General features: G+C 61.4%; 53 protein-coding genes, 2 pseudogenes and 1 riboswitch (2 of these 56 cut by a window edge). Of the genes and pseudogenes, 36 read left to right on the top strand and 19 right to left on the bottom strand.

What is annotated here, in order from left to right; genetic code table 11:
* Together ACILSI_RS05105 and ACILSI_RS05100 are read left to right on the top strand one after the other, a co-directional pair.
* Positions 1-56, top strand: the end of a protein-coding gene (locus tag ACILSI_RS05105; protein ID WP_395720769.1) for a DsrE/DsrF/DrsH-like family protein. 466 nt of this gene lie to the left of the window's left edge; 56 of the gene's 522 nt are visible here — the last part of the coding sequence; its start codon lies off the left edge, out of view; the stop codon is at positions 54-56.
* A gap of 1 nt (position 57) precedes the next feature.
* A complete protein-coding gene (locus ACILSI_RS05100; RefSeq protein WP_395720768.1) occupies positions 58-450 on the top strand; it encodes a hypothetical protein in 393 nt (130 codons plus the stop codon).
* Between the two features lie 3 nt (positions 451-453).
* Here ACILSI_RS05100 and ACILSI_RS05095 read toward each other — a convergent pair whose 3' ends face one another.
* Complete coding sequence (locus ACILSI_RS05095; RefSeq protein ID WP_395720767.1) at positions 454-1,188, bottom strand: ABC transporter ATP-binding protein; 735 nt, start codon at positions 1,186-1,188, stop codon at positions 454-456.
* Positions 1,189-1,279: 91 nt separating this feature from the next.
* Here ACILSI_RS05095 and ACILSI_RS05090 point away from each other — a divergent pair, with 91 nt between their 5' ends.
* From ACILSI_RS05090 to ACILSI_RS05075, 4 genes are read left to right on the top strand one after another with little or no spacing between them, the layout of a single operon-like run.
* A complete protein-coding gene (locus ACILSI_RS05090) occupies positions 1,280-2,050 on the top strand; it encodes a metallophosphoesterase family protein (RefSeq protein ID WP_395720766.1) in 771 nt (256 codons plus the stop codon).
* Between the two features lie 6 nt (positions 2,051-2,056).
* Entirely contained in the window at positions 2,057-3,667 is a 1,611-nt protein-coding gene (locus ACILSI_RS05085) for a hypothetical protein (RefSeq protein ID WP_395720765.1), read from the top strand.
* Positions 3,667-4,719 (top strand): hypothetical protein, encoded by a 1,053-nt coding sequence (locus ACILSI_RS05080; RefSeq protein WP_395720764.1) that lies wholly within the window; start codon positions 3,667-3,669, stop codon positions 4,717-4,719. The genes ACILSI_RS05085 and ACILSI_RS05080 overlap by 1 nt, the downstream gene beginning before the upstream one ends.
* 15 nt (positions 4,720-4,734) lie before the next feature.
* On the top strand, positions 4,735-5,307 hold the full coding sequence (locus tag ACILSI_RS05075; RefSeq protein WP_395720763.1) for a hypothetical protein: 573 nt from the start codon (positions 4,735-4,737) through the stop codon (positions 5,305-5,307).
* Here the strand turns inward: ACILSI_RS05075 and ACILSI_RS05070 are convergent.
* A complete protein-coding gene (locus ACILSI_RS05070; RefSeq protein ID WP_395720762.1) occupies positions 5,299-6,678 on the bottom strand; it encodes a hypothetical protein in 1,380 nt (459 codons plus the stop codon). The two genes, ACILSI_RS05075 and ACILSI_RS05070, sit on opposite strands and share 9 nt — an antisense overlap.
* Before the next feature lie 131 nt (positions 6,679-6,809).
* A riboswitch (TPP riboswitch) is annotated at positions 6,810-6,916 on the top strand.
* 64 nt (positions 6,917-6,980) lie between these two features.
* On the opposite strand from ACILSI_RS05070, the gene thiC reads away from it, so the two are divergent.
* The 4 genes and pseudogenes from thiC to ACILSI_RS05050 form a co-directional block, all read left to right on the top strand.
* Positions 6,981-8,945 carry a phosphomethylpyrimidine synthase ThiC gene (gene thiC, locus ACILSI_RS05065; RefSeq protein WP_395720761.1) on the top strand — a complete coding sequence of 655 codons (1,965 nt, stop codon included), beginning with the start codon at positions 6,981-6,983 and terminating at the stop codon, positions 8,943-8,945.
* 3 nt (positions 8,946-8,948) lie between these two features.
* Positions 8,949-9,386 carry a PIN domain-containing protein gene (locus tag ACILSI_RS05060; RefSeq protein ID WP_395720760.1) on the top strand — a complete coding sequence of 146 codons (438 nt, stop codon included), beginning with the start codon at positions 8,949-8,951 and terminating at the stop codon, positions 9,384-9,386.
* Positions 9,383-9,589, top strand: coding sequence for a hypothetical protein (locus tag ACILSI_RS05055; RefSeq protein WP_395720759.1), 207 nt, complete (start codon positions 9,383-9,385; stop codon positions 9,587-9,589). Before ACILSI_RS05060 ends, ACILSI_RS05055 begins: the two co-directional genes overlap by 4 nt.
* 187 nt (positions 9,590-9,776) lie before the next feature.
* Positions 9,777-9,977: pseudogene (locus tag ACILSI_RS05050) on the top strand (hypothetical protein); the annotation flags it as partial.
* A gap of 57 nt (positions 9,978-10,034) precedes the next feature.
* Here the strand turns inward: ACILSI_RS05050 and ACILSI_RS05045 are convergent.
* The 4 genes from ACILSI_RS05045 to ACILSI_RS05030 form a co-directional block, all read right to left on the bottom strand.
* Complete coding sequence (locus ACILSI_RS05045) at positions 10,035-11,090, bottom strand: sialate O-acetylesterase (RefSeq protein WP_395720758.1); 1,056 nt, start codon at positions 11,088-11,090, stop codon at positions 10,035-10,037.
* A 235-nt stretch (positions 11,091-11,325) separates the two neighbouring features.
* Complete coding sequence (locus ACILSI_RS05040) at positions 11,326-12,396, bottom strand: serine hydrolase domain-containing protein (protein ID WP_395720757.1); 1,071 nt, start codon at positions 12,394-12,396, stop codon at positions 11,326-11,328.
* A gap of 529 nt (positions 12,397-12,925) precedes the next feature.
* The gene (locus tag ACILSI_RS05035; protein WP_395720756.1) at positions 12,926-13,498 is read right to left on the bottom strand and encodes a hypothetical protein; all 573 of its coding nucleotides are present in this window, start codon (positions 13,496-13,498) and stop codon (positions 12,926-12,928) included.
* Between the two features lie 331 nt (positions 13,499-13,829).
* Positions 13,830-16,496: an ATP-dependent RNA helicase gene (locus ACILSI_RS05030; RefSeq protein WP_395720755.1), complete on the bottom strand. Its 2,667-nt coding sequence runs from the start codon at positions 16,494-16,496 to the stop codon at positions 13,830-13,832.
* A gap of 243 nt (positions 16,497-16,739) precedes the next feature.
* Here ACILSI_RS05030 and ACILSI_RS05025 point away from each other — a divergent pair, with 243 nt between their 5' ends.
* A complete protein-coding gene (locus ACILSI_RS05025; protein WP_395720754.1) occupies positions 16,740-17,450 on the top strand; it encodes a hypothetical protein in 711 nt (236 codons plus the stop codon).
* 5 nt (positions 17,451-17,455) lie between these two features.
* On the opposite strand, the gene ACILSI_RS05020 is transcribed toward ACILSI_RS05025, so the two are convergent.
* Positions 17,456-18,928 carry a tannase/feruloyl esterase family alpha/beta hydrolase gene (locus tag ACILSI_RS05020; protein WP_395720753.1) on the bottom strand — a complete coding sequence of 491 codons (1,473 nt, stop codon included), beginning with the start codon at positions 18,926-18,928 and terminating at the stop codon, positions 17,456-17,458.
* Between the two features lie 187 nt (positions 18,929-19,115).
* Between ACILSI_RS05020 and ACILSI_RS05015 the strand changes: the two genes are divergently transcribed.
* Entirely contained in the window at positions 19,116-20,945 is a 1,830-nt protein-coding gene (locus tag ACILSI_RS05015) for a DUF1592 domain-containing protein (RefSeq protein ID WP_395720752.1), read from the top strand.
* A gap of 18 nt (positions 20,946-20,963) precedes the next feature.
* Entirely contained in the window at positions 20,964-22,340 is a 1,377-nt protein-coding gene (locus ACILSI_RS05010) for a DUF1552 domain-containing protein (RefSeq protein ID WP_395720751.1), read from the top strand.
* 99 nt (positions 22,341-22,439) lie between these two features.
* On the opposite strand, the gene ACILSI_RS05005 is transcribed toward ACILSI_RS05010, so the two are convergent.
* Complete coding sequence (locus ACILSI_RS05005; RefSeq protein WP_395720750.1) at positions 22,440-22,625, bottom strand: hypothetical protein; 186 nt, start codon at positions 22,623-22,625, stop codon at positions 22,440-22,442.
* Here ACILSI_RS05005 and ACILSI_RS05000 point away from each other — a divergent pair.
* Positions 22,596-22,670, top strand: a pseudogene (locus ACILSI_RS05000) (hypothetical protein); the annotation flags it as partial. The gene ACILSI_RS05005 and the pseudogene ACILSI_RS05000 sit on opposite strands and share 30 nt — an antisense overlap.
* Before the next feature lie 10 nt (positions 22,671-22,680).
* Here ACILSI_RS05000 and ACILSI_RS04995 read toward each other — a convergent pair.
* Positions 22,681-23,067, bottom strand: coding sequence for a chorismate mutase (locus tag ACILSI_RS04995; RefSeq protein ID WP_395720749.1), 387 nt, complete (start codon positions 23,065-23,067; stop codon positions 22,681-22,683).
* Between the two features lie 307 nt (positions 23,068-23,374).
* Here ACILSI_RS04995 and ACILSI_RS04990 point away from each other — a divergent pair, with 307 nt between their 5' ends.
* The 3 genes from ACILSI_RS04990 to ACILSI_RS04980 are packed head-to-tail and all read left to right on the top strand — an operon-like array spanning position 23,375 to position 25,994.
* A complete protein-coding gene (locus tag ACILSI_RS04990; RefSeq protein ID WP_395720748.1) occupies positions 23,375-23,995 on the top strand; it encodes a DUF3365 domain-containing protein in 621 nt (206 codons plus the stop codon).
* Entirely contained in the window at positions 23,995-25,545 is a 1,551-nt protein-coding gene (locus ACILSI_RS04985; protein WP_395720747.1) for a hypothetical protein, read from the top strand. Before ACILSI_RS04990 ends, ACILSI_RS04985 begins: the two co-directional genes overlap by 1 nt.
* A gap of 47 nt (positions 25,546-25,592) precedes the next feature.
* Positions 25,593-25,994: a c-type cytochrome domain-containing protein gene (locus ACILSI_RS04980; RefSeq protein WP_395720746.1), complete on the top strand. Its 402-nt coding sequence runs from the start codon at positions 25,593-25,595 to the stop codon at positions 25,992-25,994.
* A gap of 68 nt (positions 25,995-26,062) precedes the next feature.
* On the opposite strand, the gene ACILSI_RS04975 is transcribed toward ACILSI_RS04980, so the two are convergent.
* A complete protein-coding gene (locus ACILSI_RS04975; RefSeq protein ID WP_395720745.1) occupies positions 26,063-27,031 on the bottom strand; it encodes an MBL fold metallo-hydrolase in 969 nt (322 codons plus the stop codon).
* Here ACILSI_RS04975 and ACILSI_RS04970 point away from each other — a divergent pair.
* A complete protein-coding gene (locus tag ACILSI_RS04970; protein ID WP_395720744.1) occupies positions 27,030-28,088 on the top strand; it encodes a class I SAM-dependent methyltransferase in 1,059 nt (352 codons plus the stop codon). The two genes, ACILSI_RS04975 and ACILSI_RS04970, sit on opposite strands and share 2 nt — an antisense overlap.
* A 269-nt stretch (positions 28,089-28,357) precedes the next feature.
* Here the strand turns inward: ACILSI_RS04970 and ACILSI_RS04965 are convergent, their stop codons facing one another.
* The 5 genes from ACILSI_RS04965 to ACILSI_RS04945 form a co-directional block, all read right to left on the bottom strand.
* A complete protein-coding gene (locus tag ACILSI_RS04965) occupies positions 28,358-29,050 on the bottom strand; it encodes a hypothetical protein (protein WP_395720743.1) in 693 nt (230 codons plus the stop codon).
* A gap of 73 nt (positions 29,051-29,123) precedes the next feature.
* Positions 29,124-30,374 (bottom strand): lactonase family protein, encoded by a 1,251-nt coding sequence (locus tag ACILSI_RS04960; RefSeq protein WP_395720742.1) that lies wholly within the window; start codon positions 30,372-30,374, stop codon positions 29,124-29,126.
* A 53-nt stretch (positions 30,375-30,427) separates the two neighbouring features.
* The gene (locus tag ACILSI_RS04955; protein ID WP_395720741.1) at positions 30,428-30,640 is read right to left on the bottom strand and encodes a hypothetical protein; all 213 of its coding nucleotides are present in this window, start codon (positions 30,638-30,640) and stop codon (positions 30,428-30,430) included.
* Between the two features lie 44 nt (positions 30,641-30,684).
* Positions 30,685-31,458, bottom strand: coding sequence for a hypothetical protein (locus ACILSI_RS04950; protein WP_395720740.1), 774 nt, complete (start codon positions 31,456-31,458; stop codon positions 30,685-30,687).
* A gap of 56 nt (positions 31,459-31,514) precedes the next feature.
* Entirely contained in the window at positions 31,515-31,856 is a 342-nt protein-coding gene (locus ACILSI_RS04945; RefSeq protein WP_395720739.1) for a zinc ribbon domain-containing protein YjdM, read from the bottom strand.
* A gap of 99 nt (positions 31,857-31,955) precedes the next feature.
* Between ACILSI_RS04945 and ACILSI_RS04940 the strand changes: the two genes are divergently transcribed.
* Entirely contained in the window at positions 31,956-32,696 is a 741-nt protein-coding gene (locus ACILSI_RS04940; RefSeq protein WP_395720738.1) for a hypothetical protein, read from the top strand.
* 51 nt (positions 32,697-32,747) lie between these two features.
* Positions 32,748-33,545 carry a phthiotriol/phenolphthiotriol dimycocerosates methyltransferase gene (locus ACILSI_RS04935; protein ID WP_395720737.1) on the top strand — a complete coding sequence of 266 codons (798 nt, stop codon included), beginning with the start codon at positions 32,748-32,750 and terminating at the stop codon, positions 33,543-33,545.
* On the opposite strand, the gene ACILSI_RS04930 is transcribed toward ACILSI_RS04935, so the two are convergent.
* Both ACILSI_RS04930 and ACILSI_RS04925 read right to left on the bottom strand, forming a co-directional pair.
* Entirely contained in the window at positions 33,546-33,872 is a 327-nt protein-coding gene (locus ACILSI_RS04930) for an H-type lectin domain-containing protein (RefSeq protein ID WP_395720736.1), read from the bottom strand.
* Positions 33,873-33,923: 51 nt separating this feature from the next.
* A complete protein-coding gene (locus ACILSI_RS04925; protein ID WP_395720735.1) occupies positions 33,924-34,958 on the bottom strand; it encodes an alpha/beta hydrolase family protein in 1,035 nt (344 codons plus the stop codon).
* Positions 34,959-35,056: 98 nt separating this feature from the next.
* On the opposite strand from ACILSI_RS04925, the gene ACILSI_RS04920 reads away from it, so the two are divergent.
* Complete coding sequence (locus ACILSI_RS04920; RefSeq protein WP_395720734.1) at positions 35,057-35,299, top strand: hypothetical protein; 243 nt, start codon at positions 35,057-35,059, stop codon at positions 35,297-35,299.
* Here ACILSI_RS04920 and ACILSI_RS04915 read toward each other — a convergent pair.
* Positions 35,292-36,296 (bottom strand): methyltransferase, encoded by a 1,005-nt coding sequence (locus ACILSI_RS04915; RefSeq protein WP_395720733.1) that lies wholly within the window; start codon positions 36,294-36,296, stop codon positions 35,292-35,294. The two genes, ACILSI_RS04920 and ACILSI_RS04915, sit on opposite strands and share 8 nt — an antisense overlap.
* 80 nt (positions 36,297-36,376) lie before the next feature.
* Here ACILSI_RS04915 and ACILSI_RS04910 point away from each other — a divergent pair, with 80 nt between their 5' ends.
* The 15 genes from ACILSI_RS04910 (at position 36,377) to ACILSI_RS04840 (ending at position 55,197) form a co-directional block, all read left to right on the top strand.
* Complete coding sequence (locus ACILSI_RS04910; RefSeq protein ID WP_395720795.1) at positions 36,377-37,333, top strand: threonine dehydratase; 957 nt, start codon at positions 36,377-36,379, stop codon at positions 37,331-37,333.
* A 194-nt stretch (positions 37,334-37,527) separates the two neighbouring features.
* Complete coding sequence (locus tag ACILSI_RS04905; RefSeq protein ID WP_395720732.1) at positions 37,528-38,850, top strand: dipeptidase; 1,323 nt, start codon at positions 37,528-37,530, stop codon at positions 38,848-38,850.
* On the top strand, positions 38,847-40,199 hold the full coding sequence (locus ACILSI_RS04900) for a sialidase family protein (RefSeq protein WP_395720731.1): 1,353 nt from the start codon (positions 38,847-38,849) through the stop codon (positions 40,197-40,199). The genes ACILSI_RS04905 and ACILSI_RS04900 overlap by 4 nt, the downstream gene beginning before the upstream one ends.
* Before the next feature lie 5 nt (positions 40,200-40,204).
* Positions 40,205-42,277 (top strand): DUF1553 domain-containing protein, encoded by a 2,073-nt coding sequence (locus ACILSI_RS04895; protein WP_395720730.1) that lies wholly within the window; start codon positions 40,205-40,207, stop codon positions 42,275-42,277.
* 16 nt (positions 42,278-42,293) lie between these two features.
* Entirely contained in the window at positions 42,294-43,451 is a 1,158-nt protein-coding gene (locus ACILSI_RS04890) for a YhcG family protein (RefSeq protein ID WP_395720729.1), read from the top strand.
* Positions 43,448-44,782 carry a DUF1501 domain-containing protein gene (locus ACILSI_RS04885; RefSeq protein WP_395720728.1) on the top strand — a complete coding sequence of 445 codons (1,335 nt, stop codon included), beginning with the start codon at positions 43,448-43,450 and terminating at the stop codon, positions 44,780-44,782. Before ACILSI_RS04890 ends, ACILSI_RS04885 begins: the two co-directional genes overlap by 4 nt.
* Entirely contained in the window at positions 44,779-46,323 is a 1,545-nt protein-coding gene (locus tag ACILSI_RS04880) for a hypothetical protein (protein ID WP_395720727.1), read from the top strand. The genes ACILSI_RS04885 and ACILSI_RS04880 overlap by 4 nt, the downstream gene beginning before the upstream one ends.
* Before the next feature lie 4 nt (positions 46,324-46,327).
* Positions 46,328-48,070, top strand: coding sequence for a DUF4838 domain-containing protein (locus ACILSI_RS04875; RefSeq protein ID WP_395720726.1), 1,743 nt, complete (start codon positions 46,328-46,330; stop codon positions 48,068-48,070).
* A gap of 7 nt (positions 48,071-48,077) precedes the next feature.
* On the top strand, positions 48,078-50,141 hold the full coding sequence (locus ACILSI_RS04870; protein ID WP_395720725.1) for an alpha/beta hydrolase family protein: 2,064 nt from the start codon (positions 48,078-48,080) through the stop codon (positions 50,139-50,141).
* A gap of 37 nt (positions 50,142-50,178) precedes the next feature.
* Positions 50,179-51,228, top strand: coding sequence for a ComEC/Rec2 family competence protein (locus ACILSI_RS04865; protein ID WP_395720724.1), 1,050 nt, complete (start codon positions 50,179-50,181; stop codon positions 51,226-51,228).
* A gap of 87 nt (positions 51,229-51,315) precedes the next feature.
* Complete coding sequence (gene hemQ / locus ACILSI_RS04860; protein ID WP_395720723.1) at positions 51,316-52,173, top strand: hydrogen peroxide-dependent heme synthase; 858 nt, start codon at positions 51,316-51,318, stop codon at positions 52,171-52,173.
* A gap of 29 nt (positions 52,174-52,202) precedes the next feature.
* Positions 52,203-52,985: a thiazole synthase gene (locus tag ACILSI_RS04855; protein ID WP_395720722.1), complete on the top strand. Its 783-nt coding sequence runs from the start codon at positions 52,203-52,205 to the stop codon at positions 52,983-52,985.
* A gap of 193 nt (positions 52,986-53,178) precedes the next feature.
* Complete coding sequence (gene rpsN / locus ACILSI_RS04850; RefSeq protein ID WP_395720721.1) at positions 53,179-53,448, top strand: 30S ribosomal protein S14; 270 nt, start codon at positions 53,179-53,181, stop codon at positions 53,446-53,448.
* 71 nt (positions 53,449-53,519) lie between these two features.
* Positions 53,520-53,771: an FmdB family zinc ribbon protein gene (locus tag ACILSI_RS04845; protein WP_395720720.1), complete on the top strand. Its 252-nt coding sequence runs from the start codon at positions 53,520-53,522 to the stop codon at positions 53,769-53,771.
* Positions 53,772-53,799: 28 nt separating this feature from the next.
* The gene (locus ACILSI_RS04840; protein WP_395720719.1) at positions 53,800-55,197 is read left to right on the top strand and encodes a hemolysin family protein; all 1,398 of its coding nucleotides are present in this window, start codon (positions 53,800-53,802) and stop codon (positions 55,195-55,197) included.
* A 6-nt stretch (positions 55,198-55,203) separates the two neighbouring features.
* Here the strand turns inward: ACILSI_RS04840 and ACILSI_RS04835 are convergent, their stop codons facing one another.
* A protein-coding gene (locus ACILSI_RS04835) for a threonine aldolase family protein (protein WP_395720718.1) crosses the window boundary here: on the bottom strand, positions 55,204-55,748 show its 3' portion. The gene runs 490 nt beyond the window's last position; only the last 545 of its 1,035 coding nucleotides appear in the window; its start codon lies off the right edge, out of view; the stop codon is at positions 55,204-55,206.

Here is a 55,748-nt window from a genome sequence, read left to right as displayed (position 1 = left end):
TGGGTCAGTTTTACGAGGAGTCCGCCGGAGCAGGAACACACATCCTTTTCACCTGAGATGGCCGCTCTCAGCAACGATCCCGCCCGCTGCGAGGTGATGAACCTCGGCTGGGCACATGGCGGCCACGGTCCCTATCTCGTTCGCCAGGAGGGCTACGAACCGGGCAGCAGCACCTTCAAGCCGCAGCGCTTCATCCTACAAAAAAACGGCCGCTGGCTGCTGAACCTCGCCTTTGTCATGCTGCCGGAAGCCGAGCAGGAGGCGCAGCTCTTCCACAGCCTGACGGATGTGTTGCTCTTTCTCGACGGCCTCAGCGACAAACCCGTCCAAGCCGACGGAAAACTGCCTCCCGGGGCCGACGCCGATGAAATCATGGCGCACTTCGAGCAATGCGCGCATCGCATTCTGCGCGGCATGCGCACCTGCACCGTGACGCCAGCACGGGGCTGATCCTCACCACTCCAGGCTCGTCACCGGCAGACGCTCTGCGTTGCGGGTCTCCTTGATGATCTGGCCGTCGGAGAGATAGAGCACGCGGTCGGCCATGGCGGCCATGGCGGCGTTGTGAGTGATGACGATGGTCAGCGTGCCCAGTTCCCGGTTGATGCGCTCCACGGCCTCCAACACGGTGATGCCGGTGTGAACGTCCAGTGCGCCGGTGGGCTCGTCACAGAGCAGCACCTCGGGTTTTTTCGCGATGGCACGGGCGATGGCGACGCGCTGCTGCTCGCCGCCGCTGAGCTGCGAGGGGAAATGATCCATGCGGTGGCTGAGGCCCACGCGGTCGAGCGCATCCTCGGGTTTCATCGGGTCCGGGGCGATCTCGGTGATGAGGGCGACGTTTTCGCGGGCGGTGAGGCTGGGGATGAGGTTGTAGAACTGAAAGACGAAGCCCACGCAGTTGCGGCGGAACTGGGTGAGCGTGCGCTCGCCGCCGCCGCTCAAGTCCCAGCCTTTGTAGCGCAGCGAACCCGCCGTGGGAATGTCCAGCCCGCCGAGGATGTTCAGCAGTGTGGACTTGCCACTGCCGGAGGCACCGAGCAGCACCACCAGCTCGCCGCTGTGGAAGTCGAGATTTACCCCCTGAAGCGCCACCACGTCCAGCTCCCCGGTGTGATAGACCTTCCGCACGCCACGAGCCTCGAAAATCGGCGGGGCATCGGTCTGGGAGAGGCGGGTGGGGTTCATTCGCGGCTGCGTGCCTGTAGCACGCCGCAAGACATCACGCCAATGCGATGATCAACGGTTGCGTCCCGCCTGCGCTGCGCAAGAATGGCGGATGCCCATCCTGGTCAGCGACGACGCGCCCGACGTTCACACGTCGAAGGTACGGCTGCCCCCGCGTGACAAGCCCCCGGGACGCACGCTGGTCATCGGTGACGTCCACGGCTGCTCCGCCGCGCTGAATCTCATGCTGCAGGAGCTTTCACCCACGCCGGCGGACATCTTGGTGATGCTGGGAGACTATGTGGACCGCGGCCCGGACACGCGGGGTGTGATCGAGCGCCTGCTGGAGCTGGAGAAGCACACGCAGCTCATCCCCCTGCTGGGCAATCATGAAATTCTCATGCTCGACGCCCGTGACAGCACGGTGGATTCCAGTTCCTGGTTCGCGGTCGGCGGCAGCGCCACCATGGAGTCTTATGCGGGATGGGCCAAACCGGAGTGGAACAAGGTGCCGGAAACGCACTGGGCCTTCCTGAGCCGCCTGCGCCGCTGGCACGCCACGGACACGCACCTCTTTGCCCATGCAAATGTGAACGCCATGCTGCCGATGCCGGACCAGAGCGATGACTGGCTGTTCTGGCGCCGGCTGGATGACTCGCACCCGCATTTTTCCGGAAAAACGCTGATCTGCGGCCACACGGCGCAGAAGAACGGACTGCCAGTCCTCCTGCCTGGACGCATCTGCATCGACACCTGGGCTTACGGCAATGGCTGGCTCACCGGCCTGGATGTGGGCACGGAAACCTTCGTGCAGACCAGCCAGCGCGGCGAGGTGCGCCGTCTGAGTTTTGACGAGGTGCGCCTGCTCACGCCCAAGACGTGACCCATCATGAATCGCGCGCGCTGGATCACCTCCGTTGTCACGTTGTCCGCGCTTTGGCTGTTCGGTGCGCTGGTGCTCGCACCGCGTGTGCAAATCGCGCTCGAAACTGCGGCACGGGAAACGCTCGAACGTCAGCCCGTGCTGGACCGCCGCCTGGACCGACTGCAACTGGCCTTTGACGGCCAGCAGGCACGCTTGAGCGGAGCCGTGCGCACCGCGCAGGATCGCAGCGCCATTGAGCAGACCGTGCGCGATCTCGTCCGCGCGCCCACACCGCTGGCGGCCAGCCTCGGCCTGCGGCTGAATCCTGTAAGCGCTGTTCACAACGAGATCGAGGTGGTCCCGCTTCCGCCCGGCTGGCTGCTGCTGGCCGCCACCGGCCCCCAGGCGCGGCTGCTGGGCACTGCCGCCAGTGAGTTCGAGGCACGCGACCTGGCCCGCAGCGTGCAGGAGGGCTGGGGCACGCGTGGCGGTGTGGTTCAGGGGACGCCCCGGATCGACAGCGAGCATCACGACGAGGCCGCCAGCGTTACCGCCACCCTGCGCGGTGTGCCAGCGCCACAAAGCAGGGCGCAGCTCATGCTCACGCGCATCGGGCAGCCGTGGAAGTCGCTCACGCCTGAACAATCCGATGCCGCCTTGCTGGCGGAGGCCCGTTTGCATGGCGTGACCGAGGCGGAATGGCAAGCACACGTCCTGCCCGCGTTGCAGGAGGTGCGCGAGGCCGCGCACAAGCAGCAGGCGGCCGAAGTGGAGGAGCACCGGCGGGCGACACTGCCTCGCGGCCATGTGTTCATCGCCACACGCGGCCAGGAAATCACGCTCCGTGGCGAGGTGGCCGACGCGGCGGTCAAAGGCGCCCTGCTCGACGAGGCGCTGGCCGTGTTCGCGCCCCGTCGTGTGCATGATGAGGTCCGCATCAGCCCGCAGCGCCGCCCCGGCGGTGAGTTTGCCTCGGTTTCCACAGCGCTGCTGCCAGCCAAGGACTCAGATCAGAAAAAAACACTTTATCTCGGCCTGGATGGCGGTGCCTGGAAGCCGTTGGACTGGCAGGTTGCGGGCGATGCGCAGCCATGGAAAAAAGACCTCCCGGCGGATCTTGATGCCATGCTGCTCCAGAAGGACAGCAATGAACTCATCGCCTGGCTGCAAGGCGCGGACAAAACTCTGGCTGAGGCCCACACGCGGCAGGCTTTCATCACACTGGCCGTCTTTGGCGGCAAGGCCATGCTCTGCGGCCAGTTGGCGGAGGAATCCGCGCGCTCACAAATCATCGCGGCGGCACGCCGGGCCTACGCGCCGCGCATTCTCGTGCTGCATGACGAGCTGCGCCTCGACGCAGGCTGCCAGCCTGCCAGCGACATCCTGCACACGGTCAAAAGCCTGCCGCAGGCACCCGCTTCGAACGCCGAGGGCATTTTTGCCATCGCCACGCCCGGCAGCCCCTGGGTGGTGCTGCCGGTCACCCGAGACTTGGTCGAAGCCGGCGGCCTGGTGCGCTCCAAACGCCTGCCCAAGGGCCTTTCCGCCATGCGGGTCGAAGAACGCTCGCTGGAGGCCATCGAGCAGCTCCGCGACTGGATTTCCCATCTCCCAACGCCTACATCCACGCCTTGATGTCCTCGTTTCTCTGGTTGCTGCTCTACCTCGCCCCGCTGCTCGGCCTCACCGCCGTGATTTTCGCGTGGTTCGGCTGGCAGTGGCGCGGAGCGGACCTGCGAAAGATCATTCAGGAACTGCAAACCCAGATCGACGACACGCAAGCGGCGCGCAGCGCGGGTGAAGTCGAGCACGACACCCTCCGCAGCCAGCTCGACGCCAACGCCGTCGAACTCCGTGCTTTGCGTGAAGCACTGGAAAACGCACGGGCGGCAACAGCCTTGAGCCAGGACGACGCGGCCAAGACGCGCGAAGCCCACCAGTCGCTCCAGGCCGAACACACCCAGACCCTGCGCGATCTCGACTTGCTGCGCACAGAGCGTGATCACGTCAGCGCCGCGCTGGCAGCCGCCCACGCCGAAATCGAGCACCTGCGGTCACGCCCGGAGCCCGCCGCGCCGCTGGCAGCGCCTGAAACAGCGCCGGTTGCGGCTGAAAAAGCAAAGCGTAAACGCCCCAGTGCTCCCAAGACTCCCAAGACTCCCAAACCCGTCGTGGCCGTGCCTCGTGTTCCCGGATTGCAGGGTGCCATCGCCGCGCTGGAGGCCAGTCTCGTCGCGCAGCAGCCCACTGTCACCGCACTCACCCAGGAGCGGAATGACTGGCAGCGCCGTGTCACCAAGCTGGAATCTCAGACCACGGCAGACCCCGCCGGGCTGGGTCTGGCTTACCGCAGCCTCTCCGACAGCGAAAAACGTCTCCAGTCTGCCAGCCGCGAGATCGAACGTCTGCAAAACCAGGCGCGCGTTCTCCATCACGTCGCAGAAAATGCCGCCGCGCTCGCTGGAACACCGGATGACGACCTCACCCTGATCAAAGGCATCAAAAGCGTCATCAGCGAGCAGCTCCGCGCCCACGGCATCCGCACCTGGCGGCAGATCGCACAATGGAATGACGACGAGCTGCGCGCCTTCAGCGAGATCCTGGGCTTCAAAAACCGCGCCAGCCGTGAACAATGGAAAGAACAGGCCCGTGCGCTGCACGAGGCCGCCCACGGCCCCCTGCCCTGAGCTTTCAAACAACGCATGTCCGCTGCTTCACGTTTTTTCATCCTCGTTCTCCCCTGGATCATCGCCTCGTGCGTCAGTGTCGGCACGCTGGAACAGCGCCGTGAGAAAGCGGCGCACCTCAGCCGTGACCTCCAGCAGCTCGCCCCATCAGTCAGCCGAGTTGAGGCGGACCGAGTGGCCGGCACCGCCATCGAGGAGTCCGCAAAGATGTCCCTCGACTTCAAACCGCTCTGCCTGCCATGGATGAACAACGGCCTGGTCAACACCGGTCTGCGCAAGCGCGGCCTCTGCTACCAATGGCGGGATGATTTGTTCCCGCACCTGCACCGGCTCAATCTCAAAACGCTCGACCTGCACCTCACCTCCTCCCGCCGCGCGACGTTCCTGGAGCACAACGGCATCGTCGTCACCGCGAAAGGGCAGCGCTTCGAGGACGGCCTCGTGCTTGACCCCTGGCGCCAGGGCGGACGGCTCTGGTGGGGCACGCTGAAAAAGGACAAAAGCCACCCGTGGAAGCCGCTGCCATATGAACTCACGCCCATGGTGCTGCGCCCGCTGCTGATGCCGGAGCTGTATCCGTCACGCTGAGATGCGGCGGCGTTGCAGCATGAGCAACGTTCCCAGCAGCACCAGCGCCGCGCCCGCAGGCTCTGGCACGAGGGCGAAGTTGTTCGTCACCACATAATCTCCCACGCTCGCCCCGATGGTCTGCCCGTCTGTGATGGACGTGCCGAACTGAATGCCCGCGTAGGTACCGCTTTGCGCGGCCTCGTTCGCCGCCTGGCTGAAGCTGGTGTAATTCCGCGTCAGATCGATGCTGCCGTCGCCATTGATGTCGCTGCCGAGGCTGAAGGACAGGCCATCGCCCAGGTATTGCGCCAGCACCGCCGCCGCAGCCGCGCTGAAGGCGCTCTGCGTGGAGATGTACTCAGGGTAGGAGGGCGAGTTGATCAGCGGCAGCCAGAAGACATCGCCCTCGGTGTCGATGTTGCCGTCCGTGTCGAACAACACGTCGCCGCCGTTCGCGATCGCCGTCTCCGGCCGCCAGAACTGCGTGTCATACGCATTCGCCCAAGAGGCGATGCCCGCGTCCGCCATCGCGATGTTCACGGCGGCCAGGAGCCGTGCGGTTTCGGCGACATCCAGCGAGGCTGTCGCCGCCGCCGCCGTCGCCACCTGGTTCCACAGGCCCGGCATTTTCACCGTGCCATTGCCCGCCGCCCAGAAATAGGCCTGACTCGTCTGGTCTGCAGTGCGGGTCAGGCTGAACTGCGCGCCCAAGTCCTTCACCGTGTTGAAATCCGCCGCGTACTGCGACGTCTGCACATAGCCCGCCAGCGAAACTCCTGGCAGCGTGCCTGTGTAAGCAGCGGTGCCAGAGATCGCAAAGGTGTCCACATTTCCCCAACCGGGCAGCAGCGCACTTGAGAGAGAAGTCTGCTGCCAGTAGCCCACCGTGCCCACTGGCGAATAGGGCGTGCTAGCTGCCACCGAGGCACCGTCCGCCGCACGCCAGGTTAGGATGTCATTCGCGATGGTCGTCCCCCAGGCGATGCCATCCGTCTTTGCCTGTCCGTCGGCGATCCCACTCAGTTGCGTGTTGTAGAGCGTGGTGAAGTCGCCGCTGGCACCCGAGTAAAGGCTTTGCATCACCGTGTTCGCCGCCGTGGCCATCGCCGCCTCGATGGACGCCCCTGACGGGCCGCCAGTGGGCGCGGTGTAACCACTGAAGCCGTAGGTGTTGTAAACACCTCGGATGCTCTCCGAGGCGTTGTAGATCGCCGTGTGCATGATGGCCAGATCACGCGCCACGAAGGGCGACTCCGTGCTCGTGCGCATCGTGTCCAGGGCCAGGGCGTTCCAGTCCGTGACCAAATCCGCCCGCGACACCGAAAACGGTGCCAGCAGCAGGCCCAAAAAGGCCAGCAGGGCGTGAAAAAGAGGACAGGGGGAGCGCATGAACGGTTTAAACCGACTCAATCTATTATATTTTCCATGATTTGCTAGTTCTTTGTCCCCTGCCCTCCCCCGCCTGCCACACTGGTCTGAAATTGCCTTTGACCTTCGCCCGCCCAGCCGGACACTCCGCCTCGTCACGACAGGGGCGTCCCACCGCAGGGACTGAGACGGATTTGTTCCGAACCCTCCGAACCTGATGCGGGTCATGCCGCCGAAGGGAGTTCGCTCGGAGGTTTCTCAGTTCCGGCCACAGGCCGCCCCAACCAAGAACGAAGAACCACGAACCAAGCACTTTCCCCGCCATGATCGCCGATCCCAAAACCTCCTTTGAAGGCCACTCCTCCGAGCAACTCCCTGCCAGCCAACGCGTCTATGTCGAGGGCCAGATCCACAAGGATGTCCGCGTCCCCATGCGCGAGATCACCCTTTCTCCCACGAAGGCCTTCAACGGTCGCATCGAGGAAAACGCCCCCGTCCGCGTCTATGATTGCTCCGGCCCCTGGGGCGATCCCGCTTTTACCGGCGACTCCTCCGAAGGTCTGCCGCCCCTGCGGGAAAAATGGATCGCTGCCCGCAATGACGTCATCGCCTACGATGGCCGCGAAGTGAAGCCGCAGGACAACGGCTACCTCAGTGGCAAGCACGCCGAATTCGCCAGCACCGCCGAGCGCAACCGCCTCGTCGAATTCCCCGGCCTTCACGGCGAGCGCCGCCGCCCGCTCAAAGCCACCGGCCATCCCGTCACCCAGCTTTGGTATGCCAAGCAGGGCATCATCACCCCCGAAATGGAGTTCATCGCCATCCGCGAAAACATGTATCGCGCGAAGATCGCCGACCAGACCAACGACATCGTCCGCAACGACCTCGACAAGCAGCACGTCGGCTCCTCCCAGGTCCAGACCGAGTACACCCCCGGCATCTTCAAGCGCTTCCCCCAGCGCATCCCGAACGAAATCACCCCCGAGTTCGTCCGCTCCGAAGTCGCCGCAGGCCGCGCCATCATCCCCGCCAACATCAATCACCCCGAGCTTGAGCCGATGATCATCGGCCGAAACTTCCTCGTCAAAATCAACGCCAACATCGGTAACAGCGCCGTCGCCTCCAGCATCGAAGAGGAAGTCGAAAAAATGCGTTGGGCCACCAAGTGGGGCGCGGACACCGTCATGGACCTCTCCACCGGCAAGAACATCCACGCCACCCGTGAATGGATCCTGCGCAACAGCCCCGTGCCCATCGGCACCGTGCCCATTTATCAGGCGCTCGAAAAAGTGAACGGCAAGGCAGAGGACCTCACCTGGGAACTCTTCCGCGATACCCTCATCGAGCAGGCCGAACAGGGCGTCGATTACTTCACCATCCACGCCGGCGTTCTGCTGCGCTTCGTCCCCATGACCGCCTCCCGCATGACCGGCATCGTCAGCCGCGGCGGCAGCATCATGGCCAAGTGGTGCCTCGCCCATCACAAGGAAAACTTCCTCTACACCCACTGGGACGACATCTGCGACATCATGGCCGCCTACGACGTCTCCTTCTCCATCGGCGATGGTCTGCGACCAGGTTCTATCGCTGACGCCAATGACAAAGCCCAGTTCGGCGAACTCGAGGTGCAGGGCGAGCTCACCAAACGTGCCTGGGCCAAGGGCGTCCAGGTCATGAACGAAGGCCCCGGCCACGTCCCCATGCACATGATCGAGGAAAACATGGCCAAGCAGCTCGAATGGTGCCACGAGGCCCCCTTCTACACCTTGGGCCCTCTCACCACCGACATCGCCCCCGGCTACGACCACATCACCAGCGGCATCGGAGCCGCCATGATCGGCTGGTATGGCTGCGCCATGCTCTGCTACGTCACGCCCAAGGAACACCTCGGCCTCCCCAACAAGGAAGACGTCAAAGCCGGCGTCATCACCTACAAACTCGCCGCCCACGCCGCCGACCTCGCCAAAGGCCACCCCGGTGCCCAATACCGCGACAACGCGCTGAGCAAAGCCCGCTTCGAGTTCCGCTGGGAAGACCAGTTCAATCTCAGCCTCGACCCCGTCACCGCCCGCGAATACCACGACGAAACGCTGCCTCAAGACGGAGCCAAATCCGCCCATTTCTGCAGCATGTGTGGACCGCATTTCTGTTCCATGAAGATCACCGAAGATGTGAGAAAATACGCCGCCGAGCAGGGTCTCGCCGAAGAAGAGGCTCTCAAAGCCGGGATGGAACAGAAGAGCAAAGAATTCGTGCAAGCCGGTGCGGAAGTCTATCAACCTGCGTGAGCCATGCTCATCTACGCGGACATCTGCACCTTGTGCCGTCCCTTTGACGATCAGAGCCAGCCACGCGTCTGGCTCGAAACGCATGCCCTGTGCGTCATTCTGAATCTCGTCGAGATCGGCCGCTTCAAAATGGTCCGATCTCCGATCCATGATCTCGAAAACGCCCGCAATCCCAAGGAGTTCCGACGCCTTTGGGTCGAGCGGTGCCTCACCCTCGCCACACACGCCGTCTCATTGAATCTGGCGATCAAGCAACGTGCCCTCGCGCTCGAATCCCTCGGCGTCGGAGCACTTGATTCGCTGCATGCCGCCTGCGCCGAGGCCGCAGGCTGTGACCACCTGCTCACCTGTGATGACCGTTTTCGCAAACGCTACCAGGGGCCAATCACCGTCTTGAACCCTGCCGACTTCGTCGTAGCCTCCTTCCAGCAAACACCATGAGTGCCGTCATCGAAACCGAACAAGAGCTCACCGGGGAAGCCCTGCGCATCCTCCAGCAGAATCTGCCGCCGCACAAAGTGGCCCGTCTGCTCTCCATCTGGCAGGTCGGCCAAGGAGACTACACCCAGGAACGCCAGGCCCTCTTCGCGGGCGAAACGGTGGATTCCTTGTTTGAGCAGGCCACGATTTACCAAACCAAGTAACCACCTGCCTTTTTCCATGTACTTCCCCCACTTCCCCCACTTCCTGCACCATGCGCCGAGCCGAGGGATCGGAGGCGAACCGAAGCGCAGCGGAGATAGCCCGCCGCGCTTGAATCCTCATGATCGCGGGCAAACCGACAAACGCGAAGCGTTTGCCCGCAGGGCGGCAGTGCCGAGTGGAGGCAATGCCGTCAACATCACCGAAGACGTCCGCAAATACGCCGCTGAGCCGAGCGGAGCGAGACAGATCATCCACAGGATGACCCGAAGGGCGAGCCGGGCGGCGAGTCAACAAGCCATCTCCGAGGAAGAAGCGCTTCAGCGCGGCATGGAAGAGAAGTCGAAGGAGTTCGTCGAAGCGGGTGCGGAGGTTTACGCGAAGGCGTGAAATCCAAGGCAGTGAATTTCAATAGCCTCACACCGCTGCGGGCTCAACGAAAGCCGGTCATTTGGCATTTGCTCCATCGAGGTGGAGGTGCTGACAAGCCGCTGCGGCGGCACGGATTCCCACTTCCTTCTTTCGTTTGGGATGAATGTTGGTCGGGTCGCCCAATCCTTTCGTTTCAACCACCCAGACGCCGTCGGTCTCCTGTGCCGCGGCGGCTTGTTCATTTTGGACGCGCGTCCAAGCGGCGCGATTTTCCTCCATGCCGGGGTCGTAATCTGGCAGTTGAATCACGATGAACGGCAGGTCCGGGCTGTGTAAAAGGTCCCGCCACGAGGCAACCAGGCTTTTTAGCCAAAGCCGATACTCTCCGTGGGGAGCATCGGGCACGGCATTCGACTCGCCCTGATACCAGACGGCGCCGCGCACGGGCAGGTCGGCCGTCGGCTCGACAAGCTTCCTGTAAAGGCTCGCCGGAACCGCCCGCGCCAGTCCCCACTTCGCGAGCCGGTGCTGACCATAGACCTTCGGGTCGGCGGCGTCTTCTTCGGCCGCCTTCAGGACCTGTGGATCATTCACCAACGGGCGCATCCGCCGACCGTGCTCGCTGTCCGGGAAGGCTCGCTCGGGAATCCATGCTTCGATGCCGGTGCCACCCATCCCGATTTTCAGGAACCCGACGGGCGCGTTCTGTCGGCGCGCCATCTCCATGGCGAACCAGACGCCGACAGCAGAAAGGCCTGACACATTGTCCCGCGTGAGCTTCATCCACGACTGACCGTCAAAGTAGCGCACGTCCACGGTCGAGATCGCTTCCAACGCCTCTTGTTTTTCCACGGATGCCTTGAGCGGAAAGTTCATGTTGGATTGCCCCGCACAGAGCCACAGGTCGCCGACGACGACATCCTGGAGCAGTGCCTCGGCATCGGCCAGTAGCGCGTGGATCCTGAGCACGCGGCTCTCGAGGGAGGCAGGCATGGGATCGAGCGTGATGCGCCACTTGCCGTCTTTGTCAGCCGTTGCGCCCTTTTTCTGTGTCCCAAACTCGACCGTGAGTTCGGTGCCTGGCTCTGCGGTTCCGTTGAGCGGCACGGGGCGGCCGGCGGGCAGGACCATGTGATCTCCCAGCCAGGAAGGGGGTTTCAATGGTAGCACCTTCTTCGGTTCCGTTCCCCGCTCTTGGGGCTCCACCGCTCCACCCGGCGAGGCCACTCCTGCCAAGAGCGCTAGTACGACAATGCCTAACCTGTAAAGTTTCATTCTGTCGCTGAGCATGGCTGTCTCTGCACGCTGCGCCACGCTTTTTGGGCATCGGTTTTTGTAGGCGACGGCACAGTGTTGGGGCTCAGGCTCATGGCTTGACCGCGGCCACGATGCGTGCCGCCAGTTCGGGCAGAATCACCAAATCCGACTGCACGCGGTCGTGTCCCAATCGCACCATGACCACATCCAGGCTCGGAACGATCAGTATGAACTGACCGAATCCGCCAAAAGCGTAATAGGCGTCCGCCGGCACGCCGGGCAGCCGACGGCACCACCACAGATAGCCATAATCAAAAGGCGCTCCTGACGCCGCCGGCCGACCTTCCGGTTGCCAGCAGTCGCAAGGCGCCCTTTCCGCCGACCGACACGGTTGAGTCGAACGTTCGACCCAGTCCGCCGGCAGAATCTGTCGGCCATCCCAACGGCCGTTGTTCAAATACAGGAACCCAAATCGCGCACAATCGCGGGCCGTGGCGAATAGATCGCCATTGCCGTTCGTGTGATCGTTCGGCCCACCCTTCCAACGCACCGAGTTCATGCCAATCGGATCGAACAACTCCGACTTGGCGTAGGCATACATCGACATGCCCGTCGCCTTGGAGACAATCCCGGACAGCAACGTTGGGTCCGCCGTGTAGCGCCAAAACGAGCCCGGCGCATGAGTCACGGGCCGGCTCAACACATAGTCCACCCAGTCGGGCGAGGCCTTCATTTGCGGATAGTTGACCTTGTTGTCGAAATCGATGCCGCTGGTCATGGTGAGCAGGTGCGCGATAGTGATGCCCCCCCGATGAGGCGCATCCGCCGGCTCGCCCCGCATCGGAAAGAACTCCGTCAGCTTCTGCTGAACGGACTGGATCTTTTTCTGCTGGATGGCTATCCCGACGACCGCGCTGCACACGCTCTTGGCCATCGAGTAGGAGTCGTGCGACTCGTCGGCGTGAAAGTCGGCCCCGTAATATTCGGCCACGATGTAACCATGCCGGACGATCAATAGCGCCTCGGTGTTCTGACCGCTCGCAAATCGCCAGGCATCCGCCAGCTTGTTTGGATCGACGCCCTGTGTCGCGGGGTCCGCAACTCGCCACTTTTGGGTTGGCCAGTAATCGCGGCCTCCCTCTTGCTCCTGGGACTCCGCCGCTCCTGTCGGCGCGACCATTGCGGCCAAGAGCGTTAGCGCGACAATTCCTATTCTGTGTCGATTCATTCTGTCTGCTAGTTGAGAGAGGTGGAGGAATGACGCATGGAGCGCCTGATCAGGGGTTTTACGCCCGGTTTTCAACGCCCATGAGCCTGGCGTTACTGCACGCAGGGCCATGATTTCTTTGGCACCGGGCTTTGGTGGGGAAACGGGGCCAGGGAAGGGTAAGGGTGCATTCAGAGCCATTCTTCTGCCTTCATTCTTCTGCCAGTAAATCAGATCGAGGGCCGCTCCCGATGAGTTGACCTCCCCAATCCCTTCAGAAGCAGGCTGGTAAAAGAGGGTGGGTAAAAGGTTGGACCAGAATTTTTTACCCCAAACCTTTTACCAGATGTTTCGATCCCGAATGCGGCGTTGCGAACGGGCGGAAAAGAGCCAAGAAAACCGCATGAACCCGGTCCTCTGCATTCTCGGCGGCTGCAATGGCGCGGGGAAGACCACGCTCGCACGCGAATTGCGGCTGCGGCGTTGGCCTAATTCCCACGCCTCATTGGCGATGATGGCGGCGCAGGGCCTGGCACGCGCGATGGCAATCGGCGCGTATCGAGCGTGCGCTTTTGAGGAATCCAGTGCGTTCCGGCGGCATGGCGTCCAGCGCGTAAGTCTCTGCCAAGGTCAGGTCGTCGATGACCTGATCATAAAACGCGATGCGCTCCACGGGGCGCAGGTGGCGCAGCTCCTTCGTGATGCGGGCGTTGACGCTTTGGATGAGTTGTCCGGCCAGCGTGAGCGAAAGCTCGCTGAGCGTGAACTGGAGGTCTGGCGGAAGATCCTTCGCCTCCACGATGCCCTGGCGTTCGGCCACTTCCAAAATGATGTCTCTGAGGCGGAGAAAGACCGGGGTGGTGGCTTCGTCCGGCAGTTTGCACAACCAGTCCCTCAATTGCTTTTGAAACCGCTCCTCATCCTTCGTTTCGTTGATCTCCCCTTGGGACGCTTCCAGCAGATAATCATGATGCGCTTCAAAGATCTCGCGGATCCACGGCTTCAAGTCTGCCGTCTCCCGACCGGCGTCTTCATCCATCGCCTCATCACTGAAATGGAGGGGTTCGTCTGGCATGGTGGATTTTAAATCAAAAAGCCCCCGCCTTGTCTCGCAAAAAATGAGTGCTCCGTGCCTTGGCCGCTCCACAAAGAATGGGGAAAACGCGGACAGGGTGCCAAACTCTGACAACTCACTTTCCTCTCTCCCGCAGGCGATCCTGCGAGGCGAAGGAGCCTGAATCGAGCCCCGAAAGCCTCCTCCACCTGCTCCCCGGCCTTCTCGGCGGCTGCAATGGCGCGGGGAAGACCTGAAATGATCACCGCGAGAGATGAGAAAACCGCAGAGATGAGTTCCAGAGGCTTTCTCTGCGGTTTTCTAAACTCTCGCGGTGTTTCCTTCTGGAAGGTCACCGCCACAAAACACCCGAAAACTTCTTCGCCACGGCTTGGCGATGCTTGGGCCATTCGCGTTCCTGAAACTTGGACCAGTCGGTGGTGCTGGCGAGGCGTTTGCCGTCGGGGGTGTGGAGGCTGAGTGTCACGGGGAGGCGGCCTTCGCAGAGCGTCGGGTGTGATATGAGCGCGAAGCAGTCTTGGAGCTTCACTTGGGCTTCGGGGGTGTCGTTGACGTAGCTGAGCTTGATGGGGCCGCCGTTGGACCAGGGGAGGGTGAGGGGCACCAGTTCGTCGAGCCAACTGACTTGGCCTTTGTCGAGGTGCTGATGGAAGGCGGGCAAAAGGGGCGCGGCTTGGGCTTCTTTGACGAGGGTGAGGCCGGTGAAGGCGCGGGCGAGGCTGGTGGTGATGGCGGCTTCGTCGAAGGGGGCGAACTCGAGTTCGGGCAGGGTGGCGTGGACGAGGTTCACGCGGGCGATGAATTGTTTCAGCCGATGATCCATGAGTGGCAGATCGAAGGCTCCGGCGCGGTGGGCTTCGGCGAGGCAGCGTCCGCTGGCGACGGGATCGAGGTCGCGCTGCTGGGCTTTTTGCTCGATGACGAGATCGCGGTAGCGCACGAGCCGCGTGGCGGCGACGCGCTTGTTTTGGGCATCGAAGAGGTGCTCGAGGGTGGTGCTGAGATGCTGCGGGAACATCTCGGCGATCCACGCGGGCTGCACGGCGGTGGCGAGGCTGAGGAGAGTCTGGCGGGAGGGTGTTTCGCGTAGATTGGCGGCGACGAAGTAGGCGGCGTCGGTGACCACGCTTTCGCGCACGAGCTGGCCGGTGCGTTGATCGGTGAGATCGCACTCGGGTTTGCCGGGAGTGCGGCGTTTGGCGAGTTGATCGACGAATCCGGCCATGAGGCAGCGCAGGAGGGCTTCGTTCGGTTTAGGGGAAGACAGATTTGCACCGCCGAGCACCGTAACTCCATGGACTGGCTTTTGCGACAGAGGGTGGTCTCCAGCAGATTCAGGGAGGCCCGCAGATTTTTCAGAAACCAATCTGCTGGCCTCCCTGAATCTGCTGGAGTTGCTCTGAGAATCGATTTGCTGCGCGGCGTGCATGATCTGTTGGAAGGTCTGCTCCACTTGGCGGGCGACCTGGGCATTGATGCCGTAGCTGCGGCAGCGGTCGAAGCTGAAGGCGTTCGCTTTGGCGAAGTCGTAGGCTCGCATGAGCGTGATGAAATCGGAGTCGGGGCTGTCCTCGAACATCTCGCGGGCGGCTTGGGTGCTCACATCATCGCGGTCGAGGCGGGCGAGCAAATCGCGACCGCTCACCAAGGCGGCGCACAGGGCGGCATCGGCCACGCAGCCGCGTTGGCTGGCCTCGATGAGCATGCGTGAGTAACGCGGATGCATGGGCAGTCGCCGCATTTGGTGACCGATGGGTGTCAGATCAGCATCAAGCAGCGCACCGAGCATGGTGAGTAGGCGCTCGGCTCGCTGCACGGCCTGTGGATCGGGTTTGTCGAGCCAGTCAAAGCTGGCGGCCTCGCGGATGCCGAGCGAGTGCAGCAACAGCACGACCTCCGCGAGGTCGCTGCGCTGAATCTCGGGCGTGTTGCGCTCGTCGCGGTCTTTGTGGCTGATGACGGTCCAAAGGCGATGACACGTGCCTGGCGCGGTGCGTCCGGCGCGGCCTTTGCGCTGATCCGCACTGGCGCGGCTGATCGGCTCCAGCAAAAGCGTGCCGATGCCGCGCTCGGCATCGTAACGAGCCACGCGGGCGATGCCGCTGTCCACGACATGGCGGATGCCGTCGATGGTGATGCTGGTCTCGGCGACGTTGGTGGCGACGATCACTTTGCGCAGCGAGTTCGGCGCAAAGGCGCGGTCCTGCTCCTGCGGCTCGAGTTCGCCATGCAGCGGGATGCAGGCCACGCGTTCCCGCGTTCTCAGGCCGCGCAACGCGTCCAGCGTGCCCTGGATCTCGCCACGGCCCGGCATGAAGACGAGGATGTCGCCGGGGTCTTCGTCGTGCAGGATGCGCTCGACCGCCTCCGCGGCCTGCACGGTGATCGGTCGCTGATCCGGCATCGAGAGATAGCCGACCTCGACGGGAAAACTTTGACCTTCCGAGATGAGGATCGGGCATGGATCCAAATACGCCGCCACAGGCTCGGCATCGAGCGTCGCCGACATCACCACCATCGCCAAATCCGGACGCTGCGTCTGCTGCAAATGCTTCACCAACGCCAGCGCCACATCGCTGAGCAGGTTTCGCTCGTGGAACTCATCAAAGACCACCGCGCCGATCTTTGACAGTGAGCGATCATCCTGAAGCCAGCGCAGCAGAATGCCCTCGGTGACAAAACAGATGCGAGTGCCAACGCTCGTGTGGTCATCAAAGCGGATCTGATAGCCGACTTCCGCCCCAAGCCGAGTCTCACGCTCCCAAGCCACCCGCGTGGCCACCGTGCGAGCCGCGACGCGTCGAGGTTGCAGCACCACGATCATCTTTTCCCCCGCGATCCCGGCATCCAGCAGCATCTGCGGCACCTGCGTGGTCTTCCCCGACCCCGTCGGCGCCACGAGCACCAGACGATTGCCACCACGCAGCGTGTGCAGGATGTCAGTGTGGATTTTCCAGATGGGTAGCGCGGTGGAGGCAGGCATGAAAGGGGGGCGCATGCTAGGACTCCGGGCGTTAATTGCGAATGCGAATGCGCTCCAATGACGGGTTGAAGAACAGCCCGCCAAAGCCTAAAATCCAATCCATGATCAGCGCAGAAGAACTGGTGGGCGAGGAGTGGGCCGAGTGGTATCGGCTGACTCCGGCTCAACGCTGGACAGAGACCTCGCGTCTCTGGCAGACTTATCTTGCACTTGGAGGCTCCCTTGATCCCGAACCCGATACGCAAAGTCCTTTCTTCGATGCGCGAGCACCAGGTCCAGTGCCTGCTCATGGGCGGCCAGGCCTGCGTGTTATACGGCGCAGCGGAGTTTAGCCGCGACACCGATCTGGCGATCCTCGCCAGCGAGGAGAATGCTGAACGGCTAACGAAGGCGATGAATGCCCTCGAAGCTGAGGTCATCGCCGTGCCACCGTTTGTGCTCCAGCATCTTGAAGCTGGTCACGCTGTGCATTTTCGCTGCCGTCATCCCGAAGCCGCAGGCATGAGAGTAGATGTCATGTCGCGCATGAGAGGCGTGACGGATTTTGCCACACTGTGGGAGCGGCGCACCACGCTGGTGATGGACGACGGCACTCTGTGCGATCTGCTTTCTTTGGGCGACCTCGTGCAGGCCAAGAAAACCCAGCGCGACAAGGACTGGCCGATGATTCGCCGACTGGTGGAGGCCAACTACTTTTCTAATCGGGCAGCTCCAAGTCCCGAGCAACTTATCTTCTGGTTCCAAGAACTCCGCACACCCGAACTGCTGCGTGATCTCGCCCAGGCGTATCCCGCTCTTGCGAAAGAGGCGGTCCCCATGCGTGCCTTGATTCATCATGCTATCTCAAACAATGTTTCTGCACTGGAGGCAGCACTTGATGCCGAAGAGCGCCAGGAACGCCTCGAAGACCAAGCCTACTGGCAGCCCTTGAAGCAGGAACTGGAACGCCTTCGTCGCGAGCGGTCGTAAATGCCTCACCCCTTCGCCGCAGGGCGAAAACGCTCAGCGATCCGCTCCACGCCACCGCGTTTGCCTTTCACCGATTCGAAGCTGCTGGTAGCGGCATTCCACCCCGTTTGCGTCGGATACGGATAGATCGTCATCTCCCAGGAGGACTTGCCGTTCTCAACATGTCGGCCAGTGAGCGCGAAGGGTGCGGTGCCGGTCTCGCGCCAGGCGCGGACGGCATCGAGCAGGTTCGGCGGTTGATTGATGCCGGGGCCGCCGCCGTGGGCGAGGCCGGGGACGACGTAGAAGCGGAAGAAGGACTGCACCTTGTCGAGTCCACCGAGGCGCTCGATGACTCGCTCGTAGTAGTCGATGGACGCGTGATAGGGCACGACCGAATCGGCGGTGCCGAGGGTCATGATGAGCTTGCCGCCGCGCTTGAAAAAGGCGCTGAGGTCGGTGTTCTCGGCGTTGAGATACGGCGCGAGCTTGGCGGTGTAGGTGTCGATGTCGGTGCCGAAGTTGAGATCGGCGAGGTTCTTGTCTTTGCCGAAGACCCACTGGAAGAGATACAGGTGCCCATGCGAGGCCTCGATGGAACTGCCGAGCGGGATGCCGTTGAAGATGCGTTCGCCGGTCACGGCATGGCGTGGTCCGTCGAAGAGTTTCTTCAAGGCTGCCGCGTGCTCGTCAGTGAGCGTGGCGTCCTTCTTCCGCGCCAGCGCGATGACGGCCTCAATGTCCTTCGAGGTGCAGCGCGGATCGGAGACGAACTTGCCCGCAGCGATGGTGATCTCACGCGAGGCCATAAACTCATTCGCAGCGGCGATGACGCTGGCGTCCTGCGACTTGGTGAAGGGGCACTTCTTCAAAATCTGCTCGTTCCACAGAAAATAAGCATGCAGCGGCGTGCGGCAGTGCGCGGCGACCGCAGCCGCGATGCCATCGTAGTCCTCGGGATAGCGCTGCGCTTCCTGGAGCGCCTGCTGACCGCCCGTCGAGCCGCCACTGAAATAGGACAGCTCTGGGTCTTTGCCATAGTACGCCTTCACGATCTGCTTGCCCACCACCGTCATGAGATGCGTGGCGCGGAAGCCGAAGTCCTTCCACACTTCCTCATTGCCAATGCCGGAGTCCGAGTTTGGTGCGGTACCCATGTCCGTCGCCGCCACCGCATAACCAGCAGAACTCGGGCCGGAGAGACTGCCCGAATTGATGCGGCCCGCCGCCCCACCATTGCCGAGGCCGAGAAAGCGTGCGTTCCACTTCTCCGCATCGGGCAGCCAGACTTCGACATTGATGTTCGAGCCCTTCGCGGGGTTTAGTACGAGCTTCACAATGGTCTTCGTCGCCGACGGATCGCGCTCCACGGTGCTGATGGTGCCCTGGTCGATCTTCAAGGCACGCAGGTTAGTCAGTTTGGCGTCGTTTCGCGGTGTCTCGCCTAAAACGGGGAAACAACTGAGCAGAGCGGCGATGGAGAGAAACCTGGGGTTCATAATGACGTGAGTTCGGGGGAGTTTAATCGGAGGTGATGCCAGTCATCGATCAAACAATCCTGAACAACCCAATGAACTTCTGTATGGACTTAATGCCGATAGAGCTCCGACGAATCGCGCGTCATAGAATCCCCCTTTGAACTTCATAACTCCCAACTCCCGATATTGCCGCCGTGGATTGATTGCGGTGCTGCTGCTCTCGCTCGTGCTTCCCACCGTCACGCCCGCAGCTGACGATAATGAACCCGCCGCGATGCAAGCCACGGCGCAGAAGGCCTTCAAACAGCACGTCGAGAAGTTCGCGGCTAAATACTGCTTCGAGTGCCATGGCAACCGACGTTCGAAGGCCGGCCTCAATCTCGAAATCGCCATACGCAAGCCCGGTGATCCGGCTTTCTCGCGCAAGTGGATGGATGCCATCGCCAACGTCAATGCGCATGACATGCCGCCGGACGACGCTGACCAGCCCAGCGATGACGAGCGGCAGCGCTTTCTCGATGCGCTGGCACAGATCAAATACCTCGCCACACGCGATCCGGGGCCGTTTGTCATCCGTCGCCTCACGAAGGTCGAGTATGGCAACACGCTGCACGACTTTCTCGGCGTCGATGCGACCATCGCGAAGGAATTGCCCGACGAAGTGCCCGGCGAGGGCTATCTCAATTCCCTCTCGCCCATGCAGACCGAGCAGTATCTCGGCATCGCGAATGCCGCGCTGCATAAAATGCCCGCTGACGCTCAGAAGCGGCTCTTTGGCGACAAAGACACCGATGTCCGCGAGATCGCCAGGAAACTTGCCCGGACCGCTTACCGAAGACCGCCCACCGACGACGAACTTGGTGTTCTCGTGAAAGTTTTCGGCCTCGGCACGGCCAACAAGCTCGACCGCACCGCCGCGTTGCGATTGATGCTGAAGGCCGTGCTCGTCTCGCCGCAGTTCCTGTTCATCACGCCTTCCAAGGACGCACCCACAGGCGAAAAGATCGTGCCGCTGGATGATTACCAACTCGCCAGCCGCCTCTCGTATCTTCTTTGGGCCACCATGCCCGACGCGGAGTTGTCGAAGCTCGCCGACGAAGGAAAACTGCACGAACCCGACGTGCTCAAAGCACAAACGAAGCGCCTGCTCGCCGACAAACGCTCGCGGGCTTTGTTTGATGGCTTCGGAGCGCAGTGGCTTGGCACGGCGGAGTTGAAGGACAAGACCTTCGATGCGCAGAAGTTCCCGCAAATGACGCCCGAACTGCGCAGCGCCATGTATGACGAGGCACGGCTCTTCTTTGACAGCATCGTGCGCGAGAACCGTAGCGTCGTCAGCTTCGTGAACAGCGACTACACCTTCCTCAACGGCACGCTCGCAAAGATCTACGGCCTCGAAAAGCAGATCACGGGCGATGCGATGCAAAAGGTGAAGCTCACCGACGCGAATCGCGGTGGCATCCTTGGCATGCCCGGCGTGCTTGCCACCACGTCGTTCGCCACACGCACCAGCGCTGTGAAGCGCGGCGTGTGGGTGCTGGAGCAGGTGCTCGGTCAGCGCGTGCCACCCGCGCCACCGAACGTGCCCGCGCTCGAAAAGCAGGATCAAAAGAAGGTCGCCAACCTCACCCTGCGCCAGCGCACCGAACTGCATCGCATGAACGCCGTCTGCGCCAACTGCCACAAGATCCTCGATCCCATCGGCTTCGGTTTGGAAAACTTCGACGCCATTGGTCGCTGGCGTGACAAGGACGAATCCGGCGGCCCCATCGATGCCGTCGGCGAACTCCCCGGCGGCAAGCATTTCTCCTCGCCCAAGGAACTGAAAGCCCTCATCGCCGCGCGTCAGACGGACCTTGCCCGTAATCTCACCGAAAAACTTCTCGCCTACGCCCTCTGCCGTCAGCTCGACGGCTACGACCACATCATCGTGGACCAGATGCTCCAAACCATCGCCGCCGACGGCTACAAAATGCAGATGCTCATCAGCGAGATCGTGACGAGTTATCCGTTTTTAAATCGACGCGTCCAAGAATAACCCCGCACCGCCACTGCCATGTCTCACCTCATCAACCGCCGCACCTGCCTGCGTGGTCTCGGAGCCTCCCTCGGGCTTCCTTTGCTCGAAACCATGGGCTGGGCGGACGCGGCCAAAGGCAAGACGGGCTACAAGCCGCCGGTGCGGCTCGCTTTCATGTACATGCCGCATGGCGTGATCATGGATCAGTTCTGGCCAAAGTCGCCGGAGAGCTTCCTGAAGTCGCCACCGCCCGCGCTGGAGTCGCTGCGGCCGATTTTGAACCAGTGCCTCATGATGAAGGGCATCTCGGGAGTGCCCATCACGCCGTTTGGCAGCGCTCCGCATGCGCTGGAGCTTTCGACGTGGCTCACGGCCTCGCTTCCGAACGCGGCGAAGCGCAACCAGATCCACATCACCATCTCGGCGGATCAGATCATGGCAAACTACGTGGGTGGACTCACCGCGCTGCCTTCGCTGGAGCTAGCCACGATGCCGCAGACGCACAAGGAGAACCAGGAAGGGCTCAATGAAGGCTACTATTCGCACTGCAGCTTCCGCTCACCCACGCAGGCGATGCCCGCGGAGATCAATCCGCGCAGCGTGCTGAACCGTTTGTTTGGCAAAACCGACCAGAACGGCAAAACGGCCGCCACCGACCCGCTCGACCGCCAGATGCTCGATCTCGTCATCGGCGGCGCGAAGGACCTGCGACGCAAATTACCGCACGGCGACCAGCAGAAGCTCGATGAATACCTCGACAGCGTGCGCTCCGTCGAGCGCCGCATCGCCGCCATCGAGTATCGGCAGAAAGAGGCCGCGCTGGAGAAAGCCGGTGTCAGCAGCAGCAAGCGCAAGGCCAGCGACTCGCCGCCCATCGAAGTGAAAATCCCGGAGGGCGACAAGCGCAGCGAATACATGCAGGTCATGTGCGACCTCACCGTGCTCGCCTTCCAGACGGACACCACACGCGTCAGCACCTACATCGGCTCCACACCGAATGGCGTCTCGTATCCCGAACTCGGCTTCAGCGACACGCATCACGGCCCCACGCATCACAACAACGAGGCCGAGAAGGTCCGCAAAGTCGCTGCCATCACGAAGTTCAACATCGACCAGTTCGCCTACATGGTGAAAAAGATGGCCAGCCTCCGCGAAGGCGACGGCACGCTGCTCGACAACTGCATCATGATGTGGGGCAGCGGACTCGAGGACGGCAACAAGCATACCCGCGAAAACCTTCCTTTCATCATTGCCGGCAAAGGCGGCGGCACGATCAACACCGGCCGCTTCATCGACACGGTGAAGGGGAACCAGGGCGACTTGCTGACAACGATGCTCGGCTGTGCAGGCGTGCCGCTCGATCGGCCGATTGGAATCGCGACGAGGGAGATTCGAGAGATGATGAAGGTGTGAGGTCCGCGGAGGGCAAAAGGCGGCTCTCAATCCGACAAGATTCGCATCAGCGACGCCGAACTTGGCGTCGTTATCATCTACATGAAGCCCGTCGCATTTTCACTGATCGCTCTGGCGGCAGTGGCGGATGCCTTGGCCGGTGAAGTGAGCAAAACAGCTTACGAGCCGGACCAGTTCTTCCGCGTCCAGCTCCTGCCGATCCTCCAGACTCGCTGCTACGAGTGCCACTCGCGCGATCATGAGGCCGAGGGCGAGTTGTTCTTGGACTCCAAGATTGGCTGGCAAACCGGCGGCGAAAACGGCCCGGCAGTGAAGCCCGGCGACTTGAAGAACAACCCGCTCATCCAGGCCGTCCGCCACCTCGACTCCGACAGCGCCATGCCGCCGAAGAAAAAACTCCCGCCCATCGAGATCGCTCTTCAGGAGAAGTGGGTGCGGCCAAGGCGCGGATCATCTTTCGGCCCAAGGCATCCAAGGCCGGACTTACGGTCGTGCCAAGATCCGCGACGGCCTGGTTCAAGGGCTTCACACCTGCATGACGCTTCAGCCATTCCTCCTGGCACAGCTTGGCCGCAGAGATCTGGCCGGAGAAAAACGCCCGCACCTCTGCGGCGGGCAGACCAGACTCGGCTCCCAAGCGCTCCATGGCATCGAGCAGCTCCGCTTCCCGCTTCGCATCCGTCACCGGCATGGAACGGGCCTGTTTGACCTGCGCCACCTCATCCATCCAGCCAGGCGTTCAACCATCAAGGCGGGCAAATCCCCGCCAGCGGAGGAAGAAGACGTCCCAGAGGTCATGCAGCCAGTGAAAATCAATCCCAGAGCACCGCTGAGGCCAAACAAGACACGAAAGAAAGAAGACGCGCTGAGCATGCGATGAAGAAAGCGCGTTATCTCGCCAACTGGTCGGCCTTTGTCCAGCATCAGCCAGATCATTCCACCTTAACGCATCCACAAGAGACGGTCAGACCAGGACAGGAGAGGCGGAAAAGGGCGGCTGGGAGGAGCGTTGTTTCATGGCTGGAATTCCGCTCATGCACCCTCCCACACACCCCAAAAAACACCGCGCCGGATTATTCGAAGGCTTGGCTGGCACGAGTCGGCTCCTGGCCTGCCTCGCCGGGGCCGGAGTGGCCGCAGGCGTTTTGTTTGGGCAGGATGTCAGCGAGAGCACGAAGACGCCACCAGCCAAGAAACCGATGACTGCCGCCGCCGCGCCCTCCGAGGCTGTGGTCGCGTCGGCACGCGAGCGGGCGAAACTGATGCATGATGTTTACACCACCACGCTGGAGGTGATGCATCGGCACTACTTTCGGCGGGAGGGCGCGGTCCTGCCTGCCCGTGCCATGGAAGACGTGTTTGAGGAAATGGCCGGGAGATCAGGCGGCCATGCGAACTGGATCGCCGTGAACACCAAGGCGATGAACCTCGACCATGAGCCGACGACCACGTTTGAGAAAAAGGCCGCGGCCGAGCTGGCCGCCGGCAAGGAGGAATACGAACTCGTCACCCAGAGGGTGTATCGACGAGCCACGGTGATTCCACTGCACTCCAGTTGTGTCGGCTGCCACACCAAGATGTTCTCGGACCCTCCAAAGTCGCCACGTTTTGCCGGTCTGGTGATCAGCATTCCCCTGACTGTGGAGAAGAAGTGATGTCCGCCCCTCGACTTCACGCGCCGCTGCTGCTGGCACTGCTTTCCATCTCATGGATCATAGGCAAGTCCCCTGCCCTGGGCGCTGAACACGGCGTTCGCTGGAAGCTGATCGAGGATGAGGTCGCGGACTATGATTTGCCTTGCGAAAGGCTTGGCGCGGCGGCCGGACTGACGGCGAAGGATTTTGATCAGGTCTTCCCGTGGTCGCAGATGAAGCTGTGCAAGCTCATCACGCGTCCAGATGGCTCCATAAAGGTGTGTTACAGCGGCAAGCCCGAGTTTGGCGCTGCCACACAAGGAAACGTGATGGTGGAGATTCCAAAACACCACATGAGGCGCGTGGTGAGCGAGGGACACGAGTCCCGCTGGATCTCGGCGGAACCACGGCCGGGCTACGTCGTTGATCCGGCCTTCGTCGAGGCCGGGCGTGAGGTGGATCATGTGTATGTGGGCGCGTATGAGGCCTTCATCGCTTCGGATGGCAAAATGCAGTCCGTCTCCGGCGTGCATCCGAATCCGGACAAGACACGAGTGCAGTACCGTGAACACGCACGGGCCAACGGCCCCGGCTTTGGCACCATGGACCTGCGCACGCTCCTCCTGCTGCAAAATCTTTACCTCATCGAGCATGCGGACCGGAACTCCCAGCGGGCGCTCGGCAATGGCTGGGGCAAACTGCTGCAACCGCACCAGACGCATCGCTGCGTGCAGCCCGAGCGTGCTGCGAATCGCCTCATCACGCACCCTGCGAAGCCAGCGACCGTGAGAAAGATTGAGGAAGGCATCTTCGTCGGCGGTGCCATTCAGATCACCAGCCATGAGAAATCAGGCGACGTGCTGCTCGCCGGGCGCACGCTGACCGCCATCAAGCTCGACGAGCCCGAGCCGGGCTTCGTATCACTCCACTTTGATGGCGAGCCGGTGGATACGACCACGGACATGTGTCTCGGAGGTTCCGCGCAGAAGACCGGTTGGGCGGACGCGATTCCTGGCCACTCGAGCCATGGCGACTTTCACGGCAGCCCGCCGTATGAGAGCTACCGTTGCGCGGTGAAGTGCCGCCACATGGAAAACCTCTGGGGCAATCTGTGGTGCTTCATTGACGGTGTGAACCTCTCCAACGGCCGCGCCTACATCTGCGATGACATGAGCGCGTATGCCAGCGGCATGACCACCGGCGCGTATCGCCCCGTGGCGCTGAATCAGCTCCTGCAAAATGACAATGGCGACATCGGCGGCGTGCGTGAGGTCCACTTCATGAAGAACCTCGGCTACGATCCCAAAGTGCCGTGGTTGGCCCTGCCACTCGACTTTACCTATCAGGGGCTCGACTCCTCGCCCGGCAAAAGCATGCCGCTGCGCAGCGGGCACTTCGGCGACTACTACTACCTCAACACCAAGGCCACCTGCTATGTGCATGGCGGCGGTTTTGACCACTACTGGCGCTGCGGCCTCTTCACGCTGCGCGGATGGGCCACGGACACGCAGAAGTGGTATCTCTATGGCTCGCGGCTGATCTACAAACCGGCAAAGCCAGCCCGCAAATGAGCAAGATCGGCGGCGACGCATCGTCAGCCGCTCGGTTGATTACCTTCATGAAAGCTGAGGTTTGCCTGTTCATCGCCATGCTGACCCAAACTGCGCCGCTGGCAGGCGAAACGCCGCCGCCAGCCTACTACGAGCCTGCGCAGTTCTTTCGCACGCAGATCCAGCCCATCCTCGAAAAGCGCTGCTACAAGTGCCATTCGCATGAGTACGAGGGCGAAGGCGAGCTGTTCTTGGATTCAAAGATTGGCTGGCAGACTGGTGGTGAAAACGGCCCTGCGGTGAAGCCTGGCGACTTGAAAAACAGCCTGCTCATCCAAGCCATCCGCCATCACGACTCCGACAGCGCCATGCCGCCGAAGAAAAAGCTCCCGCCCATCGAGATCGCCCTGCTGGAGACCTGGGTACTATTGGGAGCACCTGATCCGCGCACGACACCGCCGAAGCCGTGAGCGTGGTTATTTGCCTCCCCGCAACTGCACGTCGTCGATATGGCTCTTTCCACAGCAAGGGGCCGATATCACTTCGTTTTCGGCAACTCCGGCTTCGGAAACGGCTTCCCGCCCTGCTCGATGAAGGCCTTCTCCACCTGCGCGAGGAGGAAATTGCCGACGTAGCGGGCGATGCGCTCGTTTTTCTTCAGCGTGGCCATGATGGTCGGCACGGCAGCCTCGACTTGGGCAGGTTCTTTGTCAGCAAGCTTCCTCACTTCATCCTGCAAGGCGATGAAGAATGCCTGCTGGTCTTCGAGGAGCTCGGGACCGCCCATGGGACCGTGGCCTGGGCAGACCACTTTCGCACCAAGCTTTTTGACGGCTTCCAGCGTCTTGATCCACTCGCCGATGTTGCCGTCGCCGGTGTAGTTGTAGGCGCCGTTCACACAGGCATCGCCGCTGAAGAGGATTTTTTCCTTGGGCAGCCAGGCCCAGCCGTCGCCATGAGTATGAGCGGTGCCAAAGTGCAGCAGTTCCACACGATGCTTGCCGTCATCGAAGATCATCTCGGTGCGGTAAAGCAGCGTCGGAGCCTTGAGCTTGCTCTCGGCGACATCCTTGCGGCCCTTCGCCGCATCTTCCCAGCGACCGGGCTTGCCGCCGAACAGTCCCGTTTCGTATTTCTTCATCTCCGCGAGCGCGTTTTCATGCGCCACAGGAGTCGCGCCTTTTTCGAGCCAGACTTGGTTCCCGTACGCGTGATCGCCGTGATGATGCGTGTCGAAGGCAAAACGCACCGGCTTGTCCGTGATCGCCTCGATCTTCGGGATGATCACACGCGCGCCGGAGGGGAAGTTTGCGTCAATCACGAGCACATAATCCTCAAACACGATCCACCCGTTGTTGCAGTGTCCGAAAGGTTTGATCTCTCCTTCATGGAAATAGACATCCTCTCCAATTTTTTCGACCTTGTTCACCTCCGCATGAGAGGGGAGCACGGAAAGAAAGAGCGCGGCGAGGAAAACTGGCAGGTGGGTGAAGGCGGATGATTTCATGAAGAGGCTTGCTGTGAAACGCTACCAAAAGAGGAATTTCACGCCCGAAAAATCCGCGCCCACTCACGAGGATGTGTTGCTTGGGCAGCAGTCCTGCGACAGGCGTTGCCGGGTGAACGCATTTTCCTCCCGCAGCCATGCCAGCCAACCCACCACCTGGATTGCGGCGGGAGAACGTGCGGCCTTTGAAGCGGCTGGCACAAATGCTCACCGGCTGGCCTCGGGTTCGGAGGGCTGGGTGGAGCGACTGGGCGATGATGCGATGATCTCGCACAAGAATGACGCGGTGCTGGCCGAACTGGCCGCTGGACTGGAGGCATGGAGCGCTCAGGCGCAGTGGACACCTGCGCGAGTCTTCACGCGGTTTCTGCCGTTGAAAAATCACGAACGCGTGTCGCCCATTCTTCGCTCAGGCGATGCCTCCTTGCCGATCACAACCGTGGTAACAGAGGCGGGCATCCGTTATGGCCTGGATTTCGGCACGGGTTACAGCCACGGCTTGTTTCTGGATCAACGCGCCAATCGTGCCATGCTCAAAACGCTGCGTCCAAAGCGGCTGCTGAACACCTTTGCCTACACTTGCAGTTTCAGTGTGGTGGCAGCCCTCGTGGGCGCGGAGACAGTGAGCGTGGATCTGTCTCGCAAGTCGCTGGACCGTGGCAAACAGAACCTTGCCCTCAATGGCATCGAGGCGGCGGGGCATCGTTTCATCAATGATGATGCGCTGGAGCTGTTGCCGAAGCTTGGGCATCGCGGCGAGCGTTTTGATGCCATCATCCTCGATCCGCCGACGTTCTCACGCGGCAACAACGGCCGCCGGTGGCAGGTGGAGCAGCATTTTGAAGATCTGATGCTCGCCGCGCTGGAGGTGGCCGGCCCCACCTGCGCGATCCTGCTTTCCACCAACTGCACGAAACTCAATCCAACCGTCCTGGAACGTCAGGCCCGCGCCTGCGCGAAGATCAAGCGCCGGGCCACGGATTACACGCGCACGGCAGCAGAAGTGGACTTCCCGCCGGGCCACGGCGCCAGCACCCTTTGGATGATGGTCCGCTGATTCAGTCCGCCAGCTCTTGGAGCGGTGTTTGGGGTGTCGGAGAGATATCCGGCTTCTTCACGCTAGGAACCACTTTGCGGCCGGGGATAAATCCACCGCTCCCGCTGCCGCCGGACCAGTCACGGCCGGAATTCTTGTTCTTGAAAGGGCGTGGCGCTTTGTTGTTTTGTTTCTGGCTCCGCATCGTCGGGGATTGTTTGAAGGCATGGATCGTTGCGGAAGACGGCTCGTTTGGCAAAGCGAAATCCAGTCTGCGCCCGGGCGCAGCATCAGGCTCCCTGCTTCTTCTTCGGCGGCTTGGGCGCTTTGGCACCACCTGCGGACGCTGGGTCAGTCGCCTTGAGTTTGGCAAACACCTTCTGCGCATAGTCCGAGTTTTGCTCAGGCGTGAGCTCTGGGTGCTTCTCCAGGCGCGACTTCATGAGGTCTTTGAACTTGTCGCGCGCATCCGGAGAGAGGGAGGAGTAAAGTTCGCGACCTTGCTCGCCTAGAAACGACGACGGCTTCACTTTGTCGCCGTCCTTCTTGCCAGAGCCGGCCATTTGGGATTTTGCGCCGCCTTTCCCTGTGCTTCCTGGGGAAAGCTGCTGTCCTTGGTAATGCATGGCGATGATCTCGTCTCCCACCTTCATCTCGACCTGGGTTTGGTGCATGTCCGCTCCGGCACTGGCCGTCATGAGCTGCCAGCCCTGCGCGTTTGGCTCCTCGGTCACGACGAAGCGCTGCTTGGTCTCCGTGTTCAGTACCGTGGCCACCGGTCGCCCATCGACGTAGGCGATGCCGGTGAGCTGAAGTGATTTCTCCAGATTCACGGCACGCGTGAAGGGCGAATGCATCAGCAAATCGTCCGCAAAACTGAAATCAATCGGCTGCGGCAGGTCAGGATCAGCCAGCGGAGCCTCGGCGGCCTGGAGACAGGACGAGAAACAGAGAAGGGCGCTGATGCGAACGAGGAGCTTCATTGAGGGGCCATCACGAACGACCACCTCTCCGAGGTCTATCAACGGAATGCGACCGCGAGGCCCAGCCGCACTGTTATTTCGCAAAGTCGCGGAAGACGATCTGCGAAGGATTGCCGACCGGCGTGTAGTGGCCCGTAAAGGCCAGTTTGCCGGTGCTCTTGTCCACGCGGAAGACGGCGATATGGTCCGCGCGTTGGTTGCAGCAGTAGAGGTAGCTGTTGGTCGGATCGAAGGTGAAGCTGCGGGGGTAATCCCCATGCGTCCACTCCTCGGTCACAAAGGTGAGTGTGCCGTCCGTTCCAATGGCAAAGATGCCGATGCTGTCGTGCAGACGGTTGCCGGCATAGACGAACTTCCCGTCAGCGGAGACGATGATCTCGGAGCAGAAATTGCTGCCTGCATAACCCGGCGTCAGGCTGGAGATCGTCTGACGGGAAGTGAGGCGGCCGGTTTGCGCCTCGAAGTCAAACAACACGACCGTCGAGCCTTCCTCCTGAATCGAGTAGAACCAACGTCCGTTAGGATGGAAGGCGAAATGACGCGGCCCGTCGCCGGGCGGCAGCGAAACGAAGGGCGTTTCGGCAGGCGTAAGCGTGCCTTTTTCCGCGTCGAACTTCCACACGAGGATTTGGTCGAGCCCGAGATCGACGTGGATGACAAATTTTCCCGAAGGATCGGCCTCGATCATGTGCGCATGCGTCTGATCGTGTCCGCTGATGGCAAAGCTGCCGGGAGGCGCGTTCGTGGCCTTCGTCGGGCCGATCTTGCCCACGTCCTTCTTCACATCCGTCGCTTCGCCGAGACTGCCGTCGGCCTTGATCGGAAGCACGGCCACGGAACCACCGAAGTAGTTCGCCACGAGCACAAACTTCCCGCCCGGATGCACGCTGAGGTGCGCCGGACCTTTGCCACCGGAGCTGACGGTGTTCAGCAGCTTCAAATCGCCCGTTTTCGGATCAATCGCGAAAGCGCTGACGGTTCCAGATTCATTCTCGCCGACACGTTCGGTCTCATTCCCGGAGTAAAGACGTGTCTTGTCGGCATTGAAGGCCAGACAGCTCGGGCTGGTGCCCATTTCATAGACACCTGCGGGCGTCATCGCCCCGGTGGCACGATCCACTTCAAACAAATGGATGCCGCGCCCGTTCCCAGGCGGCAGATCGACCTGCGTGGCCTTCATGTTCTTCAGCGGCGAGGTGTAGGTGCCCACATAAGCCATGACTCGGCCGTTTTTCTCCACCGCCTGCGCACCCAGGAGAGGTGCGAGCATGAAGGCGGAGCCTGTTTTCAGAAACGAACGACGGGAGATGGAAGATGGGCGCATGGTGATGAGAGCCTACGGCCTCAAGGACGATGCTTTTGCACCAACTCCCACACCTACGCCGTCTGCGCGAAGAACTGCCCGAAGTAGCAGAACGCCCCGACGGTGAGGTGGCAGATGCAGGTGGTGTAAAACTCCCCCGGCTTGTCAGCGCGCCGCACCATGCCGCTGCGGGCCAAAGTCGTGCCGCTGATCAGTCCAAGGCCTCCTGCGGCAAGCATGAAGAGGCCGAAGTTGGCGGCGAGCTGGACATTTTCAGGAGAAGCCATGACGGTACGTTCCGCTCACCCGCGCTGGATTGGCAACAGGAAAGCTATTTCTTTCCAAGCCACTGCACGCTGAGGATCTGCTCGATCTCCATCTTGCCACCGGCCTCGGGGATGTTCTCGGTGGATTTTTTCCACGTCACCCGGCACTTCTTGCCCGCATAGGTGGCGGGATTTTCGAGCACCTTGTCCACGGTGGCGTCAGGTTTCAGGATGAAGTAGGAAATCTCGTCACCATCCGCTGTGCGCATCTTCCAGTGGAAGTAATCACCCTCCTCAACGCCGAGGAAGGTGCCATCCGTCAGCTTGGCCGCCGCCTGTGGCTTGCCAGCGGCTTTACCCTTCTTCAACGCGGCCACGAAGGCCTCGCAGTTCGTCGTGTAAAGCTCCGTGGTGGCCTGGTAGTCCTCGCCGTGGAAAACCGGCGCGGGTTTCTCGGTCGTGAGCCACTTGAAGATGCTGCCGTTTTTGAAATAGAGGCGCTCCTCGACCTTGGGCTTGTTTTTCGCGCCCTCGGCCCCCGTAAAGTAGGTGTTGAAGACAAAGAGCGGTTTTTCGCCCTCCAGGTAATACTCTGTGAGGCCAGCGCCGTCGTCGCCGCACACCGCGATGATCTTTTTCACCTCGCCGCCATCCATGAAGCCGGTCAGCGCAAACTCCGTCGGTTCATCTTTATGAACGGCGGTGACTTTCTTGAAGGATGTCTCCTTCTCGTTGATCTCGTTGTAAACCGCCCGGTGATGCGCCGTGTCGCTCTGGGCACGGGCAATCGCGGAACAAGCCAGCAAGACGGCGATGTGGAGGAATGCAGTGAGTTTCATCGGCGCGATGAGTCGCCGAAAACCATCTCCGCGCAAGAAATTTGGCGCTTCACTTTCTACGCTGTGACCTTCTTCACAAAGCAGGCTTTCAGGCCGATCAGCACCCCGTCCATTTTGCAAGAGATTTCATGATCGCCGTCCACAAGACGGATTGGCTTGGATTTGCTGCCGACTTTGAGCACATCCGAGGAGCCCTTCAGTTTGATGTCCTTGATCATCGCCACGATGTCGCCATCGGCGAGGACGTTGCCGTAGGCGTCCTTCACGACACGCTCGGCGTCCGGTTCATCCGCCGCGGCCTCCTTGGGCCATTCGTGCCCGCAGGTCATGCACTCAAAGCGGTCGGAGTGGTCCAAAACATCGTTCATCTCGCACATCGGGCAGGCAGGCTGGCTCATAGGAAACCACCAGACACGCCTCCATGCTGGAACTCAAGCGCTCACTTGTGTTTGACCGTGCCACGGCTTAAAAGGCCGTCATCCATTGCCCCAACCGCCATGATCACACGCTTCCTCGCTCCTCTCGTTTTCGTCGCCACCGCCGCCATCGCCGCCGACCTGCCCAAGATTCCCTCCAAGCCGATCTCGGTGAAGAAAGAGTTGCTGTTTTCCGATGACTTCGAAGGCGGCGAACCGGCCAAGGTCTGGCACAAGGTCGTTCCGACCTTCGCTGTCGAAAACGGCGCGCTGAAAGGCACTCAAACCCGCGACAAGGACGTTCCTTCCGCCGATGGCAAGTCTGTCACCAAAGCGCACGCGGCCGTGCATGGCCTGGAAATCCCCACCAAGGACAGCGTCGTCGAGTGCAAGATCCGTTTTGAAGGCGCGACGATGATTGATGTCGAGTTCGACGACCGCAAATACACCGGCGCGCACTACGGCCATCTCTGCCGCGCCCAGGTGCGCCTCAATGGAGTAACCATCATCGACGAACGCGATGGCGGCATGCGCAACGACATCCGCGAGATGCGCAACGATCCCGCCAAGAAGGCCGAGGTCGCCGCGTTGCTGAAGGGCCGCCAAGTGACTTACCCGGCCAAGCTCGAAACCGGCAAGTGGTACACGCTCGTCGTCGAAACCGTCGGCGATGAGATGCGCGTCACGATTGATGGCAAGCCCGCCGCGTTTTTGAAATCCTCCGGCATCGCCCATGCCACCAAATCGAAAATCGAACTCGGCATCGCAGGCAAAGACGGCTTCTTTGATGACCTGAAGGTCTGGAATGCTGCGGCGAAGTAATCAGGCGGCGGACGGCATGGATCGGCTGTGCGTCATTGAATCACTCCTCTCATGTCACTCCTCGAACGCCTCTTCTCCCTCCCGACTGTCCGCAAGGCCATCTGGCGGCTCTGGTATCCCTTTCTCACACGCCGCCTACGGGGTGAGGAGGTGCTGTTTCTCAACTACGCCTTTGAAACCGACCCGCCAGTCGGTCTGAAGCTCGATCCCGAGGACGAGCCGAACCGCGCCTGCATCCAGCTTTATCATCACGTCGCCACGCAGGCCGATCTGCGCGGCAAAGACGTGCTGGAAGTGAGTTGCGGCCACGGCGGCGGCGCTTCGTGGCTCACGCGCGCGTTGCAGCCTGCCAGCTACACCGGCCTCGACCTCAATCCCACCGGCATCGCCTTCTGCCAGCAGCGCCATCGGGTGCCCGGACTCAGTTTCAAACAAGGTGATGCGCAAAAGCTCCCATTCCCTGACGAATCGCTCGATGCGGTGATCAATGTCGAGGCCTCGCACTGCTACCCCGATTTCCCCGGCTTCCTGGCCGAGGTGGCGCGGGTGCTGAGGCCCGGCGGCTACTTTCTCTATGCCGACTTTCGTTTTCGCGATCAGTTCGCCGAATGGGACGTCGCCATGGGCCAAGCGCCGCTGCAAATCGTACAAACCCGCGACATCCGCGACGAAGTGCTGCGCGGCATGGAAACCAACGCTGCACGCAGCGAGGCGCTCATCTGCCAGCGCCTGCCCGGCTTTCTGCACTCGCTCGGCCGCGATTTCGCCGGGCTGCCGGGATCGCGTGTGTATGACGCGCTGAAATCACGCGAGCTGTCCTACCGCTCCTGGTGCTTTCGCAAGGTCTGATCACGGTCCGACCGCCAGCCAGTTGAACTCGGCGGCATAGACGCGAGTGTTGGCCCAGGTGGTGATGATGGCCTGAAAGCCGGATTCGGTGATCAGCCCGGTTTTGAGCGTCAGACGGGCGCTGTCGCGCTGGTCGATGTCAAAACCCGTGAGTCCAAGCTGCACGACGGGCACCGCGAAAAAGGGCGAGTCAAAGAAGACCTCAACCGTGAAGCTGCGAATCTCGGCCTCATCCGGCGATGTCTGATCAAGGCTCCATCCCTCCGTGAGGACACTGAGGGCGACATTGGAGGAGAGGACTTTCCAGGGAACAGCAGAGGAATACATGAGGGCAGCGCAGAGAAGCAGCATCCGGGCCTATGTCAGGCATTCTCCGCCTCATTTGCCACTTTCGCCCTCGACATCGAGCGGGATGAAATCACGCACGTCCCACACCACCGGCTGCCCTCGGCGCTGCTTCGCCAGCCAGTTCAGCGCGGCCTGATGCACGATCTCATGCCCGCCTTCAAAGATCGTCAGCCGGGTGTTGCCGCTGATGTGGCGGAAGATCGGAACTTTTACACCATAGCTCGCATCCGGTGGAGCAGACTGCCAGCCTGGCGGCAGTTTCTGCGTTTCGTAAAACAGCGGGAAGGCGTTCGCATCAAGACGACCCGCCTCCGCAGCCACGGCATTGAAGGCCCGCAGCGCATGCGTGAACGGCACACTGCCCGCACGACCATCGTGAATGCCATGCGCGATGTCGAGCGGCACTGCGGCGGCTTGCTTCAAGCAGCTCAGCGGCGAACGCTTCCAGGCTTCTGGATCGCCTTTGGTCGGCGCATGCCCGAGCGCGGCCTCAATGTTCTGTGCATACTTGTCCGGCACGCCGTTTTTCGTGTGCTCCGCATGCCATTGGGCGATGTCGTCGATACCGCACCACGCGCTCACCCCGGCCCAGATTTCGGGATGTCGGCCCGCCATCAGCATCGCCATGTGCCCACCACCGCTCACACCGACGAGATAAATCCGCGTCTCATCCACCTGCGTCTGCTGTTTTGCCCACGCCACTGCCTCCACCACATCCTGCACCGCGCGATCACTGCCGAGCGCTGGCGGCGTCCAGTTCGGCCCGCGAAAATCAGGATGCACAAAAGCCCAGCCCTGTGCGACGCACCACTCCGCATACACCGCGTCACCACCGGCGGAGGCATAGCTGCTGCTCCAGGTGTGCAGACCCACCAGCAGCGGCTTCTTTTCCGTCGTGGACGGTGCGAACCACATCGCCTCCTGCGTCGCGCCATCGCTGCAAGGAATACCGACTTTCGTGATCTGCGACGGCCAGCGCTTTGGCGCGGGTTTGCTGATCAAAGGTGTTTGGGCATGCAGCGAGGACATGAAAGCGAGAGCGATGACCGAATGGAGGGACTTCATGGCAAAAGAACGCGCTGTTCAGCGCCTTCCAAACAGGACATCACACCTTTGGCGGGAAATCTCATGGCAAAGCCTCACGGTGGGAGCTAATGGAACCGATGAAATTGGAACAAGGCCAGATTTGGAAAAAGGGCGATGAGTACCTGCGCATCGTCGAGTGGGCGCGGCTCTCTATCGAGTACAAGCGCATGAAAGACCCGCTCACCAAGGAAGGCACGCTGCACAAGGTCACAAAAAAGGAGTTCTGCCGTCTGCTGAAGGGCGCGGAACTAGTGGTGCTGGAAAAACCAGCGGAGAAAGCACCTGAGGACGACGGCCCGGAAGAGCAACCGCTCATTTGATGCCGATCACCATCGAGTCGGGGCCGACCAGATGCTCGACGCGGCAGTCTTTGAACCCGGCCTCCTGCATCCAGCCGATGCAGTCCGCGCCGGTGTAATCAAACCCGCCGGGAGTTTCGATCAGCATGTTCAGGCTCATCAAAAGGCCGAAGGCGTTTTGCGAGCGGTCGTCATCAATGATGGCGTCATAGACCACCACCGCGCCGCCCGACTGCAGCGCGGCATGCGCCTTGCGCAGCAGCATGCGTTTCGTGTCGAGATCCCAGTCGTGTAGGATGTGACCAAAGAGCAGCACATCGGCCTGCGGCAGCGCATCAGTGAAGAAACTGCCGCCCGCAAAGCTCACGCGGCTGGCCAGCCCGTTCGCGGCCACATAATCCTCAAACACCGGACCCACTTCCGGCAGATCAAAGCCCAGTCCCTTCAAATGCGGGTTCGCCAGGGCAATCTGGGTGACGAGGTCTCCCTGCGCCGTGCCGATGTCCGCGCAGCTTTGATACTGCGACCAGGGAAACTTCCGCGCGATGGCCATGTTCGCGCCCCGGCTGACACCAGACATCGCCCGCAGGAACTCACGCAACCGCGCTGGATCAGCGTAAATCGCGGCAAACGGATCATGGCCGCCTTTGGACTCGTTTTGGGATTCACCCGTGCGCACGGCTGCCGTCAGACCGCCCCAGAACGGATAAAGACGATGGTTCGCCATCTCCAGAATGCCTCCTATGTAGGACGGCTTTGCCTTGTCGAGAAACAGGCTCGTCTCAGGCGTGTTGCTGTAAACACCGTCGATGCGTTGAAGGAAGCGAAGCGCGACAAGCGCATCCAGAAAATCCCGCGCCCCGCGCGGATGCAGGCCCAGACGCCCCTGCAAAGTGGCAAGATCACCCGGATGCTTCGCCAGCTCGGTGAAGATCTCCATTTCCACCGCGCTGAGCAGTGCCTTGGCGTTCCAGAAAGCGAGGCCGGTTTGCAGGATGCGGTCAGGTGAGATGTCCATGCGCGAAAATAACGCGGTGCAGAGGCATGACAAGCGCGTGACTTTCCTCAGATCATGCCTAGCCGTGCCGGATGGAACCTCTGCCAACCCTGAGCGAAATCGAAGCCGCCAAGGTGCTCATTCGTCCGCACATTCGCGAAACGCCAACCTATCGCTGGCCGCTGCTCGAGGCGTGCCTCGGCTGCGAGCTGTGGTTGAAGCATGAGAACCACACGCCGGTCGGCGCTTTCAAGATTCGCGGCGGGCTCGTCTATATGGACGAATTAAAACGCCAGCAGCCCGACGTGCGCGGTGTCATCGCCGCCACAACGGGCAATCATGGGCAGTCCATCGCTTTCGCGGCCAAGCTGAACGGCCTGCGGGCTGTGATCGTGGTGCCGCATGGCAACAACCCGGAAAAGAACAACGCCATGCGCTCGTTGGACGCCGAACTCGTCGAGCATGGCCGCGAATTTCAAGAAGCCCTCGAATACTCGCGCGAACTGGCCGCGAAAGAAGGCCTGCATGCCGTGCCGTCGTTTCATCCCTGGCTCGTGCGCGGCGTGGCGACGTATGGCTTGGAAATGTTTCGCTCCGTCGCGGATTTGGACGCGGTTTTCGTGCCCATCGGCCTCGGTTCCGGCTTCTGCGGTATCGCAGCGGCCCGCGAGGCACTGGGATTGAAGACGAAGATCATCGGCGTCGTGTCCGAGCATGCACCAGCGTATGCATTGTCGTTTCAGCAGCGACAGTTCATCGAGCAATCAAGCACGACACGCGTGGCGGAAGGCGTGGCGTGCAAAACGCCGAACAAGGACGCGCTGGAGCATGTGATTCGTCATGCGCATGACATCGTGACCGTGAACGATGACGAAGCCATCGCCGCGATGCGCGAGATCATCCAAGCCACGCACAACATCGCCGAAGGCGCCGGTGCGCTGGCCTACGCGGCGCTGAAAAAACAGCGCGAGCAGTGGCAGGGCAAACGCGTGGCCTGCGTGCTCACCGGCGGCAACGCAAGCATGGGCATGCTGCGTGAGTCGCTTCAGACAAGCTGAATCAATGAAGGCCAAGGGGCTTCCCTCATTCAGCCCAAGGTTGCGCGAAGCGCTACCCCGGGTTTCGCATCACAACGATTTCGAGTCTATGAATTGGAGCAATGCTAAGACCACGCCACCGGCGTTGCAAGATGCAATCTGGCCGCTTTGGCCGCGATGAACTGTCGTTGAGCGGCGTTTGTTGAGTTCACTTCATGAGCACCCCGATCTCCCGCCGCCGTCTGCTTCAAACTTTGCCGCTCGCCACTCTCGCCAGCAGCCTTCACATCCATGTCCGCTCCCAGGAGTCAAAAAAGTCCTGGATCACCGGCAACCCGGCCATCGACAAGCCGCGCGAGGTTGCACTCAACCTGCTGAAGCCAACGCAGGCGCAGATCGACCACGCGTGGGAGCTGCATTTCGGCTCGGTGGTGTTTGAGAGCTACGGTTTCGCTCCACGCTGCGCCATTGATGCGGAGGCGATGAACGCGGCCATCAAGTCGGGCGCTTCCGCTGGTGAGATCGCCGATCTGCGCGAGTCGATGGGCATGAACCGCAACGCGACGAACGAGCGCGAGCGAAAGGAGTTCCTCGACGCCTTCCATGCGGCGGGCGTGACCTGCATCTTCCAAAACACGGGGGAGGAAGGCAGCGATCCGATGCGGCTGATCAAACGTCTCGCGCACTTCACCAAGGCGACCGACTTGATGAAGCCCGCGCTGTCCAAGGTGGTCACGGCGGAGGAAATTGTGGCTTTGAAGAAGTCAGGGAACGTCGGCCTGTGCTTCACCACCAACGGCGTGCCGCTCATGCAGGATTGGGAAAGCGTGAAGGATGAACTGCGCTTCATCCGCATCTTCCACGAGCTTGGCACCCGCATGATGCACGCCACCTACAACCGCCGGAATCCCATCGGCGACGGGGCAGGCGAACCGCACGACGGCGGATTGAGCGATTTCGGCCACGCCGCCGTCGCGGAGATGAACAAGGTCGGCGTCATTGTTGATGTGGCGCACAGCGGCTGGAAAACAGCCTTCGACGCGGCCAAGGCCTCTGCCAAACCGATGGTGGCCAGTCACACGACCTGCGCATCCTTGTACAAACACTTCCGTGGCAAGCCCGACGACACCATCAAGGCCATCTGTGACACGGACGGCCTCGTCGGCATGTGCTGCATCCCCCGTTTCCTAGGCGGCAAGGGCGACATCACCGCGCTGATGGACCATCTCGACCACGTCATCAAAAAGTTCGGCTCCAAGCACGCCGCCATCGGCTGCGATGTGGCCTACACCTCACGTTTCGACAAAGAAGAACGCGCCAAACTGATGAAGGCCCCCGGCGGTCCCGCAGATCGCTGGGAGCATCTGTGGCCGAAGGATGACTATCAAACGACTATCGAAGCCGAGCAGAGCGTCGCTTGGTCGAACTGGCCTCTTTTCACCCTCGGCATGATCCAGCGCGGCCACAGCGATGAGGCGATCCGACAAGTCATCGGCGGAAACATGCTGCGCGTGCTGAAGGCGAACACGGTGTCATGAGATCATTCATACTTGCCGCAGTGATCAGCCTGATGGGTTCGGCGATTGCCGCTGATCCGCTGGTGCTCGTTCAACCACGCGTCACCATCGTCGAACGTGAAGGCATCACCGGTGGCGGACAGATTGTTTCGGCGGGAGGTCGGCTGCTGATGTTCTACCCGAATCATCCTGATGACTTTGGTGGCAGCGGAGGCTCGGGCGCGAGTGTTTCGGAGGATGGCGGAGCCTCCTGGAAAGCACAGCCGGATGACTGGCCGATGGCGAAGATGGTGGATCTGTGGGCGGATCGTCTGCGGAATGGGGATCTGCTCGCGTTTGGCATTCGCTGGGTGCCTGATCCGAAGAAACGCGGCGAGATCACCGCGAAGGATGTGCCTGAGGATGCGTATCAAATCGCGATCTCGAAGGATGAGGGACGCACCTGGCAGTCGCAGACAGCGGTGATCGAGTGTCCGGCGGAATTTGGCGTGATCGCGAGGCCGTTGCCGCATGTGTTCGAGGATGATAAGAGCGCTCTTTTCATGCCTGCCTATGCGTGGGGCAAGCATGGCAACCACGCGCTGCTTTTGACCTCGGTGGATCGCGGCAAGCGCTGGACGGTGCTTTCGAGCATCACGACGGCGGCGGCGATGGTGAAGGCGGGAGCACCAGTGACGACGCCGTGGCTCGAAACGACCGTCTCGCCGACGAAAAGCGGCGACTGGCTCGCCATCGTGCGCACAGGCAGCAGCTCGAAAGCATCACTCGTGAGCGCGCGGTCAGCGGATCGTGGCAAGACGTGGTCCGTGCCTGATAAGCTGCCCATCGCGGGCAAGTTGCCGACGTTGCAGCTCCTGCCGAATGGCGTGCTCGCGTTGCTCACGGCGCACTCGAAGAATCATAGCCGTCTTTACCTCTCCGCCGATGGAAATGGCCGCGAATGGAGCAAGGCTCACGTTTTGACGAGCCTCAGCGGCGGCAATGCGGGCATGACATCGGCGGCCGATGATTCGCTGGTCGTCATCACGCCTGCGAATCGCCGTATTGATGCATGGCGCGTGTCGATCCGCCCGCCGAGTGCTGTGGCGCAAAATGTGGCGGCACCTGCGGATATCACCTTTGCCAAAGGCGTGCTGTCGTGGGCGGGATCGGGCGCGATTTATCGAGTGACGCCGGTTTTGATCAAGCCGGCTGTGGGTTACGAAGACACCGAAGTTCTGCCCCACGCCAGCATTGCGACATCTGATCAGAAACTCGACCTCAGCCGCCAGCTTTTGATCGGGGCGACGTATGTGTTCGAGGTCAGCGCCGTGGACGCGGAGGGACGTGTGTCCGCTCCGTCTCGGAGTGCTGAATTTATGAATCGCTGAATGTCATGCGCTGCCTCCTGCCATGCTTGATGTGGATCGTCCTTCCTGCGGTGGGCGCGGAGGTGCATTGGTCTCTTCTTCCGCCGAAAAAGGCCGCTGTGCCGGTGGTGAAGGCGAAGGACTGGCCGTTGCGAGAGCTGGATCATTTTGTCCTCGCGAAGATGGAGCAGCAGAAGCTCACGCCGAGTGCCGACGTGGATACTGGCAGCCTCGTGAGGCGGCTCTCGTTTGATCTGATCGGTCTGCCGCCTGCGGAGGTGCCTGGAGCGGCTGACTTGCCGCAGATCGTGGATGCTCTTTTGAAGAGCCCTCACTTTGGCGAGCGCTGGGGGCGTCACTGGCTGGATTTGGCGCGATACGCCGACAGCAATGGCCGCGACCGCAATGTGATTTTTCACCATGCTTGGCGATACCGCGATTACGTCATCGCTTCATTCAATAACGACAAACCTTACGATAAGTTCATCCGTGAGCAGATCGCCGGAGACTTGATGCCCGCTGAGAATCTGACGCGGCGAGATGAGTTGCTCACGGCTACGGGTTTCCTCGCGCTGGGCGCGAAGGCGCTGGAGGAGCAGAAGCCGGAGATCTACCGCATGGATGTGATCGACGAACAGATCGAAACGATCAGCCGCAGCGTGCTCGGACTTTCCGTGGCCTGCGCGCGCTGCCACGACCATAAGTTTGATCCCATCCCCACGGCGGACTACTACGCGCTGGCGGGCATCCTGCGCAGCACGCAGCCGCTTCACGGTTACGGCCCGCGCGGCATCAAAGCCACGGCGTTTCATCACACGGAATGGCATGCGCTCGGCGCGGATGCGGAGAAGCTCGCACCGGCGGCGCTGGCTTACTTCGAGAAGCTGGATGCGGACATGCTGGCGATGCATGAGGCCCGCTCGGCACGCTACAGTGTGTCCAAACGCATCCCCGAGAAGAAACGATTGCTGGCGACGCTGAAGGGCGAAGAGAAGGACAAACTCGCCGCCGAGATCGCCGAGATGGAGGCGAAGGTGGCGGACTGGAATGTGAAAGTGGCTGCGCTGGAAAAGGGTGTGGAGGAGCTGAAGGACGCCGCGCCCCCGCAACCCGCGTGGGCCATGGGCGCTCGTGATCGCGACAAGCCGGAGGACAGCCGCATCCACATCCGCGGCGAGACAACGAATCTCGGCGGCACCGTGCCGCGCGGCTTTCTGCGCGTCATTTCGATCAAGGATGTGCCCGCACCGTCTGCGAAGCAAAGTGGACGGCTTGAACTCGCCCAGTGGCTCACGCATCGTGACAATCCGCTCACGGCTCGTGTGATGGTGAACCGCGTGTGGCAGAAGCTCTTTGGCCGCGCACTCGTCACCACGCCGGATGATTTCGGCATCACGGGCGCGCGGCCTTCGCATCCCGAGTTGCTCGATTTCCTAGCGGTGCGGTTCATGGAGGAAGGCTGGTCGGTGAAGTGGCTCATCAAAGAGATCGTGCTCAGCCGTGCCTACCGCCAGTCGTCCGCACGCACACATGACGCGGACCCGGACAACGTGTGGCTCTCCCGCATGACGCCGCGTTTGATCGAGGCCGAGGCGCTGCGCGATGCCGTGCTCGCCGTGAGCGGCCAGCTCGATCCGTATCCGCCGCAGAAGCCCTTTCTGGATCGCTACCATCCGCAGCGGGACGCCGAGCTTTTCACCTTCAAGCCCTTCATGACCACGGCAGATATCGTGGATGATCATCGAAGCGTCTATCTGCCCGTCGTGCGCGGCACGCTGCCGGAAATCTTTACCCTCTTCAATTTCGCACCGCCAGAGCGACCCGTGGCGCAGCGTGAGGAGAGCACCCTGCCCGCACAAGCACTGCATCTCATGAACAATCCGTGGATCATCGAGCAAGCGGGGCATCTCGCGCGCCGTGTGACCGTTGGCGGCACGGATCCACTCACGCGTTTGTATGAGCTGGCCTTTGCCCGAAAGCCCACCGAGATCGAAATCAACCGCGCCACCGCATTTCTCGGCCCTAACGCCTCTGAAGAACGCTGGACCAGCCTTTGCCAGACCGTGCTGGCCTCGGCGGAGTTTCGTGTGCTGAGATAGATTCCCTTTTTCCGCCATGCCCTCCTCCCGCAAATCCAAGCAGCAAGCCCTCGCCAAGCCACCTGAGCGTCGTGCTCGTGGTCGAGCCCGTGAAGATGCGCGTTTCACCGCCGTGGCTACGAAGGGTGACATGCCAGAGGGCTACGGCAGTCTTCTTGGCGAGATCAAGAGCCGCCTCACCCAGGCACGTCTGCGCACGGTGCTGGCGGCCAACGCGGCGATGGTGGTGGCGTATTGGGATGTAGGCCGCTCCATCCTGGCCCGCCAGCAGGCTGAGGGCTGGGGTGCGAAGGTCATCGACCGCCTTTCAGCGGACTTGCGTCAGGCATTCCCGGACATGAGCGGACTCTCTCCGCGCAACCTCAAGTACATGCGTGCCTTTGCCGCCGCATGGCCGGACGGCGCAATTGTGCAAGAGGCTCTTGCACAAATAGGCTGGTATCAAAACGTCGCCCTGCTCGACAAGCTCACGACTCCGCAGGAGCGGCTATGGTATGCGCAAAAAACCGCGCAGCATGGCTGGTCGCACTCCATCCTCAGCCTGCAAATCGAAACCCAGGCGCATCGGCGCGAGGGCAAAGCGCAGAACAATTTCCAGCTCACTCTGCCGCCTGCGGACTCCGATCTCGCGGCGCAGATTTTCAAAGATCCGTATCTCTTCGATTTCATTGGCACGGGTGACCCGCGACGCGAGCGCGAGGTCGAGCAGGCGCTCGTCGATCACATCCAGCGTTTCCTGCTCGAACTCGGCGCGGGATTCGCCTTCGTTGGCAAACAGGTGCATCTGGAAGTGGGAAGTCAGGATTTTTACCTCGACCTGCTTTTCTATCATCTGCGGCTGCGGCGCTATGTCGTCGTTGAGTTGAAGAACCGCGAGTTCCAGCCTGGAGACGCCGGACAGATGAATCTTTACCTCTCCGCAGCGGACGATCTGCTCCGTCATGCGGATGATCAGCCCACCATCGGACTGCTGCTGTGCAAAGGCCGGAACAAGCTCGTCGTCGAGTATGCGCTGCGTGGCATCGAGAAGCCCATCGGCGTGGCACAATGGGCCACACAGCTCGTGGAAAACCTTCCGGCCGAGTTTGAGGCCAGCCTGCCCACGGTGGCGCAGATCGAGGCGGAACTCGCCAGCCATGTGAAACCGAGCGCCAAGCCCCGTGCCAAAAAATGAACACGCCCTCCTTCCACACACGCCGAGACTTTCTCCGCCACACCAGCGCCGGATTCGGCGCTTTGGCATTCTCCGGTCTGGCGCATGCACAGGGGCCGCATTTCTCCGCGAAGGCGAAGCGCGTCATCTTCCTCTGCATGCGCGGCGGGCCATCGCAGATGGAGACCTTTGATCCCAAGCCGGAACTCACGAAACGCACGGGCCAGCAAGGACGACGAGGCAACGTGAAGCTGCTCGGCTCGAAGTGGAAATTCGCCAAACACGGGCAGAGTGGCATCGACGTCGTCGAGCTCATGCCGGAAATCGCGAAGCACGCGGACAAGCTCTGCCTGCTGCGTGGCATGACGACGGATAACGAAAACCACCCACAGGCGCTGGAGCAGCTCCACACCGGAAGTTTTCAGTTTGTGCGGCCCTCCATGGGCGCGTGGGCCGTGCACGGGCTCGGCACGGAGAATGCCGATTTGCCGGGCTTCATCTCCATCAATCCACTCACCGCGCTCGGCGGCCTGCGCTACTACTCCAGCTCGTTTTTGCCCGCCGCATGCTCCGCCACACTGCTTGGCGATGCGAACCGACCCGGCGCGAACCTCACGCTCGGCGACATCACGAATCCACGCCTGCAAAACTCAGCGCAACGCGAGCAGCTCGATCTGCTCCAGGCGATGAATCGAGATTTGCTCGCCCAAACCGCCGATCCTCGCGTCGAAGGCATCATCGACAGTTACGAGCTGGCCTTTCGCATGCAGGGCGAGCTGCCGCGTGTGATGGATCTCAGCGGCGAGAGCAAAGAAACCCTCCAGCTCTATGGCGCGGACAAATCGCCCACGGAGACCTTTGGCAGGCAGTGCCTCCTCGCACGACGCTTCGCCGAGGCGGGCGTGCGCTTCATCGAGATCAGCCACCTCGAGTGGGATCTGCACGGCTCGCTCTACAGCGGCATGATTCGCAACTGCTCGCAGATCGACAAACCCATCGCCGGGCTGCTGCAGGATCTCGATCAACGCGGCTTGCTGGATGACACCCTCGTGCTTTGGGGCGGCGAATTTGGTCGCACACCGGACGACGCCAGTCAGGACGGGCGCGGGCATAACAACAAAGGCTACACCATGTGGATGGCCGGTGGCGGAGTGAAAGCCGGCCACATCCACGGCACCACAGACGAGCTCGGCTACGAAGCCGTCGATGGCAAAGTCCATATCCACGACCTTCACGCGACGATGCTCCATCTGCTCGGTCTCGATCACGAACGCCTCACCTTCCGCCACGGAGGTCGCGATTTTCGCCTCACCGATGTGCATGGGAAAGTGGTGAAGGAGGTCCTCGCATGAAAACAATCCTCCTCGTGCTGCTGTCGGCAGCTTTCGCCACCGCCGCAGAGTCCATCCGCATCGGCAACACACACCAACTTTTCCTCGACGACCATCTCATCGAGCACACGGAGCATCTCACGCGGCGGGTGCAGCAGGCGCGGAAGCATGAGGCAAACCCCATGATCGTGCCGCGGGCGAAATGGGAGCCGGAGGGCTACTTTTTGCCGTCGGTGCTCTTTGATGAGGAGGAGCGCATCTTCAAAGCGTGGATCGATGGCGGCGGGCCGGGCGTGTTTTACTTCACCAGCAAGGACGGCATCAACTGGGAGCGGCCGAAACTGCATCAGTTCCCCGAGTTCGACGCGGAGCCGACGAATCGCGTGATTCTCAGCGGCTTCGAGTTTGATCAAAAAGAAGCGCCGCCGGACAAGCTGGCCTATTTGCGCTCACGCGAGCGCGGATGGACCTACTTTTGCTACGCGAGCGGCGTCATCAAAGACAAGCGCGAGACCGATCCGCAAAAGCGCTACAAGATGGCCTATCTCTGGATCGACCGGAAGTTTCAACGCACGCCCACATCGAAGCCAGGCAAGCTCACCGCGCTGGGCGTGGCCTTCAGCCCCGATGGCATCCATTGGACGCCGCACAACGAGCCCGCGAGCTACGCGACTCTCGATGCGCCGATCCATGTGAACTGGGACGAGAAGTGTCAGCGTTGGATCATGCTCGGACGAGCCTTCGGAGTCGTCACGGATGAAAAGAAGGCCGCGCAGGCCGCCGAGCCGAATCTGCAATACAACGCGGGTCGAGCCGTGATCCGCTGTGAGAGTGCCGACTTCATCCATTGGACGCCGGAGAAGGGCGATCTCGTTTTGGCGAGCGATGCGCAGGACACGCCCACGACCGAAATTTACGATATGCGCAGCATTTCGTATGCCGGGCTGCACATCGGTCTCGTGCACATGTTTCTGAACAATCCCGACAGTGTCACGCTGCCCATCCAGCTCGCCGTAAGCCGCGACAATAAAACCTGGCAGCGTCTCTGCGATCGCTCGCCCTTCCTCGCGCAGGGCGGATTTGGCGAATGGGATCGCAGCGTCATCTCGCCGCCCACAGCCGATCCGCTCGTCGTCGGAGATGAGCTGTGGTTTTACTACACCGGGCGCAACGGCCTGCACAGCACGCGCTGGATTCCCGAGGACAATCCGAAGCTGCTCGCCGGCGTATCGCCGTTTCGCGGCTCGCTCGGCCTCGCCACGATCAAGCGCGACCGCTTTGTCGCCATGGAGGGCAATTACCGCCCCGGCATCCTGCGCACGAAGCCCTTCATCCACGATGGCGGCACGCTGCATGTGAATGCGGCCATGAAATTTGGCCGCCTCACCATCAGCCTGCTCGATGAAGCCGGCACCGCACTCCAAAAAGTCACGCTCAACGAACGCGACGCCACCGACATCGCCATTCCCGAGCTCACCAAGCTCTCCACACGAAAACGCCAGCCCGTGCGACTCGAGTTCAGCGTGCAGAATGGCGGCTTGTTCTCATTTTGGATGGAGTAAAGTCATGCGCTCCCTCGTCCTGCTCTTTCTTTTGTGTTTGATGACTCATCTTCAGGCCGAGCCTGTCGTTCACCATTCAGCAGATGCCAGTGAGACGACCCGGTGGGCAGCGACGGAGCTGCAAAGGTTGCTCGTCGCTGCTGGGATCGATTCCAGCCCCACCATCCGGCTCGTGGCCGACGATTCGCTGCCGCAGGATGGATTTGAGATTCGCAGTGAAAAAGACGGCATCGTCATTGCTGGGAACGACAGCACTCCTGAGGCACTTTGGGCCGTTCCGAGCCACGGGACGCTTTGGGGCGTGTGCGAGTTTGCGGAGCGTTTTCTCGGCGTGCGCTGGCTGTTTCCAGGACCACTCGGCGAGGATGTGCCGAAGCAGAACGCGCTGAGATTTGAGCTGAAGGAGCCGATTCGCGGCCAGCCAGGCTTTGCGGTGCGTTCGGTGGCCTATCTCGGCGAAAGTGATCGCGAGATCACCTCGCGTTACGTTCCAGTGCTCGACTGGATGAAGCATCAGCGGCTCACGAACGGCCTGCATCCCTTCGTCACCGGCTACGGGCACTCGTGGGATGACTATTTGAAGCCCGCCGACTTCGCGGAGCATCCTGAGTGGAAGCCATCGAGCGGCAACTTTGAGCGAAATGGCAAAGTGACCTTCTTCTGCACCACCGCGCCCGGTTTGGTGGAGCTTTTCGCGAAACGCGTCATCGAAACGATGGACCGCAATCCGAAGCGGGAGATGTCGAGCATCTCGCCCACCGACGGCGGCGGCTTCTGCGCCTGCGAGCGATGCAAGCCGCTGCTCGACATCGATCCGCACGGCAAACTGAGCCATGCACGCGCGATGCTCACCTTTTACCAGCGTGTCGGCGAGATCATCGCCCGCGAACGACCCGGGCGCAGACTGGGCGGCTTCGTGTATTACAACTATCAGTATCCGCCCGCGAACGCTCCGAAGTTGACGGACAACGTGAGCCTCTGCTGGGCACCGCTGAACTACTACGGCTACGGTTTGCTCAAGCCGCTGTATCGAGCCGAGTTCGAGAACGTGATGAAGCGCTGGAGCAAGATCACGCCGCATCTTTTCTACCACAACTACTCCACCTGGATGCGCAGCTTCCACGGCGCGCCGCTGCCCGTGAGTCTCGACATCCTGAGGCGAGAACTCCCCACCGCCGCGCAAAACAAAGCCTGGGGCGCGCGCATGGTCGGCACCAGCGCTTGGGGCGCGAACGCGCCGATCAACTACCTGCTCGCCAAACAGCTCTGGAATCCGCAGCTCGATGTCAGCGCCGCTCTCAACGAGTGGCTCGAACGTGCCTACGGCCCCGGCTGGCGGCACATGCGAGCGCTTTACGATGAACTCGACGCCAAAATGGCCGCGCACAAAGAAGCGCAATCTCCCATCTACAAAGGAGCCAACTACGAGGTGAACGAGGAAGTCATGAAGACCATCTACGCACCGCTCTTGGCCACGATGGAGCAGCGCTACCGCACCACCATGGCCGAATGTGCCACCGACGCACAGCGCGCTCGTTTGCAGATGTTCGGCGACAACCTCACGCAGCTTCATTCTGCGCTGCGGAAGGCCGCTTTGATCGCTGACGATGCCAAATCGATGTTCCATCGCGAAGACGCGCCCTTTGCGCAGTTCATGAAGGAGATGGAAAGCACCTTCAGCCTCTATCGCGATGCTCGCGGCATCGATCACGGCCCGATTTGGAAGGGCGAGTGGCGGGAGCCGTAATGGGTGCATGCGATTCCTGATCTTCTTTCTCACTTTGGGTTCTGTACTGGCTGCAGACGATCTCACCGTGCTCGATTCTGCCTCGAAACCGGCGGAGGCGTTTGAGCAGTGGCTCACACGGGAGTTTGTGGCGATGACGGAGCGGCGTAGCGAGGCGTTTGAGAAGATGATCAAGAGCGAGGCGGCCTGCCAAGCATGGCAGGAGGAGCGAAAGGCGTTTTTCCTCGAACGCATCGGCGGGCTGCCGGAGCGCACGCCTTTGAATCCGCAGATCACCGGCACGCTACAAGGCAAAGGCTATCGCGTGGAGAAAATCATCCTGGAGACACGGCCTGCGTTTCATCTGACGGGGAATTTGTATCTGCCGGACACGCCTCCGCCGTGGCCTGCGGTGCTGGTGCCGTGTGGTCATAGTCATGATGGCAAGGCGGCGGGGCAGTATCAGCTCATCTGCATGCTTCTGGCCCGCCATGGCATGGCGGCGCTGTGCTATGACCCCATCGGCCAGGGCGAGCGTTACCAAATGCTCGATTTGGCGAAGGAACGCGCTGTGTTTGACGACGCGCCGCATGTGAAGGTGCCGCATCCGAATGTGCGGCTCATGTGTACCACCGAACACACGATGACGGGCATCAGCAGCGCTTTGATCGGCGCAAATGCGGCGCAGTTTCGCATCTGGGACGGCATGCGCGTCATTGATTACCTCCAAAGCCGCAAAGACATCCTTGCGGACAAGATTGGTTGCACGGGGAACAGCGGCGGCGGCACGGAGACGGCGTATTTGATGGCGCTGGATGATCGCATCCTCGCCGCAGCACCGGGTTGCTACCTCACGACGTTTCGGAAGCTCATTGAGACGAAGGGACCGCAGGATGGCGAGCAGAACATCGCCGGGCAGACCGCCTTTGGCATGGATGAGGCGGACTACTGCATCATGCGTGCACCGAAGCCCACGCTCATCTGCGCGGGCACGCGGGATGTCACCTTCGACTTCAGCGGCACCTGGGACCTGTTTCGCGATGCGAAGCGCTTCTATTCGCGAATCGGCCATCCTGACATGATCGACATGGCCGCTCCTGACGCGCCGCACGGCTTCACGCTGCAACTGCGTGAAGCGGTGACGCGGTTCATGGCGCGGCATCTTCTCGGCAAGGACATCGTCGTGCGCGAGGTGGCGAAACTGCCGGATTCCTTCGATGACAACCAACTCCGTGAGTTGTCGAAACCCGATTGGACGCCGGAGCAGCTCCAATGCTCGCCGAAGGGTCAGGTGATGCTATTGCCGAGCGAACGCAGTGTTTTTCAAATCAACGCCGAGACTGCCGAGAAGCTGAGCAAGACACGCGATAGCGGTTTGGGGCCGAAAACGGTGCGTGAGGTCGTGGGCGCTTCCGAGTCGGTGCCGGAGCCTCAAGTGCAGGTGATTGGCAAGATCGAGCGCGTGGGCTTCAGCATCGAAAAGATGGCTCTGAAGCTCGAAAATGCCTTCCAATTGCCTGGGTTGCTGTTTGTGCCGACGAAGCCGAATGGAAAGGCCATCCTTTATTTGCACGGCAGCAGCATGAAGGCCGAGGTGGATGCTATCGAGCAACTCGCGAAAGCCGGGAACCTCGTGCTCGCCGCCGAGCTGCGCGGCATCGGCGAGACGGAGACGGGCTTTCGGCGGAAGTCGTTCGGAGCAGGCCAGTTTGGTCGCGACAACCTCGAAATCCTCACGGCTTACCTCATGGGCAAAAGCTTCGTGGGCATGCGCACGGATGATGTGCGGAGCTGGGCACGCGTTTTGAAGGCGAAGTCATCCGAGGTGAGCGTGATCGCCATCGGCGAGGCAGCGATTCCCGCGCTGCATGCGGCGGCGCTGGAGCCAGATGCGTTTCAGACGATCACGCTGCGGCAGATGATCCCGAGTTGGGAATTGCTCGTGGGCTCGGAGGGCACCTTCGATCAAACCGTGAACATGGTGCATGGCGTGCTGCGGCACTACGATCTGCCCGATTTGATCCAAATGGTGGGCAAGGAGCGGGTGGTGATCGAGCAGCCGGTGAACGGGATGGGCGTGAAGGTGGAATGAAGTCAGCCACGCGTGGCGTTTATGCGGACTCCTCTGCATGAAAGCCATCTTCGCTGCCTTCCTCGCCCTCACTCTCGCAGTCACTGCGCGTGAGAAGACCCTCGACATTTATTGGATCGACTCAGAGGGCGGTGGCTCGACGTTGATGGTGACCCCGGCGGGTGAATCGGTGCTCATCGACACGGGGAACCCGGGTGGGCGTGATCCTCAGCGCATTCAGAAAGTCGCCATGGAGGTCGCAGGTTTGAAGCGCATCGACCACGTCATCATCACACACTTTCATTTCGATCATTTTGGTGGTCTGGCCGAACTGGCGGCGCTAATGCCGGTTGGGACACTCTATGACAAGGGAATCACGGAGGGCAGCCCGGATGGCAAGGCGCAGGACATGCGCTGGACCTTGATGAGCCGGCCCTATCGCGATGCGAAGGTCGAAAAACGCGTCACGCTGGCCGCAGGCGATGTTTTGCCGCTCAAACAGGCCGAGGGCAGCCCGAAGCTCACGCTGCGATGCCTTGGCGCGAATCAGAAATTCATCCCTCCGTTTCCTGATCAGCCGGAAAACCCGCTGAAGGGCTCTGTGCCGCCGAAAGCGCCCGATCCGAGCGACAATGCGAACAGCGTGGTGATGGTGCTCGATTTTGGCGGTTTCCGCTTCTTTGACGGAGGTGATCTGACGTGGAATGCGGAGGAGAAACTGGTCTCGCCCTTCAATCTGGTCGGCACCGTCGATCTGTATCAGGTGAACCACCACGGTCTGGACAGCAGCAACAATCCCATCCTCATTCAAAGCCTTCAGCCGACCGTTTCTGTGATGAACAACGGTCCGAAGAAAGGCACCAGCAAGAGCGCGATGGACGCGCTGAAATCGACTCCGACGATCCAGGCGATGTATCAGGTGCATGAGAACATTCGTCCCGATGCCGAGAACACCGCCGACAAGGCGATGATCGCCAATCACGGCGATCTGGCGGAGGATTGCGTGGCGCAGCACATCCACTGCGTGGTGAGCGCGGATGGAAAGAGCTACACGGTTGAGGTGCCGTCGCAGAGGCACACACGGATGTTCCAGACGAAGACGAGGTAAGCACAGGCGCAGCAGAAGCCAGTTTTCGGCCATTGAGCCGCCGCGTTTCCGGCGTATGAGGACAGTCATACCCCCAACACCCCGACCATGCTCATTCCGACCTCGTTTCCCACCTCCAACGGCCCTGCTGAATCCAAACCACTGCTCGCGCAGGAGGGCTGGATGGTGCAGCACCTGTTTTACACCATCGACCACGGCTACTGGGCCGCGCTGACGCCGGAGGAGCGGCAGGAGCGTCGCGAGAATTTCACGCGCACGATCGAGGCGATCCGCAAGCATCCGGGCACGCAGTTGCTGGCCTTCGCGATGGTCTCGCCGAAGTCGGAACTGGGCTTCATGCTCATCACGCCGGATCTGCACGATTCGCAGCGCTTTGAGAAGCAGGTCAGCCTGGCGCTTGGCCCGGACGTGCTCACGCCGAGCTACAGCTACCTGTCGATGACGGAGTGGACGGAGTACTCGCAGACGGAGGACGAGTTCAAGGCGCAGATCGAGAAGGCGGAAGGTTTGGCACCCGGCTCGGAGGCTTTTGAGAAGCGTCTCGCGGAGTGGAAGGGCCACATGACGAAGTATTTCAACGACCGCCTCTATCCCAACCTGCCGGACTGGCAGGTGTTCTGTTTCTATCCGATGAGCAAGCGCCGCAGCGTGGGCGCAAACTGGTACGCGAACGAGTTTGCCAAGCGTCGCGAGCTGATGGGCGGGCATGCGAAAACGGGCCGCAAATACGCCGGCAAGGTGCGCCAGCTCATCTCCGGCTCCACGGGCCTCGACAGCCATGAATGGGGCGTGACGCTGTTTGCGCACGATATTTTCCAGATCAAGAGCATCGTCTATGAGATGCGCTTTGATGAAGTCACCACGCAGTACGGCGAGTTTGGCGACTTCTACATCGGCATCCAGACGCCCACGAGCGAGCTGCTGCAGCGGGTGATGCTTGCGTGAGGCCCGATTTGGTTCATTGCTCCCGCCCAGTGCAAAACCAGCCCCTCACCATCGCCAACCGTCAGTTCAACTCCCGTCTCATGCTTGGGACGGGCAAATTCGCGAGCGGCGAGCTGATGCGTGAGGCGATCATCGCCTCGGAGACGGAAATCGTGACTGTGGCGCTGCGGCGGGCGGATTTGACGGGAAAGGGTGATCCGTTTGCGAACATCCTCGATTTCATCCCGAAGAACGTGCTGCTGCTGCCGAACACCAGCGGCGCGATGAACGCGGAGGAGGCGGTGCGCCTTGCCAGACTGGCGGTGGCGGCCGGTTTGCCGAACTGGGTGAAGCTCGAAATCCATCCCGACCCGCGCTACCTGCTGCCAGACCCGATTGAGACGCTCAAGGCGGCCGAAATCCTCGTGAAAGAGGGATTTATCGTGCTGCCCTACATCAATGCCGACCCGGTACTGGCCCGTCGCTTGCAGGACGTGGGTACGGCCACGGTGATGCCTCTGGGCTCGCCCATCGGGTCGCACCAAGGCATCACAACGAGGCGGCAGATTGAGATCATCATCACCCAGGCCACGGTGCCGGTGGTGGTGGACGCGGGCATTGGCGCTCCCAGCCATGCGGCGGAGGCCTTTGAAATAGGTGCGGACGCGGTGCTGGTGAACACGGCCATCGCCGTGGCGGCTGACCCGGTGCGCATGGCACAGGCCTTCAAAATGGCCGTGGAGGCCGGGCGTGGCGCTTATGAGATCGGCCTGGGCGAGAGCGCGGAGGAAGCCGCCGCGACGAGCCCGCTGACGACGTTTCTTTATCAATAAGGCCCGGCTTTCGGGGTGATTCAGCCCTTCACCAGGTAGGTGAAAGCGAGAACACCGCAGAACAAAAGGGCTGCCGCGAGGCACATTCCATAAAAGATGATCATAGAGGCCGGGCATTTACCGCGAATTGACCTTTTCGCCAACGGAAATTTTGCTTGCCAAACCGGGGTCTCGGGGCAAACTCCGCGCCCCTATGGCAAAAACATGCTGGCTCGAGCGCGACAAGCGCAAACGTAAAACCGTCGAAAAGTACGCGAAACTCCGTGCTGAACTGAAGGAGAAGGGCGACTACGTCGGCCTCTCGCTGCTTCCCCGTGATGCAAGCCCGACACGTCTCATCAACCGCTGCCGCGTTTCCGGCCGTCGTCGTGCGTTCATCCGCCGCTTCCAAATGTCTCGTATGACTTTCCGCGAACTCGCCTCCCAGGGCATGATTCCTGGCGTGACGAAGTCGAGCTGGTAGCCTTCCCGTCCGAACTGGCGGTCCGGCCTCTGTTGCCGGCCGCCCGGAGAGGAGGTGTTTCGCTTTCCTGCATGCCCACCTACTCTTACATCGCGGAAGATCCTGAAAAAGGATGCCCTGCCTGCCGCAGGGGCTTCGATCTGCGGCGTCCGATCAGCAGGCCTGCGCTTGAGGCCTGCCCGCTGTGCAAACAGCCAGTCAAAAAGCTCATCTCCGGTTTCAACACGCCGAAGTACACCAAGCCGCTTTCTGTGTCCGACGCCAAGGCCGCCGGGTTCACCATTCTGGAAAAGCGCTGCGATGGGAATTACGAGAAGCTCTGAGCCTCCCAGCCGCGCCTGATCTGCCTCCATGATTCTGTTTTTCGCCAACGCATCCGCCGAACTCGTGCGTGAGTGGAATTTCACGGCCAGCGACTTGTTCTGGCAGGCGGTCATCGTGCTGACCATCGTGCTGCTGAACGCTTTTTTCGTCGCCGCCGAGTTTGCCATCGTCAAGGTGCGCGACAGCCAGCTCACCGCCGCCATCGATGAGGGCACCAGCGGTGCGAAGTTCGCCCAGCACGTCACGCGGAACCTGGACGCCTACCTTTCCGCCGGCCAGCTCGGCATCACGCTCACCAGCATCGCGCTCGGCATTTTCGGCGAGCCGCATGTGGCAATGGTCGTGCAGCCGATGCTGTTCAAGCTGGGAGTTACGAGCGAGACGGTCATCCGCTGGACCTCCATCGGCATCGCCTATGCCATTGTGACTTATCTCCACGTCGTTTTGGGCGAACAGACGCCCAAGGTGCTCGCCATCCGCAAATCACTCGCCGTCACGCTGATCATCGCCCGGCCGCTGCACTTGTTTTACGTCGTGCTGAAGCCCGCCATCTGGATTCTCAGCGCCAGTACGAACGTCATGCTGCGCCTGTTTGGCATCTCTTCCGTCTCCGAGCATGAGATTGCGCATTCGGAAGAAGAACTGCGTCACATCGTGGCGGAGAGCCAGAAATCGAAGGAGGTGACGGAGACCGAGAAGGACATCCTGCTCAACGCTCTGGCCCTCAACGACCGCTGTGTGCGTGATGTGATGACGCCGCGCAACACCGTCATCTCCCTGGATGCCGACGACAGCTTCGAGTCCAGCCTCAAGACCGCGATCGACTCGAAGCACACGCGCTACCCACTTGTCGAGGGCCATCTGGACCACTCCATCGGCATCATTCACATCAAGGATCTGCTGGCGCTCATCGGCAAGCCGCAGCCCGACCTCCGCAAGATCAAGCGTGAGCTTCATATGGTACCGGAGATGATGCCCATCGACAAGCTGCTGCGCTTCTTTCTCGACAAGCATGTCCACGTCGCCCTGGCCGTCGATGAGTTTGGCGGCGCGGTTGGCATTGTCACGCTCGACAACGTGCTGGAGGAGATCGTGGGCGATATTCAGGACGAGTTCGACCACGAGGTCAGCGAGTTCCGCCGCATCAACGAGAACGAGTTCACCGTCGAGGGCACGTTCAACCTTTACGAACTCGCCGATCAGACCGGCATCGATCTCGAAAGTGACGAGGTCACCACCATCGGCGGTTACGTCACGCATCTGCTCGGTCATCTGCCAAAAGTTGGAGAAAAAGTGACCATCGAAGATTACGAGGTCACCACCACCAAGGCTGATCTGCGCCGCGTGCTCCAATTGCACTTCAAGCGTCTTTCCAGTGTCGCAGATGAAGCCGCTGCTGCCGATGGCACGCCCGAGGGCGTTTGAGATCACTCAGGCGAAAACTGTCGCATCAGCGACAAATGCGTCCACATCTGCCTCGGTCGTTCGCCAGGAGCACATCAGGCGCGATCCGCCGCCGATGAAGCTGTAAAAAACCCAGCCGCGCTCCTTGAGGCCGGTTTTGATCTTCTCCGGCAGTTTCGCAAAGACGGCGTTCGCATCGACAGGATAGAGGATCTGCACGCCGGGCAGGTGGCCGAGGGCGTCGGAGAGCCGGCGGGCGAGCACGTTGGCGCTGCTGGCGTGTTTTTTCCAGGTGTCGTTGGTCAGCATGCGCAGCCACTGCGCGGAGATGAAGCGCATCTTGGAGCTGAGCTGCCCGGCCTGCTTGCAGCGGTATTGAAAGTCCTGCGACAGGTCCTTGTTGAAGAACACCACGGCCTCGGTGACGGCCATGCCGAGCTTCGTGCCGCCACAGCACAACACATCGACTCCGGCGCGCCAGGTGATGTCTGCTGGAGAGGTGTTCAACCCGGCCAGCGCGTTGAAAAAACGCGCACCGTCCATGTGGATCGCCAATCCGTGCTGTTTCGCGA

The organism is Prosthecobacter sp., from assembly GCF_044232965.1.
Taxonomy (GTDB): domain Bacteria; phylum Verrucomicrobiota; class Verrucomicrobiia; order Verrucomicrobiales; family Verrucomicrobiaceae; genus Prosthecobacter.
The sequence above is the reverse complement of the archived record's forward strand: the minus strand, read 5'-3'. Positions and strand labels throughout refer to the sequence as shown.

Bases quoted from the DNA above. Each gene is read 5' to 3' on its own strand.
- ACILSI_RS05075 (WP_395720763.1), top strand. From the start codon at position 4,735: ATGTCCGCTGCTTCACGTTTTTTCATCCTCGTTCTCCCCTGGATCATC.
- ACILSI_RS05025 (WP_395720754.1), top strand. From the start codon at position 16,740: ATGCGCGAGCACCAGGTCCAGTGCCTGCTCATGGGCGGCCAGGCCTGC.
- ACILSI_RS04965 (WP_395720743.1), bottom strand. From the start codon at position 29,050: ATGAAGCTCCTCGTTCGCATCAGCGCCCTTCTCTGTTTCTCGTCCTGT.
- ACILSI_RS04945 (WP_395720739.1), bottom strand. From the start codon at position 31,856: ATGAGCCAGCCTGCCTGCCCGATGTGCGAGATGAACGATGTTTTGGAC.
- ACILSI_RS05030 (WP_395720755.1), bottom strand. From the start codon at position 16,496: ATGCGCCCCCCTTTCATGCCTGCCTCCACCGCGCTACCCATCTGGAAA.
- ACILSI_RS04845 (WP_395720720.1), top strand. From the start codon at position 53,520: ATGCCCACCTACTCTTACATCGCGGAAGATCCTGAAAAAGGATGCCCT.
- ACILSI_RS04840 (WP_395720719.1), top strand. From the start codon at position 53,800: ATGATTCTGTTTTTCGCCAACGCATCCGCCGAACTCGTGCGTGAGTGG.
- ACILSI_RS04875 (WP_395720726.1), top strand. From the start codon at position 46,328: ATGCGCTCCCTCGTCCTGCTCTTTCTTTTGTGTTTGATGACTCATCTT.
- ACILSI_RS05045 (WP_395720758.1), bottom strand. From the start codon at position 11,090: ATGGTCCTGCCCGCCGGCCGCCCCGTGCCGCTCAACGGAACCGCAGAG.
- ACILSI_RS04975 (WP_395720745.1), bottom strand. From the start codon at position 27,031: ATGAAATCATCCGCCTTCACCCACCTGCCAGTTTTCCTCGCCGCGCTC.
- ACILSI_RS05020 (WP_395720753.1), bottom strand. From the start codon at position 18,928: ATGAACCCCAGGTTTCTCTCCATCGCCGCTCTGCTCAGTTGTTTCCCC.
- ACILSI_RS04880 (WP_395720727.1), top strand. From the start codon at position 44,779: ATGAAAACAATCCTCCTCGTGCTGCTGTCGGCAGCTTTCGCCACCGCC.
- ACILSI_RS05055 (WP_395720759.1), top strand. From the start codon at position 9,383: ATGAGTGCCGTCATCGAAACCGAACAAGAGCTCACCGGGGAAGCCCTG.
- ACILSI_RS04970 (WP_395720744.1), top strand. From the start codon at position 27,030: ATGAAGAGGCTTGCTGTGAAACGCTACCAAAAGAGGAATTTCACGCCC.
- ACILSI_RS05070 (WP_395720762.1), bottom strand. From the start codon at position 6,678: ATGCGCTCCCCCTGTCCTCTTTTTCACGCCCTGCTGGCCTTTTTGGGC.
- ACILSI_RS04905 (WP_395720732.1), top strand. From the start codon at position 37,528: ATGAGCACCCCGATCTCCCGCCGCCGTCTGCTTCAAACTTTGCCGCTC.
- ACILSI_RS04865 (WP_395720724.1), top strand. From the start codon at position 50,179: ATGAAAGCCATCTTCGCTGCCTTCCTCGCCCTCACTCTCGCAGTCACT.
- ACILSI_RS05085 (WP_395720765.1), top strand. From the start codon at position 2,057: ATGAATCGCGCGCGCTGGATCACCTCCGTTGTCACGTTGTCCGCGCTT.
- ACILSI_RS04920 (WP_395720734.1), top strand. From the start codon at position 35,057: ATGAAATTGGAACAAGGCCAGATTTGGAAAAAGGGCGATGAGTACCTG.
- ACILSI_RS04900 (WP_395720731.1), top strand. From the start codon at position 38,847: ATGAGATCATTCATACTTGCCGCAGTGATCAGCCTGATGGGTTCGGCG.
- ACILSI_RS05090 (WP_395720766.1), top strand. From the start codon at position 1,280: ATGCCCATCCTGGTCAGCGACGACGCGCCCGACGTTCACACGTCGAAG.
- ACILSI_RS04925 (WP_395720735.1), bottom strand. From the start codon at position 34,958: ATGAAGTCCCTCCATTCGGTCATCGCTCTCGCTTTCATGTCCTCGCTG.
- hemQ (WP_395720723.1), top strand. From the start codon at position 51,316: ATGCTCATTCCGACCTCGTTTCCCACCTCCAACGGCCCTGCTGAATCC.
- ACILSI_RS04960 (WP_395720742.1), bottom strand. From the start codon at position 30,374: ATGCGCCCATCTTCCATCTCCCGTCGTTCGTTTCTGAAAACAGGCTCC.
- ACILSI_RS05080 (WP_395720764.1), top strand. From the start codon at position 3,667: ATGTCCTCGTTTCTCTGGTTGCTGCTCTACCTCGCCCCGCTGCTCGGC.
- ACILSI_RS04930 (WP_395720736.1), bottom strand. From the start codon at position 33,872: ATGTATTCCTCTGCTGTTCCCTGGAAAGTCCTCTCCTCCAATGTCGCC.
- rpsN (WP_395720721.1), top strand. From the start codon at position 53,179: ATGGCAAAAACATGCTGGCTCGAGCGCGACAAGCGCAAACGTAAAACC.
- ACILSI_RS04955 (WP_395720741.1), bottom strand. From the start codon at position 30,640: ATGGCTTCTCCTGAAAATGTCCAGCTCGCCGCCAACTTCGGCCTCTTC.
- ACILSI_RS04995 (WP_395720749.1), bottom strand. From the start codon at position 23,067: ATGGATGAGGTGGCGCAGGTCAAACAGGCCCGTTCCATGCCGGTGACG.
- ACILSI_RS05035 (WP_395720756.1), bottom strand. From the start codon at position 13,498: ATGCCAGACGAACCCCTCCATTTCAGTGATGAGGCGATGGATGAAGAC.
- ACILSI_RS04885 (WP_395720728.1), top strand. From the start codon at position 43,448: ATGAACACGCCCTCCTTCCACACACGCCGAGACTTTCTCCGCCACACC.
- ACILSI_RS05095 (WP_395720767.1), bottom strand. From the start codon at position 1,188: ATGAACCCCACCCGCCTCTCCCAGACCGATGCCCCGCCGATTTTCGAG.
- ACILSI_RS04935 (WP_395720737.1), top strand. From the start codon at position 32,748: ATGTCACTCCTCGAACGCCTCTTCTCCCTCCCGACTGTCCGCAAGGCC.
- ACILSI_RS05100 (WP_395720768.1), top strand. From the start codon at position 58: ATGGCCGCTCTCAGCAACGATCCCGCCCGCTGCGAGGTGATGAACCTC.
- ACILSI_RS04985 (WP_395720747.1), top strand. From the start codon at position 23,995: ATGTCCGCCCCTCGACTTCACGCGCCGCTGCTGCTGGCACTGCTTTCC.
- ACILSI_RS05040 (WP_395720757.1), bottom strand. From the start codon at position 12,396: ATGGTCGCGCCGACAGGAGCGGCGGAGTCCCAGGAGCAAGAGGGAGGC.
- thiC (WP_395720761.1), top strand. From the start codon at position 6,981: ATGATCGCCGATCCCAAAACCTCCTTTGAAGGCCACTCCTCCGAGCAA.
- ACILSI_RS04870 (WP_395720725.1), top strand. From the start codon at position 48,078: ATGCGATTCCTGATCTTCTTTCTCACTTTGGGTTCTGTACTGGCTGCA.
- ACILSI_RS04990 (WP_395720748.1), top strand. From the start codon at position 23,375: ATGCACCCTCCCACACACCCCAAAAAACACCGCGCCGGATTATTCGAA.
- ACILSI_RS04915 (WP_395720733.1), bottom strand. From the start codon at position 36,296: ATGGACATCTCACCTGACCGCATCCTGCAAACCGGCCTCGCTTTCTGG.
- ACILSI_RS04940 (WP_395720738.1), top strand. From the start codon at position 31,956: ATGATCACACGCTTCCTCGCTCCTCTCGTTTTCGTCGCCACCGCCGCC.
- ACILSI_RS04890 (WP_395720729.1), top strand. From the start codon at position 42,294: ATGCCCTCCTCCCGCAAATCCAAGCAGCAAGCCCTCGCCAAGCCACCT.
- ACILSI_RS04950 (WP_395720740.1), bottom strand. From the start codon at position 31,458: ATGAAACTCACTGCATTCCTCCACATCGCCGTCTTGCTGGCTTGTTCC.
- ACILSI_RS05010 (WP_395720751.1), top strand. From the start codon at position 20,964: ATGTCTCACCTCATCAACCGCCGCACCTGCCTGCGTGGTCTCGGAGCC.
- ACILSI_RS05060 (WP_395720760.1), top strand. From the start codon at position 8,949: ATGCTCATCTACGCGGACATCTGCACCTTGTGCCGTCCCTTTGACGAT.
- ACILSI_RS04980 (WP_395720746.1), top strand. From the start codon at position 25,593: ATGAAAGCTGAGGTTTGCCTGTTCATCGCCATGCTGACCCAAACTGCG.
- ACILSI_RS04895 (WP_395720730.1), top strand. From the start codon at position 40,205: ATGCGCTGCCTCCTGCCATGCTTGATGTGGATCGTCCTTCCTGCGGTG.